This is a genomic window from Qipengyuania atrilutea, from assembly GCF_013370205.1.
GTDB lineage: Bacteria > Pseudomonadota > Alphaproteobacteria > Sphingomonadales > Sphingomonadaceae > Actirhodobacter > Actirhodobacter atriluteus.
This window is the reverse complement of sequence record NZ_JABWGV010000008.1, coordinates 1-54,928: the sequence shown is the minus strand read 5'-3', so window position 1 is coordinate 54,928 and position 54,928 is coordinate 1. Positions and strand designations below refer to the sequence as shown.

The 54,928-nt window shown below is 60.6% G+C and carries 58 protein-coding genes and 1 tRNA gene (1 of these 59 cut by a window edge); 24 read left to right on the top strand and 35 right to left on the bottom strand.

Annotated features, from left to right (window positions below):
- Window positions 1-653 carry the 5' portion of an Mrp/NBP35 family ATP-binding protein gene (locus HUV48_RS13840; protein WP_225871727.1) on the bottom strand. 136 nt of this gene lie to the left of the window's left edge, so 653 of the gene's 789 nt are visible here — the first part of the coding sequence; it begins with the start codon at window positions 651-653; its stop codon lies beyond the left edge, outside the window.
- Window positions 654-936: 283 nt separating this feature from the next.
- Between HUV48_RS13840 and hflK the strand changes: the two genes are divergently transcribed.
- The 3 genes from hflK (at window position 937) to HUV48_RS13825 (ending at window position 4,656) form a co-directional block, all read left to right on the top strand.
- Entirely contained in the window at window positions 937-2,103 is a 1,167-nt protein-coding gene (gene hflK, locus HUV48_RS13835) for a protease modulator HflK (RefSeq protein WP_176268316.1), read from the top strand.
- Window position 2,104: 1 nt separating this feature from the next.
- On the top strand, window positions 2,105-2,950 hold the full coding sequence (hflC, locus tag HUV48_RS13830) for a protease modulator HflC (protein WP_176268315.1): 846 nt from the start codon (window positions 2,105-2,107) through the stop codon (window positions 2,948-2,950).
- A 182-nt stretch (window positions 2,951-3,132) separates the two neighbouring features.
- Entirely contained in the window at window positions 3,133-4,656 is a 1,524-nt protein-coding gene (locus HUV48_RS13825) for a Do family serine endopeptidase (RefSeq protein WP_176268314.1), read from the top strand.
- An 80-nt stretch (window positions 4,657-4,736) separates the two neighbouring features.
- Here HUV48_RS13825 and HUV48_RS13820 read toward each other — a convergent pair whose 3' ends face one another.
- The 7 genes from HUV48_RS13820 to metX form a co-directional block, all read right to left on the bottom strand.
- Window positions 4,737-7,001: a transglycosylase domain-containing protein gene (locus HUV48_RS13820; RefSeq protein WP_176268313.1), complete on the bottom strand. Its 2,265-nt coding sequence runs from the start codon at window positions 6,999-7,001 to the stop codon at window positions 4,737-4,739.
- 152 nt (window positions 7,002-7,153) lie between these two features.
- Window positions 7,154-7,570 carry a peptide-methionine (R)-S-oxide reductase MsrB gene (msrB, locus tag HUV48_RS13815; protein WP_176268312.1) on the bottom strand — a complete coding sequence of 139 codons (417 nt, stop codon included), beginning with the start codon at window positions 7,568-7,570 and terminating at the stop codon, window positions 7,154-7,156.
- Between the two features lie 63 nt (window positions 7,571-7,633).
- Window positions 7,634-8,305, bottom strand: a complete 672-nt coding sequence (locus tag HUV48_RS13810) for a glutathione S-transferase family protein (RefSeq protein WP_176268311.1) — start codon at window positions 8,303-8,305, stop codon at window positions 7,634-7,636.
- Window positions 8,306-8,393: 88 nt separating this feature from the next.
- Complete coding sequence (locus tag HUV48_RS13805; protein WP_176268310.1) at window positions 8,394-8,837, bottom strand: hypothetical protein; 444 nt, start codon at window positions 8,835-8,837, stop codon at window positions 8,394-8,396.
- A gap of 84 nt (window positions 8,838-8,921) precedes the next feature.
- On the bottom strand, window positions 8,922-9,284 hold the full coding sequence (locus HUV48_RS13800; protein WP_176268309.1) for a hypothetical protein: 363 nt from the start codon (window positions 9,282-9,284) through the stop codon (window positions 8,922-8,924).
- Between the two features lie 47 nt (window positions 9,285-9,331).
- On the bottom strand, window positions 9,332-9,937 hold the full coding sequence (metW, locus tag HUV48_RS13795) for a methionine biosynthesis protein MetW (RefSeq protein ID WP_176268308.1): 606 nt from the start codon (window positions 9,935-9,937) through the stop codon (window positions 9,332-9,334).
- The gene (metX, locus tag HUV48_RS13790) at window positions 9,937-11,049 is read right to left on the bottom strand and encodes a homoserine O-acetyltransferase MetX (protein ID WP_404799940.1); all 1,113 of its coding nucleotides are present in this window, start codon (window positions 11,047-11,049) and stop codon (window positions 9,937-9,939) included. Before metX ends, metW begins: the two co-directional genes overlap by 1 nt.
- Window positions 11,050-11,130: 81 nt before the next feature.
- On the opposite strand from metX, the gene hisC reads away from it, so the two are divergent.
- On the top strand, window positions 11,131-12,243 hold the full coding sequence (gene hisC / locus HUV48_RS13785; protein WP_176268307.1) for a histidinol-phosphate transaminase: 1,113 nt from the start codon (window positions 11,131-11,133) through the stop codon (window positions 12,241-12,243).
- Complete coding sequence (locus HUV48_RS13780) at window positions 12,240-13,139, top strand: prephenate/arogenate dehydrogenase family protein (RefSeq protein ID WP_176268306.1); 900 nt, start codon at window positions 12,240-12,242, stop codon at window positions 13,137-13,139. Before hisC ends, HUV48_RS13780 begins: the two co-directional genes overlap by 4 nt.
- Window positions 13,140-13,148: 9 nt before the next feature.
- Here HUV48_RS13780 and HUV48_RS13775 read toward each other — a convergent pair whose 3' ends face one another.
- Genes HUV48_RS13775 through ftsE form a run of 4 tightly spaced genes read right to left on the bottom strand, consistent with a single transcriptional unit; the run spans window position 13,149 to window position 16,067 of the window.
- Entirely contained in the window at window positions 13,149-13,847 is a 699-nt protein-coding gene (locus HUV48_RS13775; RefSeq protein WP_176268305.1) for a lysophospholipid acyltransferase family protein, read from the bottom strand.
- Window positions 13,844-14,377 (bottom strand): YdcF family protein, encoded by a 534-nt coding sequence (locus tag HUV48_RS13770; RefSeq protein WP_176268304.1) that lies wholly within the window; start codon window positions 14,375-14,377, stop codon window positions 13,844-13,846. The genes HUV48_RS13775 and HUV48_RS13770 overlap by 4 nt, the downstream gene beginning before the upstream one ends.
- Complete coding sequence (locus HUV48_RS13765; RefSeq protein ID WP_176268303.1) at window positions 14,374-15,312, bottom strand: cell division protein FtsX; 939 nt, start codon at window positions 15,310-15,312, stop codon at window positions 14,374-14,376. The genes HUV48_RS13770 and HUV48_RS13765 overlap by 4 nt, the downstream gene beginning before the upstream one ends.
- Complete coding sequence (ftsE, locus tag HUV48_RS13760) at window positions 15,309-16,067, bottom strand: cell division ATP-binding protein FtsE (RefSeq protein ID WP_176268302.1); 759 nt, start codon at window positions 16,065-16,067, stop codon at window positions 15,309-15,311. The genes HUV48_RS13765 and ftsE overlap by 4 nt, the downstream gene beginning before the upstream one ends.
- 157 nt (window positions 16,068-16,224) lie before the next feature.
- Between ftsE and HUV48_RS13755 the strand changes: the two genes are divergently transcribed.
- Together HUV48_RS13755 and HUV48_RS13750 are read left to right on the top strand one after the other, a co-directional pair.
- The gene (locus tag HUV48_RS13755) at window positions 16,225-17,178 is read left to right on the top strand and encodes an MJ0042-type zinc finger domain-containing protein (protein ID WP_176268301.1); all 954 of its coding nucleotides are present in this window, start codon (window positions 16,225-16,227) and stop codon (window positions 17,176-17,178) included.
- 128 nt (window positions 17,179-17,306) lie between these two features.
- Window positions 17,307-17,394 (top strand) — tRNA-Leu (locus tag HUV48_RS13750).
- Window positions 17,395-17,749: 355 nt separating this feature from the next.
- On the opposite strand, the gene HUV48_RS13745 is transcribed toward HUV48_RS13750, so the two are convergent.
- Window positions 17,750-19,117 carry an amidohydrolase family protein gene (locus HUV48_RS13745; RefSeq protein WP_176268300.1) on the bottom strand — a complete coding sequence of 456 codons (1,368 nt, stop codon included), beginning with the start codon at window positions 19,115-19,117 and terminating at the stop codon, window positions 17,750-17,752.
- 233 nt (window positions 19,118-19,350) lie between these two features.
- On the opposite strand from HUV48_RS13745, the gene HUV48_RS13740 reads away from it, so the two are divergent.
- From HUV48_RS13740 to HUV48_RS13715, 6 genes are all read left to right on the top strand, one after another.
- A complete protein-coding gene (locus HUV48_RS13740; RefSeq protein WP_176268328.1) occupies window positions 19,351-20,751 on the top strand; it encodes a serine hydrolase domain-containing protein in 1,401 nt (466 codons plus the stop codon).
- 478 nt (window positions 20,752-21,229) lie between these two features.
- Window positions 21,230-21,568 carry a hypothetical protein gene (locus HUV48_RS13735; protein WP_176268299.1) on the top strand — a complete coding sequence of 113 codons (339 nt, stop codon included), beginning with the start codon at window positions 21,230-21,232 and terminating at the stop codon, window positions 21,566-21,568.
- Window positions 21,565-21,942: a helix-turn-helix domain-containing protein gene (locus tag HUV48_RS13730; protein ID WP_176268298.1), complete on the top strand. Its 378-nt coding sequence runs from the start codon at window positions 21,565-21,567 to the stop codon at window positions 21,940-21,942. The genes HUV48_RS13735 and HUV48_RS13730 overlap by 4 nt, the downstream gene beginning before the upstream one ends.
- Window positions 21,943-21,945: 3 nt before the next feature.
- On the top strand, window positions 21,946-22,956 hold the full coding sequence (locus HUV48_RS13725; RefSeq protein WP_176268297.1) for an ImmA/IrrE family metallo-endopeptidase: 1,011 nt from the start codon (window positions 21,946-21,948) through the stop codon (window positions 22,954-22,956).
- Window positions 22,957-22,962: 6 nt separating this feature from the next.
- Window positions 22,963-23,643, top strand: coding sequence for a C1 family peptidase (locus HUV48_RS13720; protein WP_176268296.1), 681 nt, complete (start codon window positions 22,963-22,965; stop codon window positions 23,641-23,643).
- The gene (locus HUV48_RS13715; protein WP_176268295.1) at window positions 23,615-24,400 is read left to right on the top strand and encodes a thymidylate synthase family protein; all 786 of its coding nucleotides are present in this window, start codon (window positions 23,615-23,617) and stop codon (window positions 24,398-24,400) included. Before HUV48_RS13720 ends, HUV48_RS13715 begins: the two co-directional genes overlap by 29 nt.
- On the opposite strand, the gene HUV48_RS13710 is transcribed toward HUV48_RS13715, so the two are convergent.
- Window positions 24,370-25,071: a uracil-DNA glycosylase gene (locus tag HUV48_RS13710; protein WP_176268294.1), complete on the bottom strand. Its 702-nt coding sequence runs from the start codon at window positions 25,069-25,071 to the stop codon at window positions 24,370-24,372. The genes HUV48_RS13715 and HUV48_RS13710 overlap by 31 nt on opposite strands.
- Window positions 25,068-26,249: a nucleoside triphosphate pyrophosphohydrolase family protein gene (locus HUV48_RS13705; RefSeq protein WP_176268293.1), complete on the bottom strand. Its 1,182-nt coding sequence runs from the start codon at window positions 26,247-26,249 to the stop codon at window positions 25,068-25,070. The genes HUV48_RS13710 and HUV48_RS13705 overlap by 4 nt, the downstream gene beginning before the upstream one ends.
- A 307-nt stretch (window positions 26,250-26,556) precedes the next feature.
- Between HUV48_RS13705 and HUV48_RS13700 the strand changes: the two genes are divergently transcribed.
- Entirely contained in the window at window positions 26,557-27,303 is a 747-nt protein-coding gene (locus HUV48_RS13700) for a hypothetical protein (protein WP_176268292.1), read from the top strand.
- Between the two features lie 280 nt (window positions 27,304-27,583).
- On the opposite strand, the gene HUV48_RS13695 is transcribed toward HUV48_RS13700, so the two are convergent.
- From HUV48_RS13695 to HUV48_RS13685, 3 genes are all read right to left on the bottom strand, one after another.
- Window positions 27,584-28,507: a DUF4365 domain-containing protein gene (locus HUV48_RS13695; protein WP_176268291.1), complete on the bottom strand. Its 924-nt coding sequence runs from the start codon at window positions 28,505-28,507 to the stop codon at window positions 27,584-27,586.
- A 470-nt stretch (window positions 28,508-28,977) separates the two neighbouring features.
- Window positions 28,978-29,625, bottom strand: coding sequence for a hypothetical protein (locus tag HUV48_RS13690; protein WP_176268290.1), 648 nt, complete (start codon window positions 29,623-29,625; stop codon window positions 28,978-28,980).
- 266 nt (window positions 29,626-29,891) lie between these two features.
- Window positions 29,892-30,107, bottom strand: a complete 216-nt coding sequence (locus HUV48_RS13685; RefSeq protein WP_176268289.1) for a hypothetical protein — start codon at window positions 30,105-30,107, stop codon at window positions 29,892-29,894.
- A 16-nt stretch (window positions 30,108-30,123) separates the two neighbouring features.
- Between HUV48_RS13685 and HUV48_RS13680 the strand changes: the two genes are divergently transcribed.
- Window positions 30,124-30,495, top strand: coding sequence for a hypothetical protein (locus tag HUV48_RS13680; protein ID WP_176268288.1), 372 nt, complete (start codon window positions 30,124-30,126; stop codon window positions 30,493-30,495).
- 430 nt (window positions 30,496-30,925) lie between these two features.
- Window positions 30,926-31,177, top strand: a complete 252-nt coding sequence (locus tag HUV48_RS13675) for a hypothetical protein (RefSeq protein ID WP_176268287.1) — start codon at window positions 30,926-30,928, stop codon at window positions 31,175-31,177.
- A gap of 2 nt (window positions 31,178-31,179) precedes the next feature.
- On the opposite strand, the gene HUV48_RS13670 is transcribed toward HUV48_RS13675, so the two are convergent.
- From HUV48_RS13670 to HUV48_RS13660, 3 genes are all read right to left on the bottom strand, one after another.
- Window positions 31,180-31,695 carry a hypothetical protein gene (locus tag HUV48_RS13670; RefSeq protein WP_176268286.1) on the bottom strand — a complete coding sequence of 172 codons (516 nt, stop codon included), beginning with the start codon at window positions 31,693-31,695 and terminating at the stop codon, window positions 31,180-31,182.
- A gap of 328 nt (window positions 31,696-32,023) precedes the next feature.
- Window positions 32,024-32,815 carry an alpha/beta fold hydrolase gene (locus tag HUV48_RS13665; RefSeq protein WP_176268285.1) on the bottom strand — a complete coding sequence of 264 codons (792 nt, stop codon included), beginning with the start codon at window positions 32,813-32,815 and terminating at the stop codon, window positions 32,024-32,026.
- Between the two features lie 209 nt (window positions 32,816-33,024).
- Window positions 33,025-33,627, bottom strand: coding sequence for a winged helix-turn-helix transcriptional regulator (locus tag HUV48_RS13660; protein ID WP_217906835.1), 603 nt, complete (start codon window positions 33,625-33,627; stop codon window positions 33,025-33,027).
- A 161-nt stretch (window positions 33,628-33,788) separates the two neighbouring features.
- On the opposite strand from HUV48_RS13660, the gene HUV48_RS13655 reads away from it, so the two are divergent.
- The 7 genes from HUV48_RS13655 to HUV48_RS13625 all read left to right on the top strand — a co-directional run bounded on the left by HUV48_RS13655 (window position 33,789) and on the right by HUV48_RS13625 (window position 37,615).
- A complete protein-coding gene (locus HUV48_RS13655) occupies window positions 33,789-34,202 on the top strand; it encodes a VOC family protein (protein WP_176268283.1) in 414 nt (137 codons plus the stop codon).
- Window positions 34,203-34,231: 29 nt separating this feature from the next.
- Window positions 34,232-34,588 (top strand): DUF1428 domain-containing protein, encoded by a 357-nt coding sequence (locus HUV48_RS13650; RefSeq protein WP_176268282.1) that lies wholly within the window; start codon window positions 34,232-34,234, stop codon window positions 34,586-34,588.
- 1 nt (window position 34,589) lies between these two features.
- Window positions 34,590-34,937, top strand: a complete 348-nt coding sequence (locus tag HUV48_RS13645) for a VOC family protein (protein ID WP_176268281.1) — start codon at window positions 34,590-34,592, stop codon at window positions 34,935-34,937.
- A complete protein-coding gene (locus tag HUV48_RS13640) occupies window positions 34,937-35,593 on the top strand; it encodes a glutathione S-transferase family protein (protein ID WP_176268280.1) in 657 nt (218 codons plus the stop codon). Before HUV48_RS13645 ends, HUV48_RS13640 begins: the two co-directional genes overlap by 1 nt.
- Window positions 35,586-36,389 carry a VOC family protein gene (locus HUV48_RS13635; RefSeq protein ID WP_176268279.1) on the top strand — a complete coding sequence of 268 codons (804 nt, stop codon included), beginning with the start codon at window positions 35,586-35,588 and terminating at the stop codon, window positions 36,387-36,389. The genes HUV48_RS13640 and HUV48_RS13635 overlap by 8 nt, the downstream gene beginning before the upstream one ends.
- 1 nt (window position 36,390) lies before the next feature.
- Complete coding sequence (locus HUV48_RS13630) at window positions 36,391-37,083, top strand: dihydrofolate reductase family protein (RefSeq protein WP_176268278.1); 693 nt, start codon at window positions 36,391-36,393, stop codon at window positions 37,081-37,083.
- A gap of 223 nt (window positions 37,084-37,306) precedes the next feature.
- Window positions 37,307-37,615, top strand: a complete 309-nt coding sequence (locus HUV48_RS13625) for a hypothetical protein (protein ID WP_217906834.1) — start codon at window positions 37,307-37,309, stop codon at window positions 37,613-37,615.
- A gap of 141 nt (window positions 37,616-37,756) precedes the next feature.
- Here HUV48_RS13625 and HUV48_RS13620 read toward each other — a convergent pair whose 3' ends face one another.
- From HUV48_RS13620 to HUV48_RS13580, 9 genes are all read right to left on the bottom strand, one after another.
- Window positions 37,757-38,221, bottom strand: coding sequence for a hypothetical protein (locus HUV48_RS13620; protein ID WP_176268276.1), 465 nt, complete (start codon window positions 38,219-38,221; stop codon window positions 37,757-37,759).
- A 312-nt stretch (window positions 38,222-38,533) separates the two neighbouring features.
- On the bottom strand, window positions 38,534-39,658 hold the full coding sequence (locus HUV48_RS13615; RefSeq protein ID WP_176268275.1) for a recombinase family protein: 1,125 nt from the start codon (window positions 39,656-39,658) through the stop codon (window positions 38,534-38,536).
- 35 nt (window positions 39,659-39,693) lie between these two features.
- Window positions 39,694-39,786 carry a hypothetical protein gene (locus tag HUV48_RS14450; protein WP_263970507.1) on the bottom strand — a complete coding sequence of 31 codons (93 nt, stop codon included), beginning with the start codon at window positions 39,784-39,786 and terminating at the stop codon, window positions 39,694-39,696.
- Window positions 39,787-40,355: 569 nt separating this feature from the next.
- The gene (locus HUV48_RS13605) at window positions 40,356-41,726 is read right to left on the bottom strand and encodes an MFS transporter (protein ID WP_176268274.1); all 1,371 of its coding nucleotides are present in this window, start codon (window positions 41,724-41,726) and stop codon (window positions 40,356-40,358) included.
- Window positions 41,669-42,679 carry an alpha/beta hydrolase gene (locus HUV48_RS13600; RefSeq protein WP_176268273.1) on the bottom strand — a complete coding sequence of 337 codons (1,011 nt, stop codon included), beginning with the start codon at window positions 42,677-42,679 and terminating at the stop codon, window positions 41,669-41,671. The genes HUV48_RS13605 and HUV48_RS13600 overlap by 58 nt, the downstream gene beginning before the upstream one ends.
- A gap of 10 nt (window positions 42,680-42,689) precedes the next feature.
- Window positions 42,690-45,191, bottom strand: coding sequence for a TonB-dependent receptor (locus HUV48_RS13595; RefSeq protein WP_176268272.1), 2,502 nt, complete (start codon window positions 45,189-45,191; stop codon window positions 42,690-42,692).
- A gap of 142 nt (window positions 45,192-45,333) precedes the next feature.
- Window positions 45,334-46,020, bottom strand: coding sequence for a TetR/AcrR family transcriptional regulator (locus tag HUV48_RS13590; RefSeq protein WP_176268271.1), 687 nt, complete (start codon window positions 46,018-46,020; stop codon window positions 45,334-45,336).
- Between the two features lie 77 nt (window positions 46,021-46,097).
- A complete protein-coding gene (locus tag HUV48_RS13585; protein ID WP_176268270.1) occupies window positions 46,098-46,850 on the bottom strand; it encodes an SDR family NAD(P)-dependent oxidoreductase in 753 nt (250 codons plus the stop codon).
- Window positions 46,847-48,553 carry an AMP-binding protein gene (locus HUV48_RS13580; RefSeq protein WP_176268269.1) on the bottom strand — a complete coding sequence of 569 codons (1,707 nt, stop codon included), beginning with the start codon at window positions 48,551-48,553 and terminating at the stop codon, window positions 46,847-46,849. Before HUV48_RS13580 ends, HUV48_RS13585 begins: the two co-directional genes overlap by 4 nt.
- A gap of 207 nt (window positions 48,554-48,760) precedes the next feature.
- On the opposite strand from HUV48_RS13580, the gene HUV48_RS13575 reads away from it, so the two are divergent.
- Window positions 48,761-50,389: a flavin-containing monooxygenase gene (locus tag HUV48_RS13575; RefSeq protein WP_176268268.1), complete on the top strand. Its 1,629-nt coding sequence runs from the start codon at window positions 48,761-48,763 to the stop codon at window positions 50,387-50,389.
- A 45-nt stretch (window positions 50,390-50,434) separates the two neighbouring features.
- Here HUV48_RS13575 and HUV48_RS13570 read toward each other — a convergent pair whose 3' ends face one another.
- The 5 genes from HUV48_RS13570 to HUV48_RS13550 all read right to left on the bottom strand — a co-directional run bounded on the left by HUV48_RS13570 (window position 50,435) and on the right by HUV48_RS13550 (window position 54,548).
- Window positions 50,435-51,625 carry a lipid-transfer protein gene (locus HUV48_RS13570; RefSeq protein ID WP_176268267.1) on the bottom strand — a complete coding sequence of 397 codons (1,191 nt, stop codon included), beginning with the start codon at window positions 51,623-51,625 and terminating at the stop codon, window positions 50,435-50,437.
- Window positions 51,625-52,041, bottom strand: coding sequence for a Zn-ribbon domain-containing OB-fold protein (locus tag HUV48_RS13565; protein ID WP_176268266.1), 417 nt, complete (start codon window positions 52,039-52,041; stop codon window positions 51,625-51,627). The genes HUV48_RS13570 and HUV48_RS13565 overlap by 1 nt, the downstream gene beginning before the upstream one ends.
- Window positions 52,038-52,571, bottom strand: a complete 534-nt coding sequence (locus tag HUV48_RS13560; RefSeq protein ID WP_176268265.1) for a MaoC family dehydratase — start codon at window positions 52,569-52,571, stop codon at window positions 52,038-52,040. The genes HUV48_RS13565 and HUV48_RS13560 overlap by 4 nt, the downstream gene beginning before the upstream one ends.
- A complete protein-coding gene (locus HUV48_RS13555; RefSeq protein ID WP_176268264.1) occupies window positions 52,571-53,041 on the bottom strand; it encodes a MaoC family dehydratase in 471 nt (156 codons plus the stop codon). Before HUV48_RS13555 ends, HUV48_RS13560 begins: the two co-directional genes overlap by 1 nt.
- 310 nt (window positions 53,042-53,351) lie before the next feature.
- Entirely contained in the window at window positions 53,352-54,548 is a 1,197-nt protein-coding gene (locus HUV48_RS13550; RefSeq protein ID WP_225871722.1) for an alpha-hydroxy acid oxidase, read from the bottom strand.
- Between the last annotated feature and the right edge of the window lie 380 nt (window positions 54,549-54,928).

Genomic DNA, 54,928 nt, shown 5'->3' with positions numbered 1-54,928 from the left:
CGGCCCAGGAACGGCAGTTCGAGCCGCCGTGCCGCTTCCTCGATCCCGCCGCTGCCGAACGGGTCGCTAGCCTCACCGCAGTGGGGGCAGACATAGCCCGCCATGTTCTCGACCAGTCCGATCACCGGAATGCCGCCCTGGTCGAACAGCTGCCCGGCGCGCACCGCGTCGATCAACGCGAGATCCTGCGGCGTAGAGACGAGCACCGCGCCGTCGGGCCGGAAATGCTGCAGCATGGTGATCTGCACATCGCCGGTGCCGGGGGGAAGATCGACCAGCAGCACCTCTGCGTCCCAATGCGCATTGATAAGCTGCGCGAGCGCCTTGCCCGCCATCGGCCCGCGCCATGCCAGCGCCTTGCCGGGCGCCGTCAGATGGCCCATCGACAGGAGCGAAACACCGCACTCGCTCTCGATCGGAATAAGCTTCTCGTTTTCGGCTTCGGGCTTGGCCTTGCTCGTGCCGAACAGCATCGGCTGCGAGGGGCCGTAAATATCGGCATCGACCAGCCCGACCTTGCGGCCCCGGCGCGCCAGCGCGACCGCGAGATTGGCGGTGAGCGTCGACTTGCCGACCCCGCCTTTGCCCGAGCCTACCGCGATCATCAGCGGCTTTGCCGGTTCGGGCGGCGGCCCGTCCCGTTCGGCCGTCATCGCAAGCTGCACGTCGCTCACACCGTCCAGCGAAAGCGCAGCCGCGCGAACGTCGCCAGCGAGCGCATCACGCTCCGCTTCATCCAGTCCGGCAACGTCCACCACCAAGAGCAGCCGCGCCTCCTTCAGCGACGCGGACTGCACGCGGTCGGGGGCGTGCGTATTCAGTTTGCTTCGTAATTTCGAAAGTATCGTATCGTCGGCCATCGTGCGCACGCGCTCTACCATTAAAAAGCGAAAGCCAACCCCTGTTTTTCTGCCATCCCAACCCTATAAAGATAGTATGAGACTGATGGACGGGTTCGGACGAACGATTGCGCTGGCGATGGCCGGCAAGAAAACCCCGTGGGGGAAGCCCTCTGCGGACGATAGTGGCGATGCAGACGGCGCCGGGAGCGATAGCGGACCGCGGGCGGATACCCCGCCGCGTAAGAACGGACCGCGCAACCCGTGGCTTCCGCCGAGCGGGGGCGAGGAACCGCGTCGCTCCGCTTCGATCGAGGATATCTTCAAGAACCGCGGCCCCGAAGGTCCGCGCCGCATGGGCGGAGGCGGTCCGGGCGGACCAAGGTTCCGGATGCCAGAGCGCCCCGGTGGGAAAAGCTGGACGCCGCTCGTCATCCTCGCGCTGGTAGCGCTGTGGATCGTGTCGACCAGCTTTCACCAGGTCGAGCCGAAGGAAAAGGGCATCGTCACGACCTTCGGCAAATACACCGATACGCTAGATCCGGGTTTGAACTTTACGGCTCCCTGGCCGATCCAGAACGTCGATGTCATGGACGTCAGCACTTTCCGTTCCGAGCGGGTGCCGGGCAACGATAGCGAGAAACTGATCCTGACCGGCGACCAGAACCTGGTCGATCTATCCTACGTCATTCGCTGGAATATCCGCGACCTCGAACAGTTCAAGTTCCAGCTCGCCGACCCGGTAGAAACCGTGCGCGAAGTGGCTGAAGCCGCGATGCGCGCTTCGGTGGCCGAACAGGAACTCGACAGCGTGCTGTCAGGTGCAGGCCGCGCGGAAATCGAGCAGCGCGTCCGCACGCGGATGCAGGCGCTTCTCGATGCGTATAGCTCGGGCGTCGCCGTACAGGGTGTCGAGATCGAGAAGACCGATCCGCCGACCCGCGTGGTCGAGGCGTTCAAGGACGTTTCCGCCGCGCAGCAAAATGCCGAAACCGAAGTGAACCGCGCCCGCGCTTATGCGCAGCAGGTGCTTGCCCGCGCGCAGGGTGATGCGGCTTCTTTCGACAAGATTTACGCTGAATACCGGCTCGCGCCCGAAGTGACGCGCCGCCGCCTGTACTACGAAACGATGGAAAGCGTGCTGTCCAAGACCGACAAGACCATTATCGAGGCCGACGGCGTGACGCCGTACCTGCCGCTACCCGAAGTGCGCCGCCGCTCGCAGCAGTCGTCGCAGCCGGCTCCGGCTACGGGGGGGCAGTAAGATGGAACGTATATGGGAACAGCATAAGTTCGCGATCATCGCGCTCGTCGCGATCATCATCGCCGCCTTCTCGGTCATTATCGTCGTGCCCGAAGACCAGCAGGTCGTCGTGGTCCGTACCGGTGATCCCGACCGCGTGATCAACCGCTTCGCGCCGAACGAACCCTACGGGCAGACCGGCGCGGGCATCGGCTGGCGCCTTCCGTTCATCGAGACTGTCCAGTACGTCGACAAGCGCGTGCTCGACCTCGACATGGACCGCCAGCAGGTTCTCTCTAATGACCAGCAGCGCCTGCAGGTCGATGCCTATGCGCGCTTCCGCATCATCGATCCGGTATTGATGGTCGAAACCGCCGGCTCCGAAGCGAATGTCGAAGCGCAGCTTTCGCCCATTCTGACTTCGGTCCTGCGGCAGGAACTCGGCCGCCGTCCCTTCGCCTCGTTACTGACGGCGGAGCGCGGTACGGCAATGGCGAACATCCGCGAAGCGCTCGACCGGCAGGCCCGCCAGTACGGCGCGCAGGTCATCGACGTGCGGATCAAGCGTGCCGATTTGCCCGAAGGAACACCGCTTGAATCCGCATTCCAGCGGATGGAAGCCGACCGGCAGGAAGAAGCGGAAACCATCCGCGCTCAAGGCCGCAAGAATGCGCAGATCATTCGCGCCGAAGCGGAAGCGAACGCTGCAAACACCTACGCACAGGCCTATGGCAAGGACCCGGAATTCTACGATTTCTACCGTGCCATGGAAAGCTATCGCCGGACCTTCGAACAGGGCGAGGCGGACACCAGCGTGATCCTGTCGCCGGATAACGAATACCTGCGGCAGTTCCGCGGGCAGCGCTGATCGGCATCAGGCTGACCAAGGCCCCATGAAGCGCCGACCTCGATCGACGGATTGCAGGCGGCGCGGGGCGCGCGTTCAATGGTTATTCAGCGCGGTTGCGCTCTATTGGAACGCATACGCGCACCCCGGCATTCGATGAAGTGTCCAGTGCGCGGCCGACTAACCGAAAGGACAGATATCCTGTGAAATATGCTTACGGATTGACCGGAACCCTGCTTGCCGGCGGTGCAGCGCTTTCGCTCGCGACCGGCTTCCCTGCGGGCGCTCAAGTCGCCCAGAACGACGACAGCACGATGGCCCGCGTCGTACCGCGTGCAGGCGCACCCGAGAGCTTTGCCGACCTGACCGAACAGCTTCAGCCGGCCGTGGTGAACATCTCCACCCGTCAGCGCGTCGAGGTCAGCAACAACCCCTTCGCCGGAACCCCGCTTGCCGACCTGTTCGGACGGCGCGGCGGCGGCCAGCCGCAGCAGCCGACGACGCGCGAGGCGCAGTCGCTCGGTTCGGGTTTCATCATTTCGGCTGACGGGTTCGTCGTCACCAACAACCACGTCGTCAGCCCAACGGGTCGCGGCACGGTCGAGGAAATCACCGTGACCATGCCCGATGGCAAGGAATACGAGGCAGAACTGGTCGGCAACGACGCGGCCTCCGACCTCGCGGTCCTCAAAGTGCAGCGCAGCGAGCCCTTCCCCTTCGTGCGGTTCGGCGATTCTGAGCAGGCGCGCACCGGCGACTGGGTCATCGCGATCGGTAATCCGTTCGGCCTTGGTGGGACGGTGACGAGCGGTATTGTCTCCTCAGTCTTGCGCAACACCGGCCAGGGCGGCGCCTATGACCGCTACATCCAGACCGACGCCAGCATCAATCGCGGCAACTCGGGCGGTCCGCTGTTCGACATGCAGGGCAATGTGATCGGCATCAACAACGCCATCTTCTCGCCCTCGGGCGGCAGTGTCGGCATCGGTTTTGCAATCCCTGCCGAGATCGCGGCACCGATCGTCAGGACGCTGATGCAGGGCGAGGAAATCCAGCGCGGTTATCTCGGCGTTCGCATCGAGCCCGTCACCGGCGATCTCGCCGACTCGCTCGGACTTCCGCGCAATCGCGGCGAGTTCGTCCAATCGGTCGAAGAGGGAGCGCCCGCTGACGAGGCCGGTATCCAGGCCGGCGATGTCGTCACCAGGGTGAACGGGCAGGAAGTCACCCCCGATCAGACGCTGTCGTACATCGTCGCCAATATTGCCCCGGGCACGAGCATTCCGGTCGAGCTGCTGCGCAACGGCGATCGCCGCCGCGTGACGCTGACGGTAGGCCGCCGCCCGAGCGACGATCAGCTGCGCCAGAACCAGATGTTCGAAGGCGACGACGAGGGCGCAGACCCCGACGTGCAGTCGAGCGACATCATTCTCGAGCGGCTCGGACTGCAGGTGGTCGAACTCTCGCCGCAAATCAATTCGCAGCTTGGCATTTCGGACGACACGACAGGCGTGGCCGTCGTCTCGGTCGATCCCAACTCCGACGCGGCGCGCAAGGGTTTGCAACGGCGCGACGTCATCCTGCAGGTCAACTACCGCAATCTGCAAGGCGTCGAAGGGCTGGAAGCGGCTATTGCCGAAGCCGACCAGGAGAACCGCGAAGCAGTGCTGCTGCGCGTGCAGCGCCGAGGTATACCGCCTCGCTCGCTGGCCGTACGCCTCCGCTAAGACTTCTAGACGCGCAAATGAAAAGACCGCCTCCTGCTAAGCGCAGGGGGCGGTTTTCTTTTGTATCTACCAGTTCCGGATCAGTTCTGTGTGCGTTGGGAGGACGTCGAACCGCGCGGCGTCTGCGGGACCGACGGCGGGGCGGGAGCGCGCGATTGCCCCCCGCTGTCGTCCGGTATCTCGCGCCCAGTTGCGCGTTCGAGGAAGTCGTCGTCGATCGCGGGCGGCGCGCGGCGCGTGGGGCTCTGCTGCGGGGCAGGCTGCCTGCCGGTACGTCCATCGACATCGGGCGCAGGCGGCGGGATCGGCAGTCCTTGATCGTCCACGTCGAAGGGGTTCTCGCCCGGACCGTTTTCCGGATCGCCCATGCCCGGCTCGATCAGATTGCCGTCCTCGTCGATGAAGTAATAATCTTCCGGATTACCGAAGAAATACTCGTCGTCTGGTTCGAGCTGCCATTCGGGCAGTTTCACCTCGGTCTTGAATTCCTCGACCGGGCGGTTGCGAACCGCGAACTTCATGTACTGGGCAAAGGCGCGCGCGGGCGCGGTGCCGCCCTGGAGGCCGCCGACCGCCTTCGCATCGTCGCGGCCCATCCAGACGCCGGTCGTGATGCCGCTTGAGAAGCCGAGGAACCAGCCGTCCTTGTTGCTGTTCGTCGTGCCGGTCTTGCCCGCCACCGGTCGGCCGATCTGCGCGGCCTTGCCGGTGCCAGTATTAACGGCGGTCTGGAGGAGATCGGTGATGCCCGCCGCCACGTAGTCGGGGACGAGCTGGCTGCTGCGCGGTGGGCTGTAGCGATAGAGCTCATCGCCGCTGGCTGTCGTCACCCGCAGGATGCCGTAAGGCTGGACCGACTGGCCCTCGGCCGCGACCGACGCGAAGGCTTGGGTCATGTCGATCACCCGCGTTTCGCTGCTTCCCAGTACCATCGATGGGTAGGTGGAGATCGGCGTCGTAATGCCGAAGCGCCGGGCCATGCGCGCGACCGTACCGAAGCCGACCTCGTTGCCGAGCTGCGCGGCGACCGTGTTCTTCGAATAGGCGAAGGCGGTGCGGACATCGATGTCGCCGGCATAGCCGCCGCCCGAGTTGCGCGGCGTCCAACCCTCAATCGTCGTCGGCGTATCCTTCACCATATCCTCGGGCGTGTATCCGGCCTCGAGCGCGGCGAGATATACGAACAGCTTCCAAGCCGAACCGGGCTGACGCAGCGACTGCACGGCGCGGTTGTAATTGCTTCTCACGTAATCGGTCCCGCCGACCATCGCAAGTATCGCGCCGTCGCGGTCGAGGCTGACGAGCGCTCCCTGCGCGCCGCCCGGTGCATTGGCTTTCAGCGCGTCGCTTGCGGCTTCCTGCAAGCCCGGGTCGAGCGTGGTCCAGACCTCGATCGGCTCGAAGGTCTCGGGCAGCAACAGATCGAGCTGCGGCAGCGCCCAGTCGGTGAAGTAGCGGACGGAATTCTGGCTTCGGTCCTGTTTCAGCTTCACCGCAGATACGTCGACATTGGCCTGCATCGGACTGATCCGGCCCTGTTCTTCCATGAGCTGCAGCACGATGCGCGCCCGGTCGACCGCTGCATCGACATCGGCCGTCGGGGCATAGCGCGACGGAGCCTTGACGAGCCCGGCGATGATCGCCGCTTCGGCTACCGAAAGGTCGTCGCCCGGATGACTGAAGAACTTCCGGCTCGCGCTGTCGATGCCGTAGGCGCCGCCCCCGAAATAGACCTTGTTGAGATAAAGCTCGAGGATTTGTTCCTTGGAGAATTTCGTCTCCATCGCGATCGCGAGTACGGCTTCGCGCAGCTTGCGGTCCACGGTGCGGTTCGAGTTGAGGAACAGGTTGCGCGCAAGCTGCTGCGTAATGGTGGAGGTTGCACCAAAGCGCTTGTCGCCGGTCGCCCAGACGTACGTCGCGCGAATGAGGCCGATGGGATCGACGCCGAAGTGCGACCGGTAGCGGCGATCCTCTACCGAGATCATCGCATCCTTCATCACCTGCGGGATTTCGTGGCTGTCGAGCCACTTGCCGTAGCTCGGGCCGAGTTCGACGATCTGCGAGCCGTCGCGAGCCCGGACCACGATCGTCTGGCCGACCTGGCTCGCCTTCAACTGGTAATAGCTCGGCAAGTCGCGCGCCGCGAAAGCGACCGCGATACCAAGAAAAATGAAGCACAGTACGGCCAGGCCGCCGCCCCACAGGACGAAGCGGCGCGTCCAGCGAGCAAAAGCCCCGCGTTCGTGCGAACGGCGCGCCCCGCGTTTTACTGTGCGCGAACGCGAGCCCGCGCTTTGCCGCGAGGCTTCGCGTTTCAAATGTGCGCGTTCTTTTCGAGCCATTAAGCCGGACGTACCCTTTGCAGAGGTCTCAGCACCCGCCGATCGGCAAAGCGCCCCCCGCGTCGCGCTGTGCCGACAGGGTTCCTAACCGAATCTGAACGCTGCGCCCACGCCGAATTTGTGGATACTCCACCGATCCGCGCGGAGACCGCTTATTTCTCGCCCGCTGCGTCGAATTCGAGCGCGATAGAGTTGATGCAATAGCGCAGTCCGTTCTCGCCCGGCCCATCGGGGAATACGTGGCCGAGATGCCCGTCGCAGTTCGCGCAGACCACTTCGGTGCGGACCATGCCGTGCGACGTATCGCGGTTTTCCTCGACCGCACTGTCTTCGGCGGGCTTGGTGAAGCTGGGCCAGCCGGAGCCGCTGTCGTATTTCGCTTTGCTCTCGAACACGACCTTGCCGCAACCGGCGCAGCGATATTGGCCGTCCGCCTTGTTCTTGTCGTACTTGCCGGCGAAGGCGCGCTCGGTCCCGGCTTCGCGCAGGACGTGATACTGTTCGGGCGTCAGCCGCTCGCGCCAGTCGGCTTCGCTGAGCTGTTCGGGATTTGCGATAATATCGGCCATGTGATGCTCCTTCTTTCACCCGATATGGGAAGGAAGGAGCTCATTTGAAGCGCGGGACCCGCGTTACGCGTCGACCTTCGCATAATGTTCGGGCGGGTGGATGCCGACCATCTTCTCTCCAAGGAGAGGGCGGAAGCTGGGCCGGCTTTTGAATACGGCATACCACCGCTTCGTCTGCTGGTGGTCGCGCCAGTCGATCCCGCCGAGATAGTCGACCACGGAAATCTGCGCCGCGGCTGCGAGGTCGGCGAGGCTCATCGTCGGCCCGGCAAGCCACGCGCGGTTGTCGATCAGCCAATCGAGATAGTCGAGATGGCCGTGAACCAACCGCATCGCATCGCGCAGCACGCGCGAATCGGGCGACTGCTTCAGGACGAGGCGCTTCTTCATGCGCTCGTGGAGCAGCGGCGCAGTGACGTCGCCGTAGAAGTTCTCGTCCATCAATGCGGTCAGGCGGCGAATTTCCGCGCGCCCGGCGGCCGTGCCGTTGATCATCGGACTGCGCTCGACCGTCTCTTCGAGATACTCGCAGATGGCGCGGCTGTCGCACAACGTCAGGTTCTTTTCGGGATCGTGCAGCACGGGGGTTCGCCCGGCGGGATTAAGCGCCCAGAACTCGTCACGTTCCTCCCAAGGATTTTCGCGCACCAGTTCGTAGCTGATGTTCTTTTCCCCCATCAGCAGCCGCAGCTTGCGGCTGAATGGACACAGGGGGAATTGGTAGAGCTGCCACATGCGGCGCGCTCATGCCGGATCGCGCGCGGCGCGTCCACAAATGCGTAAATGTTTGTCCTTAATTGGTACTCGTCAGTTCAGGGGGCGATCAGTAGTCGCTCGCGGCCTCTTCCATACGGTCCGCCATTTCGCGCAAGGCCGGGAGCATTGCTTCGAAGCCCTTCGCCATTCCGGCAACCGCACCCATTGCGCGCGGCACGGCGCGGCCGACCTTTTCCGGCACATCGCTGGACTGCGGCGATAGGGAGCGAAGCGTCAGGTTCGGATCGACGCGGGCGGGGTCTTCGCCGGCAATCTCCGCAGCGGCTTCGGCAAGCGGGGCGAGCGGGAGGTCCAGCAGCACTTCGGTCATGGTCTGGATCATCATCGCCATTTCGTACTGCTTGTCGGGATCGCCGAGCTTTTCCGACAGACTTGCGAGATCGCCGCTTTGCGCGACCGGAGCGTATTCATCGGCATAGTCCTGCGCAGCAAGCGGCACGGACATGGTGGCGGCACCAGCAAAGGCGGCGGCGGACAAAAGTTTACGCATCACGAAATCCTCGTTGCGAGAAAAATTACGGCGAAACAGTTGTACTGCGAGCGTTAGCGAACCCTGAACGGTTGTTTTCGCAGCCTACAGTTCAGCAATATCCAGTAGCGCAAGGCACGGCGGCATCGCAGCAGCTTGCGCTTCCCGGTCACTCGCAAGTGACTGCGCTTCGTCGGCGAGCAGGCCCCGCACCCGCTCGCGGTCGAAGGCGGGATCTTCCATCATCTTCGCCATCGTCCGCACGAAGAACTCGCGCCCCCGGGGCATCATGGGCGGATATTCGAGCGCTTCGGCATCGCCCGCTTCCTGCTGCCGGGCGACGATAGCGAACAGGGACGAGCAGCGGATTGCCGTGCGCTGCTCAAGCGACAGTTCGGATGCGGGCGGCGCGGCAGCGGTTTGCGCGGCAACGGCAATGAGGGCGGAAACTATCGGAGCGATGACCATGCGGTGTCCTAACCTCGCGAAGCTGAACGGCTGGCTACGCGCTCGCGCTAACGCGTCAGTTGAAACACGGCGAACTCGGCACGTAGATTGGCGCCCCGCCCGACCGGCTTCTCGCCGGCGAAGAACCAGCTGTTCTCGATCCGTGCGCCCTTTTCACGTGCAAGCTCGCGGAAGTCGTCGACCGTGACGTGGTGGATGTTGCGCGTCTCGTACCACGTCAGTGGCAAGGCGCGCGTTACCGGCATCCGGCCGCCGAACATGAGGGCAGCACGCGTGCGCCAATGCGCGAAGTTGGGGAAGCTGACGAAGGCCTGCCGCCCGACGCGCAGCAATTCACCCAGCATCAGATCGGGCCGCTTCGCCATCGGCAGCGTCTGGCTCAGCACGACGAAATCGAAACTGCCTTTCGGATAGGCGGCGAGGTCGCTGTCCGCATCGCCCTGCACCACGGAGAGGCCGCGCGCGACACACTTCTCCACACTGTCGGGGTCGATCTCGATCCCCCGCACGTCGCAGTCCTTGTGCGCCTGCAGCGCTTCCATCAACGCGCCGTCACCGCAGCCGATATCGAGCACTCGCGAACCGTCTGGAATAACCCGCGCGATGACGGCGAGGTCGGGTCTGAGGCCGAAGTCTGGCGTACTTTGTGCCATCAGCCGACAAAGCCCTTCACCACCCGGTCGAGCGCCGGAACGTCAAGCAGGAAACTGTCGTGACCGTACGGCGCGGACAGCTCGACGAAACTAACCGGCGCGCCGGCCGCATTGAGCGCATGGACGATGTGGCGGCTTTCGCTCGTCGGGTAGAGCCAGTCGGTATCGAAGCTGACGATGCAGAACCGCGCCTTCGAACCCGCGAAGGCCTCGGCCAGCGTGCCGCCGTGTTCTTCGGCGAGGTCGAAATAGTCCATCGCGCGCGTTATGTAGAGATAGGAATTGGCGTCGAAGCGGCGGGTGAAACCGCTGCCCTGGTAGCGGAGGTAACTTTCGACCTGGAAATCGGCATCGAAACCGAAACTTTTTGCGCCTGCGCTGCCGTCGGGCCGGTCCTGCAGGCGTCGTCCGAACTTTCGGGTGAGACCCTCTTCCGAAAGATAGGTGATGTGCGCGGCCATCCGCGCAACGGCGAGCCCCGCATCGGGCTGCGCGCCCGCGGCGTAGTAGTCGCCGTTGTGCCATGCCGGGTCGGCCATGATCGCCTGCCGGCCTACTTCGTGGAAGGCGATGTTCTGTGCCGAATGCCGCGCGGTCGTCGCGATCGCGAGGACACGGTTTGCGCGCTCCGGAAAGTTTGCCGCGATGCTCAGGACCTGCATTCCGCCCATCGACCCGCCGACCGCCGTGTGCAGCCGCTCGATCCCGAGCACGTCGAGCAGACCGACAAGACCGCGCACCATGTCGCGGATGGTGATGACCGGGAAGCGCATTGCGTAGGGCCGCCCGTCGCTGGCCTCGCTTGCCGGGCCGGTCGAGCCCATGCAACTGCCGATGACATTGGCGCAGATGACGAAGAAGCGGTCCGTGTCGACCGGTTTGCCGGGGCCGACCATCCGCTCCCACCAGCCGGATTTGCCGGTCACAGGATGCTCGCTCGCGACGAACTGGTCGCCGGTCAGCGCATGGCAAACGAGGATAGCGTTGTCCTTCGCCGCGTTCAGTGCGCCGTAGGCTTCGTACGCGATCGATACGCCGCTGAGCGCCTGTCCGCTGTCGAGCGACAGATCGGCGGGTAGCGTTACGTTGCTGAGGGCGGCGGGCGACATCATGGCAGCGGCGATTGCGGGAATGGCTGCGCAGTGTCAATCGGCTGTTCTTGGGCCTGCAAAGCGGCTATGCGCCGCGGCGAAATGAGCGAGACAGAACAAACCGCCCCCGTGCCAAAACCCTGGATCGAGGCGATCCACGCCTATGTTCCGGGCAAGGCGAAGGCATCGGACGGGCGCGCCCTCGTGAAGCTATCGGCGAACGAGAACCCGCTCGGTTGCGGTGCGGCGGCGGCGGAAGCCCTCGCAAAACCGCGAACGCCTGCGCGCTACCCCGATCCGGGCGCTGTGGGACTACGCGAAGCGATTGGTGCGCTCCACGGTATCGATGCGGCGCGCATCGTCTGCGGCACGGGGTCGGACGAACTGCTGAACCTCGCCGCCCAGGCCTATGCCGGCCCCGGTGATGAAGTCCTGTTTTCGCGGCACACGTTCTCGGTCTACGATATCGCGGCAAGGCGCTGCGGCGCGCAGCCGGTCGAGGCGCCGGACAGCGATTACGGCGCCGATGTCGATGCGCTGCGGGCCGCCGTCACCGAGCGGACGCGCGTTGTCTACCTTGCCAATCCGAACAATCCGACCGGCTCGAACCTGCCGCATTCCGAAGTCGCGCGCCTGCTCGACGGTCTGCCCGCTGACGTGCTGTTCGTGCTCGACCAGGCCTATGCCGAATATACCGACGCGGCGTCGGCGGAAGCCGGGTTGGCGCTTGCGAGCGAGCGGCAAAACGTGCTCGTCACCCGCACCTTCAGCAAGATCTACGGGCTGGCGGGCGAGCGCATCGGCTGGGCTACCGGCGCGCCCGACCTCGTCGCGAACCTCAACCGCATCCGCGGGCCCTTCAACGTGACGACGAGCGGACAGGCCGCCGCTGTCGCTGCGCTCGGCGATCACGGTTTCGTCCGCCGCTCCGCAGAGCACAATGCGCAGGAAAGAGCCCGCTTCGTGGACGCGATCGGCGCTCTCGGCAACTACGGCCTCCGCGCCCTGCCGAGCGAAGCGAACTTCACGATGGTCCTGTTCGAGGGCGCCGTCAGCGCCGAGGCCGCGCATGATGCCTTGGCCGAAGCGGGTTACGCCGTGCGCCACTTTCCCGGCGGCGACCTGTCGCACGCGCTGCGCATCACCATCGGCAGCGCCAAGCAGATGGGCGAGATTGCGGCGACACTCCGCGAGCTGGTGGAACGCGACCAGTGATCGAGCGGGTTGCGGTCATCGGATTGGGCCTTCTTGGCGGGTCGGTTGGCCTCGCCGTCCGTGCCGACGCGCCCGAAATCGTCACGACCGGCTACGATGCCGATGAAGCGACGCGCGCAAGAGCGACCGAACGCGGGCTGGTCGGCACCGTCCATAACGACATCGCCGAGGCGGTGCGCGATGCGGACCTCGTCCTGCTGTGCGTACCTGTCGGCGCGATGAAAAGCGTCGCGGCGAAGATCGACCCCCACCTTCGCGGCGATGCGATCGTCAGCGATGTGGGTTCGTCGAAGCAAAGCGTGCTGCGCGACCTGACCGAAGCGCTGCCGGGCCGCACCATCATTCCGGCGCATCCGGTCGCCGGGACCGAACAAAGCGGCGCGGATGCCGGCTTTGCTGAACTGTTCCACGGGCGCTGGTGCATCGTCACCCCGCCCGAGGGAGCCGCGCCCGAAGCCCTCGCGGCGCTTCGCATTTTCTGGCAGCGGCTCGGCGCAACGGTCGAGATCATGGATGCCGAGCATCACGATCTCGTTCTTGCCGTTACCAGCCACATTCCGCACCTCATCGCATACACCATCGTTGGCACTGCATCAGACATGGAAGAGGTGACGCGCAGCGAAGTCATCAAATATTCCGCAGGCGGTTTTCGCGACTTCACTCGCATCGCCGCGTCTGACCCGACAATGTGGCGCGATGTCTTCCTCCACAACCGGGATGCGGTGCTGGAGATGCTCGGGCGCTTCACCGAGGATCTCACCGCAATGCAGCGCGCGATCCGTTCGGGCGACGGCGAAACGCTGCACAACATGTTCAGCCGCACCCGCGCCATCCGGCGGCAGGTCATCGAGCAGGGGCAGGACGACGCTGCGCCGGACTTCGGGCGCAAGCATTAACCCGGCTGACTACGGCCGATCGTTCAATGCGTTGATGGCTTCGGTCACCCGCCGCTCGATCTCGGCGCGGTCGAGGCCTGCTGGAATGGTCTCACCGAACCGGTACGTGATCGGCCGCGCCTCCTTCCAGAACCGGTGGTAGGCCGGGCCGCTATTCACGGCGACCGGCACGACCGGTAGTTTCAGCGCCTTGTAAAGCCCCGCGAAGCCCGAGCGCAGCGGCGCGCGCACGCCGTGTTCGACGCGCGATCCCTCGGGGAAGATTACGAGCGGCCGCCCTTCGGCTGCGAGACCTCGCGCTTCGCGGATCATCGCCATGAGCGCCCGCGCGCCGGCATCGCGCGCGACCGGAACGAGGCCATAGGCGCGCGCCGCCGGACCCCATCCGGGAATGGTGAAAAGCTCCTGCTTGGCAAAGACGCTCGGCGTATCGAGCAGGCATGGCATGTCGATTGCCTCGAAGAAACTCTCGTGCCTTATGGCGTAAAGGACTGGCCCGTTGATCGGCCTGCCTTCTAAGCGGACCGGGGCCCGCAGAATGTCGGTCACACACCAGCGGTGAAAACGGCTCCAGAACCACACCACCTTGCGGAACTTGGGGGTGTTGAACGGCGCGACCGCGAGTGCGGTCAGGGTGATGACGATCGAGCCGAGGTAGAAGACCGGGTAGAACGCGAAGTTCCGCATGATCAGTAACGCCCTGCTCATGAGAACAGGTGCTTCGCGGCGCGGCTGGCGAGCAGCTTGTTATACTCGAGAAACAGCGTCGACAACGAGGTCGTGGATCGTACGCCGTCCTCGACCAGTTCCACCCCTTCGGGCAGTGCGGCGCGGAACTCGTTCGCCGCGCGCCGCATGTGCCAGTCGGTCGTGACGAGGCGGACGGTCTTGAAGCCGTGGTCGTCGAGCCAATCTGCCGCTTCCACCGCATTGCTGCGCGTATCGACCGCCCGGAAGCCCAGCGTCACGCAGCATTCCATTCGCTCGGGCGGGACTGCGAACTCTTCCGCGAACTCATCCGGCTTCACTTCGGGATCGACGCCCGAAACGAAGAGCTCCTGCGCCCCGCCCGCCTCGATGATGTCGAGACCGCGTGCGATCCGCCCTGCCCCGCCTGTCGGCACGATTACCGCATCGGTCTGATACTGCGGGTCGAGCGGCTGCGGCAGGGCCATCGCAAACCAGATGAAGCCGAGCAGCCACACGCCGACCACCGCCAGAAACGCGCGCCAGATCATGCGATCTTCCGCAGCAGATAAAGAACGGTCAGACGGGCGGTCAACAGGGCCACAAAGGCACCGAGAAGGGGTATAAGCGCAAGTATCACCCAGCCGCTCCAGCCGATCCCGCCGCCCGCGACAAGCCCTGAATCGAGGGCGGCAAACTGCGAGCCCAGAAACAGGAGCGCTGCAGCGCCGATTACGAAGCCCGCCGCGCTCCCCAGAACTGCCTCCGTCCGCATGGCGCGCTGCACGACGCGGGCGATCTGGTGATCGTCGCCCCCGAGAAGATGCACCACCTCGATCGTCTTGGCGTTGGCAGCCAGAGCATTGCGCGCCGCCAGCCAGACTGCCGTCACGCCAGTGAAGGCCAACATCAGTGCGAGGATGAGCGCGAGCCACTGGATCGAGGCGATGGCGCCGAAGACCGGACCGAGCCAGTCCGACTGCGCGTTGAGTCGCGCGTCGGGTGCGGCGCTCTCCAGCAATCCAGAAAGACGGGCCAGTTCCGCGTCGCCCGCCGCTTCGGTAAGCTGGATGTCGATCAGCGCCGGTACCGGAACGGCGGACACACCGCCCGTTTCCAGATCGCCGAGCCAGGGTTGCAGCAGGGCTTCGATCTCCTCCTCCGGTACCGCGCGGACGCTTACCACTGCCGGATCGGCCGATAGCGCCGCCACCGCACGCCGGACCTGCACTGCGCGTGTCTGCGGGTCCGCCTCGACGATCTGCACGGTTGCGGCTCCGGCCAGCTCACCCCTCGCACTGTCGGCCAGCGTGCCCAGCGCCAAAGCCCCGCCCGCCGCGAGCACGACTAGCGCGACCATGATCGCGATGATCCACGGCATCGGCCCGCCCATGCGCGTGCGCGGCAGCAGCTGCGAGGATTGCCGCCGGTGCAGCGGCGTCAGCCCGCGCTTGACCGCATCGGATACGACCGGAGGACGCCTCATGCCCGCTCGTCGCTCGCCACGCCGGGCCATGCCGGCTCCCGCTTCTGCACTGCCCGCGGCGGATATCGCAGCGCGCCGGTCGGGTCCATCAGCTTGCCCTTGTCGAGCCGCATGATTAGCGCATCGGGCATCTGCCGCAGCAGCTGCACGTCGTGCGTCGCGACCACGACTGTCGTGCCCAGCCGGTTCAACGCGTAGAAGAGGCTGAGGAGCTTCAGCGCCATCTCAGGGTCGACGTTGCCGGTCGGTTCGTCCGCGACCAGCATGTCGGGCTTGCTGATCACCGCGCGCGCGATGGCGACCCGTTGCTGCTCACCACCTGATAGCGTCGCCGGTTTCGCATGAGCACGGTTTTCGAGGCCGACCCAAGCCAGCATATCGCTCACCGGCTCGACCAGATCGCGCTCGCGCACGCCCGCCACGCGCAGCGGCAGGGCGATATTATCGAATACGTCCATGTGCTCGACCAGCCGGAAATCTTGGAACACCACACCGAGACGCCGACGAAAGGCAGGAAGCTTGTCCTTGGGGACAGTCACCATATCGGTTCCGAACATCCGCAAGGCGCCCCGCGACGGGGTCTGCGCCAGATACAGCAACTTCAGAAGCGAGGTCTTGCCCGCGCCGCTCGCCCCGGTGAGGAAGTAGAACTGCCCCGCGTGCAGCGAACAGCTTACGCCCGAAAGCACTTCCTTGTCGGTCCCGTACCTGAGACCGACATTGTCGAGCTGTACGACCGGATGCTGGCTATCCATCGCGCCGCCCCAGGCAGACAGACAGGTCGAGGCGGAACGCGGCGGGCATCACGGGCAGCCTATAACGAGCCTGCGATGTGGAAAAAAGCCGTAGTTGCCCCGCTCTCACCGGCGAAAGCCTTGTTGCGGCGCAAAGCCGTGCGTAAGACCGTTAAGGATGATTATCGCCTGCCCCGCATGCGCGACCCGATACGTCGTGCCGGATAATGCCGTCGGGATCGATGGGCGAACCGTTCGCTGTGCCAAATGCAAACACAGCTGGTTCCAGGAAGGCCCTTCGCTGGAAGAGCGCGAAGGTCCGCCAGCCTCTCCGGAACCCGCGCCCCCGGCGCGGTCGTCCGAAACCGCGCAATCGCCCGAAAGGTCGGAGCCGGCGCCCTCCCCGCGCCGTCCTGCGGAAGAGCCTGCCGCTTCCAGCGCGCCCGACCGCGACGACGAGCGAGATGAAGAGGTTCGCCCCGTTGCGGCACCTCCGGCCGCTGACGACGCGCCGCCCCCCGCTCCGACCGAGCGAAACGCAACGGTCGAAGAACCGGAAGCGGCCTCGGCAGCTCAGCCCGACACGACCGAGCAAAGCGAACCGGCAACCAGAACCGACACCGAAGCGAAGCGGCATTACGACGCTCCGCAGGAAGAGGAAGATACCGGCCGTTCGCCGTTCGACTACGCCCCGCCCTTCCGCCCGCGCCGCAATCCGCTCAAGCTGTTCACTGCCGCCGCAGTCGCCTTCGCCGTGATTGCCGCCAGTTTCGTCGCGGCGATCCAGATCTGGGGTCTGCCGGACTGGGCGAAAGGCGGTCCGCAATTCGCGGCGAGCGAGCCCGACCTGCAGATGGATTTCCCGATCGACGCGCAGGAACGGCGAACGCTGCCGGGCGAGACCGAGTATTTCGGCGCCAAGGGCACGATCACCAACGTCGGGACGGAAACGCGCGACGTGCCGCCCGTCCTCATCGTGCTGCGCGACGAGAACCTGCGCGTGGTCTACAGTTTCGAGGCACAGCCGCCCAAGCGCACGCTCGCACCGGGCGAAAGCGTGACCATCAGCGAGGCTGTAACCGACGTGCCGACATCGGCACGTTTCGCCGATTTCGGCTGGTCTTCCGAATAAGGTTTTCCTGTAGACACCGAATTCTCGGGATAGGTCTACGCAAAATGCTTGCGGCAGGGCGGGCGCGTTGCTAGTGGCGCGCTCCTACCGGACGGGAACGCGCCAGGCGCACCCGGAACTGACTGTGTGCGGTCGTGGCGGAACTGGTAGACGCGCAACGTTGAGGTCGTTGTGGGTGAATAACCCGTGGAAGTTCGAGTCTTCTCGACCGCACCAAACAGTCCCGGAGATTTTTCAGACAAAGCTCTGGACAACCGATAGCTGTAGTTTTCGATCCAGTTCCGCGCGGTTTTGCTCAACGTATCTCGCGATCATGCAGTGAGAGACATGCGTCTGAAATCAGCAAAGAGTGAGGAGAAATTAATGTTTGTCTCAACTCCTAGGTGAGCAAACTGCACTCGCTGGATTGTATGGCAGCTTTGCGCCCCATTTTCAGTCATCAGACCGATCGCCCACGCTTCCGAAAAGCGGTCATAGATATTTTGCGCTGTAAGAGCGCTTTGTGTCGGAACTTAACGCAACGCGTCAATACGCAGTGGCGCACCACGTGTTTGTGCCGCGGTCTTTGCGATCACAGCCCCAGTGCGTTGGTATCGATGCCTTGTGCCTGAAGCGCTTCGATCAGATGACGCTGTGTGCGGGCGACATCGTGATTAGCGGCCCACGCAAGCAAATCGTCGAGCCGCTCGCGGTTGAGATAGCGCCCACCGGCGATCACAGCGGAAATCGCTCTGAGCGCGGATAGGTCGGTCGCCGGATCGCGTTCAAGCAGGATCAGATCGGCGCGCTGGCCCGGCGCGATACGGCCAAAAAGATTGTCCTCGCCCAAGGCCATTGCGGCATTCTGGGTCGCGGTCCGCAGCACGTCCGCTCGACTTAGTCCTGCCGCTTCCAGTAGTTCCAGTTCCTCGACCAGCGACACGCCTGGCACGTTGGTGAAGATGCCTGCATCGCTGCCCGCCACAAGCACCACGCCCTCTTCCGCCAGCATCTTCGTCATGCGTTGGTAGAAGGCGAAGGCCTCTCGGTGGCGCGCAGGGTCTTCAGCCGTCCAGCGCTCATATTCGGGCTGTGACTGAGCCACCAGCAGAGGATTGATACGTTCGGTGCCGGCGCGGTCCAGATATGCGCCATCTGTTTCCGCGACTTGCAGCAGATTGTAAAACGCCAGCAGTGTCGGATCGACCGGCACGCCGGCGGCCGCAATGTTCTGCGCCAGTTGCCACGCGGCATTCTCGTCATGGGCGTCACGCAGACCATGCCAGACGATGGATTCGACGTGCTCGATCGTCACAAAGCCGTCGTCGAGCAGTTCCTCGAAAGCGATTGCGAACGGCTTTTCATAAGGCATGCCTGGCGCTCGCAAGCCTTCGGGGGTGTGGCCCATGATCGTCATGCCCAGTAGCGATGCCTCGTCTCGGATCGCCTCGTAGGCGGCACGGGTGAGATTGGAATACACCTTGAGCCTGCGAAAGCCGGCCGCATGGTGCTGCCGCACCGCCGCCCTCGCTTCCTCCGCCGTCGTCACGATATGGTGGTTGATCTGCGCATTGGCCCCAGAGCTGTTCAGGATCGGCCCGGTGGTTATCAGCCGCGGGCCAAGCGTCTCGCCCCGCGCGATTCGGTCGGCGAGACGCAGGTGGAACGGCATGCCCGAGGCATTGCGGATGGTGGTTACCCCGGCGGCAAGATAGGCTCCGAGTGAGGCTTCGTCCCAGACATGAACGTGCATATCGACTAGCCCCGGCATGGCGATCCGGCCCGCGCCGTCGATGACCCTCAAGCCCTCCTTGGAGCGCGGCTCGGCGGACGGCATGACCGCGGCGATGATTCCGTCCTCGACAAGGATAGCCATGTCCGGACGGACCACAGCACCATCCCCGTCGAGATCGAGCACCTGCACATTGTCCAGCAAGTAGGTGCCGGAAGTGTTCGCCATGGCTATAGAAGACAAATGCGCCAGAAAGAGTGCCAATCCTGCCGCAAACATTCTGAGTATAGACATCAGCCCTTGGCCTCCCCGTCGGCCGTCTCACCTATTGTCGAAAATCCGAGTTGACGTTGATTGTAACAAATGAATTTCTGGCTTGCATCTTGTGATTGTTGCAGGTGCACTGCACAAGACACAGTATCTCGTACGCGTCTTGCAGCCGGAGACATCAATTGCGCAGCATGATTCTGGCGATTTTGGCTCTTCTGCCAATTAACCTTGGCGCATCGGTTTCGCTCAAAGCGGTGGAGGACTTCGTCACCGCAGTCTGGCCGGAATCCGGTGCGCCGGGGCTTGCCTATGCAGCCATCGACAAAGGCAAGGTCGCCGCCGGTGCGCGCGGAACCACCCTGGCTGGCGGAGGAGAACCGGTCACACCAGATACCCCGTTCCTGATCGGGTCAGTGTCTAAAAGCTTCACTGCCCTTGCGGTGATGCAGCTGGTCGAGGCAGGGAAGCTCGATCTTGACACGGGAGTTGGCAACTATCTCGATGCCTTTGCGGGGAGGCCGAGCGGCGCGATCACCCTGCGCCAGTTACTGAGCCACACCAGCGGCTATTCTACCGTGCAGGGCAACGGCCCCCATGCGGAGACCCTCGCCGCCCATGCCGCGATGGTCGCAGACTGGACCCCGGCTTACTCTCCCGGTGAACGCTGGGAGTATTCCAACACCAACTACCATCTCCTCGGTGCGGTGATCGAGGCTGTGACAGGAGAGGATTTCGCCAACTATATCGAACGCAGCATCCTTAAGCCGGCCGGGATGACGCATAGCTTCGTTGCCCGCGGTGCAGAGCCTGGCGGGGTAGCGCGTGGCCATCGCCCATGGTTCGGCGGTAAGCGCGCCTACACCGAACGGGAGAATGGGCAGGTTGCGGCCCCGGCAGGAGGCATCTTTGCCAGCGCCAGCGATCTGGTACGCTATGCCGCGATCATGCTTGACGGCCGCGACGACATTATCAGCGCGGTGGGCAAGGCCCAGATGCTCCGCCCCGCCAGCAAGCAATCACCGTTCTATGGATTGGGCTGGTTTATCGACCTGAAAGCCGGAACCGCAGCCCACCGTGGACTCGTTCCAGGCAGCGAGGCGCTGGTGACGCTGTTGCCGGCCGAACGCAAGGCGGCGATCGTGCTGGTTAACGCCAATGGCGGGATCGGTTTCGCTGATAACGGCAGCTTGCTCAATGGGATCACCGCGATTGCGCTGGGTCGCGAGTATGCCGGGGAGGGTTCACGAATCTGGCCAAAGACGACCTTCCTGATGATGCTTGTTCTGCCGCTGCTCTTCCTTGTCAGCACCGGCTGGGCATGGCGCAGCCGCGCCGCGCTGCGGCGCAAGCGGACACAGAGTGTAGCTGGCCTGTTGAGCCTGTGGTTCCCGGTTGCCACAACGCTGGCAATGGCCGCATTCCTGTTGGCCATCGTCCCCGGGCTCTTCGGAGGATCGGTTAACACATTGATGCTGTATCAGCCCGATTTTGCTGCCTGCATGATCGCCGCAGCCATACTTGGACCGCTATGGGCGGTAGTCCGGTTGACGATCGCCTATGGCCCAGTGCTGTCATCGGCCACTGCGGATTAGGGCATACCGGTTTCGCAAACCGGCCTCGCATTTTGTAGTGAAGCGTCAACCAGCCGACAGTTCGACAAATTTGGCCAGATCCTTGGCCAATCTAGCAGGTTAACACGCGATCGGCCCCTTTTTGGGCCAATAGTGGAACGACTGCTCTGTGATGCTAATTGCTTGGAAGCGGACAGTCGTCTTACGGCCCAGTTGCGGTCATAGGTGACGAAAGTTGCGAAATGTCATATGTCCGCTTTGCGCCCCAGATCCAGTCGTTCGCTCCCTCTCGCCGATTTCCCAAAAACGGACATCGAATCAATGCCGGGCGTGACCAATGATGGACGAACCGGGAAATCTCCTACCAAATCGACGAACGCGATTATCTGCCTTTCAGGTTCCGAGCACTCTGTCGGTATAGCTCATCGACAAACCGGCTTGCATGTCGGATATTCCGACATTATGTAAGCAGAATGTAGCTTAATCATGCGAGGTTTGAATGGCGACCATTGCCCCTCCCGCTTCTGCAGCGACGGCCTTTCCAAAGGCTGCTGTAATCAAGGCGCTGTGCGACGAGCTGCTCGCCGTGGCGCAGATCGAAGCGCAGCTGCGCGGCATCTCCCTTCCCAAAGATCAGGCGGGGACCATGAAGGCAGCGGTGCCGCTCGATTCGCTATCGGTTGTTGATACTCTGTGCGCCGTAGATACCGTTGTGGGCTTCGAGTTGCGCGACAACATCGTGCGGACAGGCGGGTATGACTCGATCGAAGACGCGCTCGCTCATGTCGTGCCTCGGATCGAGAAGGTCTGGGTCAAGAAGAAAGGAGCCAAGCCATGAGCAATGTGGCTATCAGTCAGGAAACCGATGACGCGATGGAACGTCAACGCTTGGGCAATCGTCTGCGCGACGCGCGAAAATATCTCGGCCTCAAGCAGGACGAAGTTGCGAGCTATCTCAAGATTCCTCGCACGGCATTGACCGATATCGAAAATGGCCAGCGCCGCGTCGAGGCGATTGAGCTCACGCGCCTTGCCAAGCTCTATCGGCAGTCGGTCGCCTATTTCACTGGTGAGGACGAAGCTTCGGCAAGTCTGCCGCCCGACGTTGCGCATCTGGCCCGGCGTGTGGCGGATCTTTCGAGCGAGGACCGCGCGGAGCTTGGCCGCTTCGCCGAGTATCTACGCTCGCGTTCGGCTGGGGAGCAAGCCTGATCCATGGCGAGCGACTATGACAGTGCGGTTCGCGCGGGCGCGTTGGCAGCCGGCAGGCTTCATCGACGTCTCGACACGCAGCAGCTGATCGGACGGCATGGCGGCAACGTCGATGTCTTTGGAGCGATCCATGCGCTCGATCTTCCACTGCTGTTACGGCCGCTCAAGGGCCTTTTGGGAGCCTATCTCAGTTCGCCGGCCCCGGGCGTGCTCGTTACCACCGAACGACCGATGAGCATCCAGCGCTTCACCGCTGCGCACGAGCTCGGTCATTTCTTCATGCGGCACGAACCTAGCTTGGATGATGAGAGCATCCTGCGACGAATGCCAATGAGCCCCGAACCGGGCAATCAGTTCCAGGAAACTGAAGCCGACGCCTTCGCTATCGCCTTCATGATGCCTAAGTGGCTGATCGCGCTTCATTGCGCGAGACAGGGCTGGACGGTCGAGGAATTGCGCCGGCCCAACATCGCCTATCAGCTTTCTCTGCGGATTGGGGCCAGCTACGAAGCGACCTGCAGAACGCTTTCCCGCTACAAACTCATTTCGAATACGATCATGCGCGAGTTGCTCGAGACTAAGCCGCGCAGCCTGAAGGTCGATCTGCTGCATGACTACAGACCTGCCGACTATCGGGGTGATGTCTGGCTGCTTACCGAGCGCGACGAGGGCGCGCGGATCGATGGCAGCCGCAATGATCTCTTCGTATTGCGCCTGAAGGAACATGCCGGTGGCGGATTTCTTTGGGACCTCGACCAGTTGATGGCGAGTGGGTTTGCAGTGGTCCGTGATGAGCGCGAGGCATTCGATCCGGAAGCAATCGGCGGGCCAGTGGTCCGGCGGGTAACCGCGGCGCCAGAAGCCGCCCAACGAGGGCGTATGTCGCTCAACGAAAGACGCCCGTGGCAACCGGCCACGGCCAATGCGAGCCTGACCATCGATTTTGACTTCACTGGGCCGGAACAGCAAGGCCTTTCCCGAGCCGAACGGCGCCATTTGCTAGAGGCCGCCTGACTTTCCATGATCGACATAAAGACCGACCTGCGGCCACTCCTAGGACCTGTGCGCGATCAAGGCTCGCGACCGACCTGTCTTGCATTCGCGGCGAGCGACACCCATGCCAGCCTACGCGAGGGATGGATGCCGTTGTCATGCGAATATGCCTACTATCGAGCGCAGCAGCGCAGTGGGCGGCGGCATGACCAAGGTGCCACGCTTGTAGCTATGTTGGAGAGCCTGCGGCTAGACGGCCAACCCGCGGAAAGCGGATGGCCCTATCTCGATGCCGTGCCAGACGACCTCGCCCACTGGGCGCCGCCATCCGACGTCGGCCCACGTTTCGGCAGGAAGGGAGGACCCGCAGCTATCGACCTCGGCCCGATTTTCGCGGCTCTAGACAGAAAGAAGCCTGTGATGCTTCTTTCCACCCTGTCGCGGTCTTTCTTCGTTCCAGCCAAAGAAGGCGTGGTCGATCCGGCCAATGACGAGAAACCCGATCCAAGCTTGCGCCATGCAGTTGTGGCAGTGGGCCATGGCCAGGCTGCCGGCCAGAACGCAATCCTCATCCGCAACAGCTGGGGCGCCGGCTGGGGAGTGGACGGCCATGCCTGGCTGACTGAAAAATTCCTGAAGCCGCGCCTATTCGCGACGGCGATTCTGACGGAGGATATCGATGTCTCTACCCGTGCCGCCGCAGCCTGACTGCGCCTCGGCTTGGCTTGAAGCCGTCCGCCTGGTGAATGCAAGACCTGGCCATCACGAGCATAATGTCCTGATCGATATTGCCGACCCAGTGGCTCGGACCGATCTGTCCGAGCCAGTGATCGCGCTTGTCGACGCCTTCCTAAGGGACCGCGACACCAAGCGCATCGAGACGGTGGCAAACACGATCTTTCCGGCGTCGCTTTATCGGCGCTATGGTTCGCCGGCATTCTTCACGCGATTTACGGACAATGTTTTACCCAAGGTCCGTTCGCCGGGAAAGAAGAGCTGGTCCGGATATTATTTCGAACGGATGATGCATCTTCCGCAGCCTGGCGAGCCGCTAAACCAATTGACCGAGATCATCGGGCGGCTGAAAGACCCAGCTGTACGGGCGCTCAACAAGTTTGAACTCAGCGTGTTTGATCCGCTGCGCGATGTTGATGGGTCGCCCTATGGTGGGCAGTGCTTAAGTTTCGCGAGCTTCAAGCTGATTGGTGATGGCGACGACCGTCGGCTGGCGCTCACCGCAATGTATCGCAATCATTACTATATTGAGAAACTGCTCGGTAATCTGATCGGCCTTGGTCGTCTGCAGCAGTTCGTGGCAGAGGAATCGGGCATTGCGATTGGACCGCTCACGATCCTTTCGACGCATGCCACGATCGATGTAAAGAACGGAAAATGGAATCGTGGAGACATCGCAGCTTTGCTTGAGGCCTGTGATCAGGCGAAGGCTCTGGCAGTCGCTGCATAGCTAGGTCGGAGCGGCAACTCTGGTGAAACTACCGGGTCGGTATCGATCCCGTAGAGGCCGTACATTCCGTCTTTGAATTCGCGCTGTCCGCCATAGCTTGGATGGCGGATAGCAATGACTTCCGTCTCCAATCCGGCCAGTGCAAGATGTGCATCGCGCCCGATCGCGACAATACGCTTGGGCTGCACCATCGATACCAGCGCCTGGAGGAGCGGCCAGCTTTCCTCGCGCTCGGCGCGACTATGACAGCGGTTGGACATGGGATCATCCGCATCGTGCGGATGAAAAGGAAAGACATTCCACAACATCACAGGCTGTCCGATACGACCGAGCACCTGCCAGACGATTGCGGCTGTGCGTTCGGCAACTTCAGGCCCCTGCGTGGCACGCTCCAACTCGATTCCGCCCATCAGCGCCGACGCATGGGTAAGATGTACCTCGTCGGTCAGCGGCACCCCAGTGCGGCGTCCGCCGCGATAACCAAGATCGCGGGCAATCCAGATCGTTTCGACCTGTGCGTCGAGCGAAGCTTCCAGCATGCCCCGTAGGTTGGAGCGTCGCCGCGCCGCGGCATCGCTCCGGTCATGGATGGAACAGCGGTCGCGCCAAGGGTTGAATACCGAAGGCAATTTCGCGGCCGCTAATGCCGATACGAAAGTCTTGGGGGTCATTGCGGCAACTCCATGATACGCAAGCGACGACGGGCGAAATCAATCGTAATTCGCGCCCGTCGGTTTTTCTGCAGGAAGCGAAAGGCCGTGTATCCCTGTAGAATCGCTTCCTCCCAGAGCCACAGCGGACAGCGGTCAGCCTCGTAGCCGGCGACGAATTGGCGGACATGCTTGAGCATGTCCAGTGGAAGTCCGCCTCGTTTTACGCCTTCGAAAAAATTAAGCTGCTGCGCTTGGCCGAAAAGCCAGGAGGTCACACCTTCCTCAATCAGGATAGCGCGCGCGCCGTCCTCTGCTTCGTCCAGTTTCGGATCACTCTTGCGCTTGAGACGAAGCAAGGCGCGGATTACCGGCGACCAGCCTAGGATCGCAACATAGGCGTAGTGAAAGACGTCGTGAAACCGGTAATCGTCGGGTTCTAGGGCATTGTCGGTCAGCCGATCGCCGACATAAACTCCGCGCGACCGCTGGAAGACATAGTCCTGCCCCCGTACTTTGCGCTCGTAAATGTCGATCTGCATGGAGCGGGGCAATTGCTCTTCGGGATCATTGCCCGAATCAAAAGCGGGCGGAAAGATGCGTTCACGTGGCCATCGATCGAAAATCTTCTGCAGGTTCTTGATCGCCGCAGCCTCGATGGTCAGCCCTGAGTCAGTCGACGCGCGAATGAGGCAACGCATTACCGCGACAAGTCTTTCGGCCACATCCGCCCGGCGCCGTATCGAGTTACCGCCTTCGATTGCGCGCGCCAGAAATCCGACTTCGCTGGCGAGAGCTAGCAGGCTGTGTTCGAATTCGGGCATGGGCGCCTTGGCTAGAGGCATATGCTCAGGCTGTAGGGCGTGGAGACTGAGCGATCCGTTCGCTCCCCTTGCGTAAGAAGCATCTGTCTCGAGGGCGGCGGCCGCGATGTCGCTCAATGCCAAGCGATGACGCCGTGCGATCGCGGCGAGATACCACAGAACGTCACCGATCTCCTCGGCGACTGCTTCCGCATAGCCGAGATAGGAAGCGGCATCTCGCTGCTTCTTCTTGGCTTCAGCGAGTAAGCTGCCGGTTTCGCCGAACAGGCCAAGCATCGTGAAACCAATCGTACCAGGCCCTTTGCGTTGATCGGTCCGGGCCGCTTCGCTGGCATATTGGTCGACCGTGAGAGTCTCGAAGTCGTCAGCCGTCATGTGCGCTTCCGCCGGTCTGCAATTGCACCCTCAGGCACGATCACCCCATAGGCAGCCAAGGCTCTCAGCACGACCATTCGGATTGGTTCGCGACTATCGAGCGCACGCTGTCCCAGATCGCGCTTGGTGGCAGCCGGCACCTGAATCTGGAGATGTTCATCCCCACCATCATCCGATCTCTCCGACTTTTTCATAACTTCATGAAACCATTATTTCATGAAAAATGAAAGCACTTATGCTTGGTTGGAAGGCTGATGCTTTCTGTGCGAAGGGTAGTGACTGAATCTTGCAAACCGAGGGCTCCGCGATGAACTTCCTCAATTTCGAAAATTCGGATCCAGACCAACATATCTATCGGATTATGCCGGAAGCCCATGTGGTTGACCTATTTGCAAGCCGGCGCAACGTCTTGAGCCGGATCGACAACTGGAAAGACAAGTTTGAAAATTTCCAGCTGAAACTCGGCGGAGTGTTGGATGGCGAAGTGTTCAACTATACTTTTGCCAATGATTTTGTGGGTCAATGCTGGACGCGCGATGCCTATTCGGAAGCGATGTGGGGCATCTATGCCAATAATCCTGCGAAGCGTTATCTACGCATCCGCTCGACTCCCAGAAAGCTCCTCAGTGCGCTGGTAGATGCGCATCCCCAAGTAGCCCAGGATTGCTTCATGGGAAAAGTCGTATATCGATCGGAATCGAAGCTCATAGCATGGCTGCATCGTCCCGAGCGCCTACGATTGTCTGCCGTGGAGTTCGCAGGCTCACTGCTGATGAAGCGTCGTGCCTTTCGCCATGAACGCGAAGCTCGACTGCTCTACCTTGGCGATGCAAAGGATCAGGACGAAGACGGATTATATCGTTTTCCGGTCAATCCCCACACCATGATTACCCAAATCATGGCTGATCCCAATCGAGATCGCCGCAGTTGGATAGCCGATAAGAAGGCTATTGCCGAAGCAACAGGTTACAAGGGTACGATTAAGCGATCGAAAATCTATGACCCTCCCGAATGGCAAGCGCCATCTTATCGGTCGCCGCAGTCCGAGCGCTGAACTACTCGTTCTCAACTGCTGAAATCAGCTGTCACGCATCGCGTGAGTAAATGGCAGTCTTCAGAGAGGGATCGCCAAAATGTCTGCTATCTTGAGCCCAGTTGCTTAAATCCGACGGACCGAATCCGGCCCCAAAGGCGCTGCGCTGCTTTCGGCGTTGCTGTTCGTCAGGACGCCATGTTTTTTAAGCCGGTTGCACTGCATTGAAACGCGGCAATGAAGGCGTTATCTAACCGAAGCGAGAACCACGCAGCCCCGGCCACGAGAGTGGTAGCTTTGCTTATCGGGAAAGTGGTTCTCGCACACCGTAAACGTTTCGCTTTCGTCGCGGTTCGTAAATTGTGTGGAAGTAGTAATCTCTTCCCTCTTGGGTAGGCACCCATCGCATTATCAGCTTCACTATTGCTGTTTGGCGGAAGGGAAAGCTGACTGCAGCACGAGCACTGACGTACGGCGTTGTTGGATCAACGCGCGAGGTATGACCCCTAAGTTCTTCCTCGGTGGTAGCAGCCAGCAGCTTTCGTGCAACACCAAGTAGTACAAAAGACTGGTAGCGAGTTAGCTCCGGACGCCCGCGGCGGGTGATATGCCTCCAGCCCTTTCCATCGAAGGTCACAATCGGCCCATCCCCACCTAGCCGGACAGGTTTGGAACCCAGTTCCCTATACAACGCGTGCGCTGCCACCTGAATGTGATCACGCGTTCGTAGATGTGGGAAATCTTCTGCTTCTGCTCTCAAGCTCTTCACTAGCAAATCGCGATGGATCGTACCGCAAAGTTGCGCAATTCTGCCTTTGGCCTCACGGTCGAACGTTTGATCCGTCGGTACAAAGATCTGGGACGCCGTTCGCCGTGCGGACCGTGCGTCCACCCAAAACGCATTCATCTCCTTAGGATCGACGAAGATGACGATTGCCGCACCTACCACGCGACGCCATCTTTCATAATTCCGGCTCAATTTCTCAGAGCCTAGCGCAAGACAATATGATCCGGTCGAGTCTATCCTGGGAACGGTCCAGCATTTGATCTGGGCAAAAATAATCTGACCAGTGGGCACGCCATTCTGTTCGACGAAGATCAGGCCGTCGATTCCATCGTCGTTGTGGGCGTCAAGCGGTTGCCAACGACTTCGCCAATCTCGCAAGATTATGCCTTCAACGAGATTGACGCCTATCTGGCCAAGGCGCTGACGTCTTAAGCTCATTGATACCCCGCCGACAACCTTTTGGGGGCGGACGCATATTCATGACATCGCAACGGATGGCAAACGTGTTCCACGGGCAAACGCGTCAATTTCTCGAATCTTTTAGTTTCCAATGCGTTCTCCGTCATTCTTGGATATTCCATGAGATGGACCGATGGATATTCTTTGCGGCACACAAGAGGCCGAAGAACCCACTCTCCCGCATTTCACCGTCACAAACAGCGTCGATCTCCCTTTTGATCTCTTTTTTATTAGCCCCGGAACCTTGTGAAGAACCGTATCTCAAAACGACCCTCATAATTTGCAAGCAGGCATATTGAGTCCGCTCGGACCAGGCTTTCGAATTAAAGCGGACGGACAGCTTCCGGCGGCAAAGGTGTCACAGTGCCCTCCCCCCTTGTGCATCACACGATTTTGGCACAACCGAGCGGGGAGAAAGCCTGATGCGTCCTCCCCGCCGCATGCCGAAATCAGCGAACCATGAAATGGCTCATCGACAGGAGCTGAAAGCTCTGTCCAATGGCACCTTCGATCTTCTTTTCGACGGTCGAGTTAAAGCTCGCGCTGATGGCTGCGATCTGAGCGTCGGAAAGCGCACCGGTGAGTCTCGCGGTCAACGCCGCATCGAACGCGGATTTCATATCCGACGAAACCGAAGCTTCATCGATGCGAAAACCGGTAAGCGACGTGGTGAAGGTGTTACCCTGCTCCATCCACGTCCGGCAGGGCTGGAGTTCGGCCGGCACAGCGACTGAATTCAACGCGCCTGTGAGAGCTGGATTGATTTCCCAGAACTCGTACTCGCCTTTGAGAGTGATAGTTCGCTTCTTGGACTTCTTGTAGGCCAGGTTGATCGCCGCAGTCACCTGCTCCATCGAAGCTGCGGGAATGCCCGCCGCGGTCGCGATGGCCACGGCGTCGAAATCGCCGCTCGCCTTCAGCAGCCTATCCGCCTTGAAATCGAGGTTGAGCGTCTTGCTGTCGCTGCGCAGAAGGTAGTCAATGTCCTGCTGGGCGGCGAAGTCGGCGATGGGATTGGGCGCGAAGACGTTGCCGCAATAGTTCATCCCCTTGGCCATCGTGGTGGTAAATTCGCGGCCCAGATATTGATCGAGCATCGGCGTTCCATCGCTATCGATGGTGATCGCAATCGGGTTTTTCACGACCATGGACTTGGCTTCCGAGGAGTCCTGCGCGCATCTGCTATTGCCCGACCCGGGGCAAACGTCCTTCCAACTGAAACTTTTCCCGATAATCTTGACCCCTGCCGTGGCCGGCAGTGGAGCGATCGCCGCAGCAAGAAATGCGGACGCGGCGAAGTATTTGGCGTATTTTATCATTGGTTCCCCCCAAATAAGACCGGTTTCCGATCGGACTGCGAAGACTAATCGTGACGGCCTGCCGAAGCAATAACAATACTTTCGCGGCAATCTTCCCGGCGAATGGGCGGCAGCTTGAGCGCGGCCTTGCCTGTCTTTGCCACGCGCAAACTGCGTAACGAGACTGCGAGGATCTTCAATGTGAAGCCACACCTTCTGCTCGGCCGAAGCCGGAAGAACGAGGTCGTGCGGGCGCGGGATTCGGCGATCTGGGCGATCAAGACGCGCTAGCCGCAATTGCCCTTTCCGCATATCGGCCAGCGTTTAGGGGGCCGCGACCATTCGACAATCATTGCGGGCTATCGCAAGATCGAGATGCTACGCGGCCGCGACGAGGACCTGCGTGCTGCGACGGACTTCCTCGTTGTCTTAGAGATAGGCGATGCGGCCCCGGTGCCGCAGGATTTGCTCGACCGTCTGGCCGCTCTGGCCAAGCATAACCGCGACAGACGGCTCAACCCACACGCGGTCTGGGCTCAGTGGCAACGGCAAGTGAATGCCGAAGTTTCCAGCTATCCCATGCGCTTGCCCTCGAGGCTGAACCTCGGGCTTATCGGCGAGGCTGGCGACCCGCTGTGTGGGTCGGCGGCCATCGAGGATCGGCGCTAACAGGTGCTGCGCGAGCGGGGGACGCGTCAGCTCGGCTTGCTCGAGGCGGAAAGACAGCGCTGCGGCTTCCCGCCCGCGCCAAGCCGATGTCGGAGATGGTGCTGTGAAGGCGCGGTGGAAGCGTCGCGCAAGACGCAACTTGCGAAAAGGGCCGAGCATGGCCGAGCGGCAGATGGCACTGGTTCACGCGCGCCCGCTGTCGCCGCTCGAAGCCGCGTATACGGAACTGGGTGCACTGTTCGGGCGGGAGGATGCGCGATGATGCTTCTAGCGAAGACGGCGGCGGCGGTTGGCCTGAGATCGGGCTTTGACGGAGCAATGGATGATTCGGCTCCTGGCGAAAGGGAAAGGAGCCGAACCAAATACACCTGTCTTATATCGGGTCGTCCAGTGTGCGACGAACCGAGTTCGATTTGCGCGCCATTTCCGAATGAGTACTTCGACCTATCTCGAAGTCGCGATGGCGGGCGATCGGGCGGAGCCAATGTGTCCGCTTCGTCGCGAGGTGGCGGCGGCCGGGCTATCGCCGCGCGGGTTTGCTCAGCTGCTCGAGCTGGGAATTCCGGTGCGTGCGCTGGCGCAGCTGTGCGGGGCGGGAGGGAAGCTGAAAGCGCTGCTGCGCTGGGGTGGATTGCCGCGGGTAAAGGAAATGGTGCCGCTCCCGGTCAGGAGGGGGGCATGAACCTAGCGAACATCGCCACCGTGAAAATAAGGCTCGAGATGGCGTGCGACCGGGGTCAGCATGAAAACTTCGCATTGGCCACGGTACAGGGCTGATATGAACCCGCCCGAACGTTTGTTTGTTTCGATCCAATTGTTGATGGTGCTGTGCATCAGGTGGATGCGCGTCCACTCCTCAAAGGTGAAATGCTGCGGATGGGCAATCGCCCACTCGAAAGCAGCCTTGGCGTGGGTTATGGCCTTGGCGGCTCTACCGGTAGATTCTACGTCTATTGCGTCTGCATTTTCGGCAGTGAAATAGGGAGCGACCCCTCGCCTCAAGCTCTCCTGTGCTTCGCTTATTTTAGTCCGTGCTGCTTCGCGAGTTCTCCGGTTGCGGACGTTCTGATAGAGTATCGAAAGCAGGAACGCAGCAACGACGCCGAAGAGGCCGCCCCAAAGGCTGAGCCATCCGCCCGCTGGAATGCTGAGGCCGAAGACCCAATCGGTCCAGATTGTCTCGGTGTTTTGTATAGCCATTACGCAAGCAATAGCGGCACATGCAGGAATGGAAAGGCAGCGGCATGACCACCCGCAATCGCTTTTCGGGCGGCGGTCCGCCTCCGCGTGAAACCGCGCCGGGTGGTGGCGGGGATGCTCCGGTGTGTCAGTGCCGGCGGATTGCTCGAAGCATCATATAACTCTGCTCGCCTCGCGGAATTTCCGCAATCGGGTCGGAAGCGAAAAGGCAGCTTTTCGACAAAAGTGGCCAATAGCGGACGGTCAACTAGCGGCCCAACGAAGGACGTTACAATGGGGCCGCAAGCCCTGCGTCAGCTCTCGTCTTGCTAATCGCCCAATTGTAGCTTTATTCCGGTGCCGCGGTGCTCGTTGCAGCCAGTATCACGCGAACGGTCTCGTCTGGCCGATCCCACATCGGGAAGTGTCCGCTACGTTCGAACCAGTGCAGCGTTGCTTGAGGGAAGGCTTTCATCGCGCGGTCCGCCTGCTGCGGTAAACACAGCCGATCCTTGCGTCCCCAGCCGATGACAACGGGCGCATCCGTCGCCGCAGGGCCCTCTTGCATTGCGCCATTGGCGAGGTCCTTCACAAGCGAATTGACGGTGCGCGTATTCGCCAACGACTTCAGTTCACGTGCGACGAATGCCGGATCGAGCGCCCACGGCCTTGCAGAAAGCTGGGCCATGAGTGCGGTCCGTCCTGCGACATTTCCGGTGATGGCAGAAAGCGCCGGTTGCAGTGCGCGAACCAGTGCAACCGAAGGCGTTATCGTGGTCTTGAAGAAAGTCCGCTCCCACCCCTGCCAAAAACCGCCCGGGTCCAGTGCGACAACCGCGCCCGAGTGGCCGCGCCGCGCCATCTCGAGCACCAGGCGAGCTCCCAAGGAGCTTCCAACCATGTCGATACCTGTGAGACTTTCCGCGCTAAGCCAGTCATCCAGACTGCGCGCGAGTCCTGCAAACGTGCCGCTGTCGTTCTCTTCGGGCGTCTGCCCATGACCAGGCAGATCTACGGCAATAACCTCCCTGGCTTGAGAAAGCGCAGGCGAGATCGTGTCCCACGAACGAGAGGTAGCCCCCAGCCCGTGGACAAGGAGAAGGGGTTTTCCGCGCCCCGTGCGCGTATGGTGCATGGTCATATTATAGCAACGCCTCGCACCGGCTTATGGCCCCGCGAATGTCTATTTTGCCGAAGGTGAATTCAAGAGCGGACAGCCCGCTTCCGGCCCATTCTCTGCCGTTCTGCAATGCGCCCCAATATTAGCCGTTCCAGCTAATAAATGAAGTACTCGAAAGCGGACACTCGATGAACGATTACGTCAACCCCCCTCAAATTTCTCAGCCAAATTTAGCCGATCTGTTCCGGCAGATCGAACAATGTCATGAAGCGGCGGGCAGCCTCGCGGTTGCCCGTCATCTCCACGCCTACGTCCGACGCTGGCATTCCTAGATAGACCATCGCGGCGAGCGGCGAAGCCTCGGGGGCGCTGAACACCGCATCGGTATCGACTGGTTCTTCGCGCTTTACGGTGAACGCCCCATTCTCTACCGTGCCGGTGAACACGACATCGGCAAAACGGAAGCCGATGCGCGCGCGCCATTCGCCAGCTTTGACTGGATCGAACATGGTGCGCAGCGAGAGCATGAAACTGATCGGCGACAGCGGCAGCGTAGGGTCGTGCGCGCCCGACATTGCGGCCCACCGCCCCAATTCCTGAATCAATGGTTCGGCGCGGTAACCCCATTGCGTCAACTCGTAGACTTGCGCGGCAGCGGGCGGTGGCAGCTTGCGGCGCACCAGCACGCCCGCATCCGCAAGGCCGGCCAACCGCTCTGTCAGCACCTTGGCCGAGATGCCGGGCAGGCTGGTCCGCAGATCGGAAAAGCGGCGCGGTCCGAACATCAGTTCGCGAATGATCAGAAGTGCCCAACGCTCCCCGACAAGCTCCATTGCGAAGGCGGTTCCACAGGCATCGCTATACCATTTGCCATGTTTCGCCTTAGTCTTTTTAGTTACTTCTCGTAAGTTCATTGTTGCTTTATGTAACTTATCAGGGCAGCTTTAACAAGAGTCGCGTCGCAGACCCGGCCCAGATCCTTGAAAGGATGCTAATGACCAAGATGATCTTCGTGAACTTGCCCGTTGGTGATGTACTGCGATCGACCGCCTTCTACGAAGCTTTGGGCTTCGAGAAGAATGATGCCTTCTCCAACGAACAGGCAAGCGCGATGGTCTGGTCCGATGCAATCAGCGTGATGCTGCTGGATCATGCGTTCTATGCCACCTTCACCGACAAGCCGATCGCCGACACTCGCGCAACAAGCGCCGTGCTCAATTGCCTGTCGTTCGACGACAAGCGGGCTGTCGACGCCTTCCACGCTGCGGCAAATAACTCGGGCGGCAGCGAACCTCGCGCCATTAAGGATCAAGGCTTCTTGTATGGCGGTGCCATTGAGGATCCCGACGGTCACACTTGGGAAACGATGTGGATGGACAAGGAATGGACACTACCCGCGGCAGGGTGAGCCGGGGACGTAAAAAAGGAGAGACTCTGATGCCCTATGTGAACGGATTTGTTCTGGCCGTGCCGGAAGACAGCAAGCAGGCCTATATCGACACCGCCGAGAAATTCTGGACGCTCGCCCATGAGTTCGGCGCCATCAGCCAAGTGGAATGCTGGGAGGTCGACGTGAAAGATGGACATACCACCGACTTCCGCATGGCGACAAAGGCGAAGGACGGCGAGAAGATCGTCTTTAGCTGGGTCACTTGGCCCGACCGGGAAACGGCTAAGGCGGCCGAGAAAAAAATGATGGAAGACCCCCGCATGGAAGAGTTCGGCGAGATGCCGTTCGACGGCAAGCGGATGATTTATGGCGGGTTCGAGCCCGTTGTTTTCATGGAATCCTGATATGGAGGTCACCAACGTCTTCGTCTCGATCGGCGTCGCGGACCACGCGGCCGGCTGCGACTGGTGGTCTACATTGCTTGGCCGCGAGCCCGACCGCCGCCCCGTGGCAAGCTGCTGCGAATGGGACCTGACGGATAGCGTACTGTTCCAGGTTCTCGACAACCCGAAGCAGGGCTCGGTCGATACGGTTTCGCTCCGCCTCGAAGATCTAGACGCTGAGATCGCGCGCCTGCGCGGCCAAGGGCTCGCCATCAGCGATCCTGAGCTGGTGCCTGGCTTCGACACGCTGCGGATCGCAAACCTCGCCGATCCTGACGGTAACACCATCAATCTTCTAGGAGGTCAGTGATGCCTGCCGACCCGGTGATCATCTGGACGCTCGACTGGGTGCCCGACGGACCCCGCGGTTTCGTGCGCGACCTCCGGCTGCGCTGGGCGTGCGAGGAGGCAGGCATTCCCTACCGCATTGAAACAGTTCCGTTCGAGGGGCGCGAGACCAACCACCTCGATCGCCAACCCTTCGGCCAGGTGCCGATGCTGGAGGACGGCGCGATCCGCCTGTTTGAAAGCGGGGCGGGCCTGATCCATCTCGGCGGCAAGAGCGACGCGCTGCTCCCCGCCAATGAAAAGGGCAGGGCCGAGGTGATCCAGTGGATCTTCGCCGGGCTCAATACGCTCGAAATGGTGACCATGCCGTGGGTCGTGCTGCAATGGTCGAAGAGGGGCATTCCGGAGATTACCGGCTGGCTCGACAACCGGCTGGCGCAGATGGAAGCGATCCTGTCCGAATGCGAGTGGCTGTGCGGCAATCGTTTTACTCTGGCCGATCTCGTCATGGCCGACGTGCTGCGCGTCGATCTCGTCCGCAAGCACGGCGACCGTCCGGCGAGCGAAGCCTACATCGAACGGATGACCGCCCGCCCCGCATTCCGAAAAGCATACGCCGACCAACTCGCCCATTTCGCGAAGGCCGACGAGGCCCGCAAGGAAAACGACGATGACTGATCCCGATACCGGCGCCTTCATCTGGTACGAACTGATGACGCCCGACCCCGATGCCGCCAAAACTTTCTACGATGCGGTCATCGGCTGGGACATCGCCCTGCGCGATGCGAGCGAACGCGGTATGGACTATCGCATGATCCGGCGGTCCGATGGCGGTATGGCAGGCGGCGTGCTTGCTCTGTCGCGCGAGATGCTGGACGGCGGCGCTCGGCCCGCATGGTACGGCTATGTCCACGTCGCCGACGTCGACGCGGCCAAGCAGGCGTTCGAGGCTGCGGGCGGCACGGTTCATTTCGACCAGACGATGGAAGGAGTAGGCCGCATGGCGCTCGTCACCGACGGCCAAGGCGCGCTGCTCTACGTCATGACCCCCACTCCGCCCGCGGGCGATCCCTATGCGCGGAGCGACGTGTTCGACTACAAAAAGGCACAGCACGTGCGCTGGAACGAGTTGTCCACCACCGACCAGGACGGCGCGATCGCTTTCTACACCGGCCTGTTCGGGTGGCGGCAGGACGGTACGATGCTGATGCCGGGGATGGGCGACTACAAGTTCCTCTATCGTGGTGAGGGCATGATCGGCGCGGTGATGAAAAAGCCGCCTGCCATGCCGCAATCGAACTGGATCTATTCCATCGGTGTCGACGACATCGACCGTGCGACTGCTGCGGTTGCCGATGGCGGCGGCGTGCTGCTGGAAGGTCCGCACCAGATACCGGGCGGCGCATTCAGCGCGGTCTGCACCGATCCGCAAAGGGTCGCCTTCGGCCTTGTCGGCCCGCGCGTAGAGAGCTGAGATGGACACGCCGGATCCCGCGCGAAAAATAACGGGGGCCGCCTTCCTGTCGCTCGACGGCGTAATGCAGGCCCCCGGCGGCCCGACTGAAGACCCGACTGGCGGTTTCAACGAAGGCGGCTGGGTTTTCAGGCTGTGGGACGAACAGGTCGGGGAAACGCTGGGGCGGCTGTTCTCGGGCGAGTACGACCTGTTGCTGGGCCGGCGGACCTACGACATCTTTGCAGCTTACTGGCCCTATGCCGAGGAGCCGGAGAACCGCCCGATGCGCGACGCCTTCGACGCGGCGAACAAATACGTGCTTACCCGCGGCGACAAGTCGCTCGAATGGCAGAACAGCCATCGGGTGACGGGGGTCGGGGACGTCGCGCGGATCAAGGCGGAGCCGGGCGCCGACATCATCATCCAGGGATCGAGCACGATCTACCCGGATCTCCTCGAGGCAGGCCTGATCGACGAACTCATTACGATGACTTACCCGGTGATCTTGGGCTACGGCAAACGCCTGTTCGGCGCCGGCACCCCGGTCACGAAACTAGAAATGACCGACCACCACGTGACCAGCCAGGGCGTCGTCGTCGCCCACTGGAAGCCGGGCGGAGACCTGCCGCCTTACCCCAACGAAGCGCCGATCGCCGCGACCAGCGACCGCGAGGTCGCGCGGCGCAGGCGCATCGAGGATGGTACATGGTGAGCGGCCTCGGCCTTACTCTTGGCAGAGCGTACCGAAATCTGACTTATTCAGCGGTCGATCGTCGACACACGGTCGACCGCTTTGAAGCATCCGCTTCGCGCAGTCGGACGGCCGGAATTGGGGTGGAAAGCCGACTAACCCGCGCTTATGGCACGATGCAATGAAGTGGAACTTGGATAAGCCTAGCATTAGAAGGCGGGTGCTCTATGCGGCGTTCGCACTGATGGCCGTTGGATTCATATTTCTTCCCTTCCATCTGGGCTTGTCCGACATACAAACTGACATGGTCGCGAGCGTGCTGCTTGCGCTGGCCGTCGGAGCAATTCTCTACGAGGACCATCGGGGGCTTGTCCTCCCTCCACTGCTCGTCGGCTCTGTTTTGATCTGTTTCTTGGCAGTGCTTCTCGCGGCGATTGCTATCGTGTGGAATGGCATTCGGTTCCAAGCGCTAATTCCGATTTGCATGGTGATTGGCGGCGTCGCTTATTGGTATCTGGACAAGCGGAGAACCTCGGCTGCGGTCGACGAGTAGCTACACCCGCAATGGGGTCGTTAGCTGACGGTCCGGTTTCAGTTCAGAGGCCGTAATACAAACCTGTCCGCTTTGTGCGCCGTCCGGCTACGATGCTAATGTCCAATAATGGGGTGGGGAGCGGACATTTGGCTTAGCTGCTCATTTAAAAAGGCACCAAGTATAATCTGGTGCGTGTCGTCTGGTAGTGTCTGTCCGTCCAGCATGGGGCACTACTCCAATCACCGTCGATGGGGATTGGCCCATGGGATAGTCTATGAAATCGACGGCATTGCCAGACGAATATGCTTGCTCGCTTCCATCAGCGAACATGACCTTGAAGAGGCAATATCCCATGCCGCTTTCGCCTGCCTTGTAAATCTCTGCCGCGAATTTGGCGGGCAGCCTCGTTGGGCTTTCTCGGATAGAAGCGATTGCTCTCACATCAACTGATTGCTTACCCTTGTCGTCCTCAGGCCAGACGCCCCAACGCTTAATCCACTCTTCTGAATGTGCCAGAAACACTCTGTCTTGTTCACTGGCGTCTTCAAACGTGGCCAAACAAGGAAATATCAATCCATCTCCAGTGGGAATGGTAGACAACTGCTTCCTGAGATCATCGTTCAAACTTGCATATCGTTTTGTCATGCGTTGATTTTACCGAGAACACCAACGTCCGCAAAGGGGTCGTTTGCTGACCGTCGGGTTTCAGCACAATTGCAGGGTTAGCAGACTGTCCGCTTATGGCAGTTGTTTGGCAGCCAGCGCATGACCGTTATTGAGTGAACAGTGGTCATAAGGGCGGGAACAAACATCAGGTGCCATCAACGGCGCTTCTTTTTGTTGGGTCCCTATGACCATTGTATGGCGCTACGGCTACAATGTCATGGGCGCCCTATCGTGTGGGAGGTCAAAGAATTCGACCAGGCTTCTAAGCGCTCAATTGATACACAGCACCCGGCGCTGCTCGGCCCGACAGAAAGGCAATTGGGTCCGGCCCAATAGCTTCGCAGTCAGCTCCGCCGGCTGCCGGCCTTCCACGACAAGCGTGATGATGTCCGGGCAAAGACACGATAGCGATACGAGCCGCGCGAGCCGTGTTCGGCAGCGCCCTTCCCGCTCTGCCAAAGCGCGGACGGACAGCTGCGGGTTTTCGAGGATCAGATCACGTGCCTGCAGCGCATCTGTAATTAGAGACAGCAGCTTCGGATCGCGCTTCGGCGGTGCCGGATCGGTGTCCGGCCCGGGCACCACCAGCTTCAGCCGGTGCCCTTTGCGGACGCGAACCATGGGCAGCGTTATCGTAAACACCTGGCGATCGCATTTGAGCTCATTGATACCCAAGGCGCTTGCAGCACCGGCAGGATCGAGAGCTATGATTACTCCCGAGGCTTCGACGCGCACGGTATTGATAAGCCGCCCGATCACTTCCGCCTTCTCGGTGGCAGGTCCACTGCGCAAGGCGGCGGCGGTAAGGTCGGCCTGCGCCAGTACGCGCTGTAGCTCATCTGCATCCACACCGTCGCGAAGCAGATCGAGGATGAACGCGCGATCCGCCAACTTCTCCGCCAGCGCCGAGCAGACTGCGCCTTCGAGGTCTGCGGCCGGCACCCGCTCAGCTGGTGTGCCGTTCAGCGCATCCGGCCGCGTAACGTAATAACGGTATCGCTGCGTCTTGCGGCTTTTGCCCGAGTGGCTCGGGGTCATGGGCCGGCCTTCGCTGTCCGAGACCAGACCGATCAGCAGGCTAGGCTGGTCGGCAGCGCGGCGGCGCGATGAGCCGCTGGCATTGGCTTTGAGCTTGGCCTGGACCTTGCCGAACAATGCTGCGTTGATGATCGGCTCGTGCTCGCCTTCGAACGCCTCACCCTTATGCACGATCATCCCGCGGTAGATGCGGTTCGACAGCAGATGGTACAGCGTGCCCCTGCGGTAGGTGCAACCGCCGCGCTTCGGTCCGCTGGCATTCTTTTGTGGCTTTGTCCGGTAGCCATCGCGTTCGAGCTCGGTGACCGGCCCCGCCCTCGCCTTCTCCCAGCGCTTAACCAACTGAGCGCGGTCCATCGAACCAATTGCGGCGAGTTCATCGGCAAGCACTCTCACTTCGCGTTGCCCCCCACGATCCGCCAGCGGCTCACCCCATCACGCCGTGTACGTTCGATCGCATAACCCTTAGCCTTCAGACCGCTCATCGCCGCGCGGGCCGTGTGCGGCAGCCAACCGGTTGCCGCGGGAGTTCTTCCAGCGTCGCGCCTTCTTGTCGGGAAAGTAGCTTTCTGACGCTGGCTAATTTGGTTTGCTTTGCTTCACGCCTATCAGGTTGAGCGTTTGCGGTATTCGGTTTGGACATCATCATCTCCAGGTTCGAACAGCGGCGAAATGCCGCTTCCACGACCTGAAGACCCCGTATGCAGCGCTCATGGCTGCACAGAAGCTAGTGCGGCACAACGTGCGTCGCGACTGCAGCAATGCTCGACTTGGGAGCGTAGTCCAGTGGGTTCGCTCAAGAAACTAAACGCAACCTATAATCGGTCGGACGGCCGTACCTGTGCAAGCCAAGTCGCTGCCATCTCTTAAATATGACGGCGGATGCCCCTAGCTGTGGATTGGTTGCAAAACAGCCACATGCGGTGAAAGGTATTCGCGGGGTCAAGATCTTCGTTGGCGTGACGCATACAGGCTCTCTGCCCGCACGCTCTTAACCATCAGTTGCATTTGCTCTGACGGAGCCAGCGGGTCAGTGCAAACCATCCCGAAAGCGTTAAACCAGCGGCATCCCCGGCGTTCGCTTCTTCTGATAAAAAAGCCACATTAGGACAAGAGCCGAAACGAACGAACCGAGACTCATGATGAAAGCGGTAGACGATAGGTCGAAGCCTGCAGCAAAGAGCGCCCCCGCACCAGCGGGACCGAAAGCTGCGCCCGCTCTTCCCAAGCCCACTCCGAAGCCGATACCACGTCCGCGCAGTTCCGCAGGAAATGCTTCGGCGAGGAGCGCGTAAAACGCGACACCGCCCGAATTGAAGAATACGCCAACCAGGGCTGCTGCCCCGATCAGCGCGAAGCGATCGGTTCCTACCTGAGCAAAGACGTTCACAGCTAATGCTGCGCCAAGCAACACGATGATCGATGCCAAGGGAAGGGTAATGCGGCTCGCAACAAAGCCAAAGACGGGCCCGGCGAACGAGCCTGCCAGCATGGCCACGATCAGCATGTCGGCCCCGATCTGCGCTTCATATCCGAAATCGACAACCAGCTTGGGCATCCACTTCAGGATGAAGTAGTAGCAAGTCATATGCCCGACATAGGCGAGGGTTAGAAGAATGGTGACGCGGGCGAGCGGTCCGCGGAAAAGCGCGGCGAGGGAAGCCGAACCACCGGTTGTTCCTCCTGCTTCCGCCTCTTCGGCAGAGGGAAGTCCAAGCTTTTTTAGGATTTTGTTCGCTTTTCCAAGTCCTTCTCCTACCGACTGCCGGCCGGCCCAAATCGGCGATTCCGGCATAAGAGCGATCGCTAGTGGCAGCGTTAGGATGGTCACAATTGCGCCGAATAAAAAGACGTCGCGCCATTCGCCCACCACGAGCAAGTGGCGAGCGACCAACCCCCCGAGCACTGATCCAAGCGGATAACCGACAATCATGGTGGAGATGACCACTGGCCGCCAACGATCATTGGCATATTCGCTGACGATGGCAGTAAGCGATGCGAGCATCCCGCCAATGCCGAGGCCGGTGAGAATGCGAGCGGTCGACAGCTGCAACACGTCTTGCGAAAGGGTTGCGCCGAGCATGCCGGATGCCATCAGAATAAGACAGGTGAGAATGCAAGGTCTGCGCCCGAAGCGGTCAGCCGCTATGCCGAAAACGACCGAACCAACCGCCATGCCGATCAGCTCCATTGATAGCACCCACCCCAGCGCCGCTGGATCAAGCCCCCAGCTCTCAGCAATTCCAGGAGCGGCGAAGCTGATCGATGCCGCGTCGTATCCATCGAGACCATTGAGGAAGATGGCAAGCGCGACGGCGGTCCACTGCCGCCGTCCCATCGGATTTTCCGCCAAGATACGCATAGGGGTCATGCCGATGCCTTCTGATCGTCCGCGCACAGATTGGCTAACATCCCGCTGATCCACCTATCTCGATCCTGCCGATATTTGCCGGCAAGAGCGCTCCGACGCAGCATGTCGAATCCGTGGATCGCCCCGCTGTAAAGATGCAGTTCGCACGCCGTGCCTCCCCCGCACAGATGCTCGGCAAAGCGCAGATTTTCAGCGGCGAAAAGATCGAGCGCCCCTGTGGCGATAAAAGTCGGTGGCAATCCGGCTGTTTTCTGCGCGAGAGCGGGGGAAAACCAAGCAAGAGCGTCGCATTCGATGGCTGCTTCGCCGGCGAGTGAAGTCCAGCCAAAAGTGTTTTGCGCGCGCGTCCAGACAAATTCCCCAGCGGGCCCATGGTCATAAGGATCGCAGGGGCCGCCAGTGCGATGGTCGAGCATCGGAGAAGTTAGGATTTGCCCTGCGATCCTTGGACCTCCACAATCCCGCAATTTGGTAGCGAGTCCGGCGGCAAGCCCGCCACCGGCGCTTTCACCCATGAGAAAGATGGCGGATGGATCGATGTCGAGGGAGCTCGCATTGGCGAGCAGCCAATCAAGAGCCGCCTCTGCGTCTTCCAATTGCGCAGGAAAGGGATGTTCGGGGGCGAGCCGGTAATCGAGGGAAAGAAAGACGACGCCATGATCCACCGCGATTTGCGGTCCGGAAACCCGCGCCATATCGGGCGAACCCATAACCATGCCGCCGCCATGGAGGTGGAGGATAGCACCTCGTCTCTGCCCGCTGCTTGGCGGGTCGAACAGAAGAGCGCTTACTGTACAGCCATCCTGCTGCTCCACCTCAACCTTGCTGGGCTGCAGACGCATGTCGAATAGCCGCGGATCGACCTGTGCACGCACCCGTGTCTCGGCGAGCGTCTGAGGTGTCAAATCACCGGAGGGCAACGCATCGATCAGCGCCCGAACCTCCGGGTCAACGAGAATGAGCGAGCTGCCTGAGCCGTATTCCTCGTTCACGCTGGTTGCCGCCATCACGAATCCATTAGAACTGGAAACCGACCTGCAGCATTATCTCACGCCCACGACTGACTACCCCGCGCTGCTCGCCGATCGCACCGGGTACGCCGGCGCCACCGGTTCGATCCGCCGCATACAACAGGTAATATTCGTTGCTCAGATTGCGTCCCACCAGCGCTGCACTCCAGCGTTCATCTTCGGGACCGAAGGAGACACTTGCGTTGAAGCGGAAAAAGTCGTCCTGCCGGCTGGGCGGCGCCAAGGTATCGGCGGCGAAGTAGCTGCCGCTATAAAAGGCGTCGCCGGTCACACCAACCTTGTAGGCGCCAGCGGGGATGTCGAACGCAAAGCCGGCATTCCCAGCCCAATCGGGCGAACGGGCAGGTGCGCGTCCTTCATAATCCTGCTGCAGCGTCAGTGTTGTCGAATTAACGAAGGAGCAGTTCTGGGGCGGCACGGCGGTTGCGGGCGTCGCTCCAACCGGGAAGGTGTAAGCGTAACACTGCCCAACGAAGTTTCTGAAGCGATTGTGAGTATAAGCAATCGCAGCGTGCAGTGAGAGGATGTTGCTTGCTTCATAACGGCCGCTTAGCTCGGCGCCTCTCTGCTCAACCTCACCGGCATTATTGATGGTATAGGCGATCCGGGCGGGATCGTAGGTATTCACCTGCAAGTCCTCGAACGTGTAAGCGAAGGCCGCAGCCGAGAACGACAGCCGACCATCAAGAAGCGTTCCTTTGGCGCCGATCTCGAAACCAGAGGCTTTCTCAGAATCGTAGTCGACATCGCCGATGACCGTCGTTGTCTGGAGCGGATTGGTGAGGCCGAATCCGCCGGACTTGAAGCCGGTCTTGTAAGCGATGAAGAACGTCCGCTCCGGGCTTGGCCGCCAAGTTAGTGAAGCTTCGGGGGAAATATTATCGTCCTCGAAGCTGCCCTTCAGCACGCCGAGTTCGTCAGATCCGGGGAAATTGGCAGAAAGCGTGTTGAACCCGAAGATGCCGTAAAGGTTCTGTTTGGAATAATCCTTTTCTTCATGCGTGAAGCGCGCGCCCCCGGCGAGCTCAAGCGTGGGTGTGATCTCGTAAATGCCTTGAGCGAAAGCCGAGAGCGTCTGGCCCTCCTGCTGGTTTAGATCTTCATACAGCGCAAAACGACCACTTGATGCCTGATAGAAGGTGTCGCGGACTTTCGTGTCGTTTGTATCGAACAGCGACGTATCCTGATAAAAGCCGCCGATCATGAAATCGAACGGCCCGTCGAAGTCGGAAACGAGGCGCAATTCCTGGCTGAAGGCGCGGTTACGCTGCTCGTTGAAAAAGGCGAGTTGCGAATAGGTCGTCTGGTCCAGACCGGAGAGGAACTCGTATTTAATCCAATTGTAGCCGGTGGTCGACGTGATGGTGAGAGTCTCTGAGAGCGAGTACGCCAATTCCGCCGAAGTAACAAAAGCGCGCAACCGGCCGTATGCCTGGCCGTTTTCGCGATCACCGGCCAAGGTACTGGAAATAGCGATGGGCAGATCGCCACTGGTCGTTCGGTTGTCGACAAAGCACTCAGCGAACGGATCGGGGATACCAAGGACACGCGGATTGGGGCCCGTGCACGGGCCGATGTTCTGGGTCGCAACCCCTGGTCCGGCGTCGTTGCCTGTTGCTCCGAATGCCTTGAGCCGTACGGTGAGCCGATCACCGAATTCCCCCTGCAATGTGAGCCGGCCCAAGAATTCTTCTTCACCCGGGCGCGGGTCGAGCGCCCCGGGCAATTGTGCCGCGCCGGCCGGGGCGCCCGTAGCGGGATTGTAGAAGGGATTGGCAATCGGTTGAGCCGTATTCCGGAGCCAGCCATCCAGGTTGCGGTAACGAAAAGCGATACGTCCACCGATAGAGTCAGTGATGGGCCCGGAAACTGCCAGATCAGTCACGATCTCATCACCTACAAACTCGTAACCCGCACGTCCGCTGACTTCGAGCGAGGAGGTCGGATCCTTGGTGCGTACGGAAATCACGCCGGCGGGGCTGTTCTTCCCGAAGAATAGAGCTTGAGGCCCCTTCAGGATCTCGACCTGGTCAACGTCGAAGAAGCCGAGCTGCGCGATGCGCCCGTCGCTAGTCTGAACGCCGTCGATGGCGACAGACACCGCCTGCTCAAAGCCGGCCTGGTTGGCGGGGGAGCTGATTCCGCGAATGGCCAGGGAACCGCCCCCGTTTGACTTGTACGCGCCGACAATGACCGTAGGGGTAAGTTCGGCGATTTTAACGAGGTCCGTCGCGTTCGACCGGGCAATCTCATCATCCGTTACAACCGATACCACCACTGGAACATCGTTTAGGGTTTCTTCCCGCCCGCGGGCGGTAACAATGATTACATTCTGATCCTCGGTTTCAACGGTGGTCGGGATCGGTGGCCGAACTGGATCCGATGGCGCCACTTGGGCAAAGGCGGGGTTACACCAGCCAGCTATGCTGGCTGAAAGCAGCAAGGCAGCTTTGCGACTATGTTGAGCTTTCTGCGCGATCTTAATCATGATCTCTCTCCCAAACCGTTGCCCGCCCGGCATTGCCTGCCTGTGATCGGAATTGTCCAATCAACATCAATGTGGAATTTTTGTCAACAATAGCGTTGAACTTTTTTCGCAGACGAGGATCGATGCCGGCTCAAGTGGCTGTTTAGGGGAGCGTTGCCGAAGAAGAGATGGGGGTAGAGTAGGGCGACTCGAGGCCTGCGAGCGCCATCTCTGAGAAGGTCTGACCAATTTCGCGAGCGCTCTGGCCCTTGCCCGGGCGATGCCAGCGATGCGTCCAATTTACCATGCCCAGTACACCCCTCGCGACGACATCGGCAGACCCGACCTTGCGGAATGTCCCGTCTCTTTGCCCTTCCTCGATGATGTCGATGAAGGCTCGCTCGATGCCGCGGTTCAATTCGCGCATTCTGCTCGACCATTCGCTCCGTGAATCGCTCACCTGTCGCAGGTCCTCGCGAATGTAGATATACAAGAGCGGGTAATTTTCATCATAGGACAGCATCATGGCAGTGATGAGTTCACGCAGCTTGCGGCGGGGGCTGATCGCGCTTCCAGCAATCTCCTGTGCGAGATTATGATTGCGCTCAAGAACGGCGCCAACGATCTCATCGAAAAGGTCCTCCTTGGAGGAGAAATAGTAATAGAGGGTGGCGCGATCGATCTCGAGTTCTTGCGCCACCTTGCTCAGACTCGCGTTGGCGAATCCTTGCCGATTGAACACTGCGATCGCGGCGTCACGGATCTCTTGGCGCCGAGCCTGATAAGACGCGCGGGAAACCTTGTTGGCCGCCGATCTGCGTCGGCCGAGCACTGAGGGCTGCTTAGTCATTACGATTTGTTCTCTCTGGATGTTTTGGGGCAAGCCGCGTGAACCGCGACGGGCAGGTCAACGAAACGAGGGTGATGTCAGCCCCGCGGCGCACCGGCGACGAACAACAATTGCCCGGTGGTATAGGACGATCGGCGATCCGCAAAGAAAGATACTGCCTGCGCGACATCCTCCGGCCTGCCGACCCTGCCGACGCAGGTTTCCCGCTTCATCTGTTCGACCAAGCCCTCAAACTCGAGACCATTCCGGTCTGCCACCGCGCGGGTCATTTCTGTGACGACGAAGCCTGGAGCAACGACATTTGCAGTAATTGCGTGCCTTCCCCCTTCTAGCGCAAGGGTTTTGGTGAGGCCAATTACGCCAGCTTTCGCCGCTGAATAATTTGCTTCGCCGAACGTTCCGAGCGCAGCGGTACTAGACAAATTTACAATTCTTCCACCACCGCCCTTCATCATATAAGGAAAACATGTCCGGCTTGTCAGAAACACTGATTTCAGATTGACATTGATTACTGCATTCCAGTCCTCAAGGCTCATCTTGGTTACAGTGCGATCGCGGAGAATGCCGGCATTGTTGACCAGCACGAAGGGAGGAGCGAGGGTTTCGCTTACCTGGCGAACCGCGCGCTCGACTGCAACCTCATCGGATACGTCGGCGGCTATTGCCAAGGCGCGAGCGCCGTGCGCCTTAACAGCTGCACAGCTTTCTTGGCAAGCATCTTCTGAAAGGTCGAGCACAGCCACGTCATGACCATCTTCTGCCAGTCGCGCTGCAATTGTTGCGCCGATACCCCGGCCGCCGCCGGTGACGATTGCTACTGGTCGGGTCATGTTGTCTCCAAACGTTTCCTAGCGATTTTAGTCAGCTCGAATTTTTGTGGCCGGCCGGACGCGGTTAGGGGAATTTCACCAGCCTCCACGAAGAAAACATGGCGGGGGACCTTGAACCGGGCGAGTTTCTCTCGCGCATGGCCAATCACAGCCTCTTCTCCGATCTTGGATCCTGGCGATCGGATGATGAAGGCGACGCCGACTTCGCCCATGCGCTGATCGGGTAAAGGTGCGACAATGGCCTGCTCCACGTCGGCAAGCTGCGTCAGGACATCCTCGATCTCGCTTGGCAAAACCTGCTCGCCGCCGCATCGATACGATTCCTTTGTCCGGCCAAGAAGAGTGATGTATTTTTCAGTGTCGATTACTCCGAGATCGCCCGTATGCAACCAGCCATCCGATGTGAAAGCTTCGGCAGTCTCGAGAGGTTTGTTGTAATAGCCCTTCGTCACCCCGAGCCCGCGCGCCTGCAATTCGCCTATTTCACCAGGCGGCAGGGTCACACCTGTGGCGGTATCGACTACTCGGTAGTCCACGAGAATCCCTTCAAGAGCAGGATCTGCAGCCGGGCCGACTTCGCGCAGCCGGCCATTTGTAGTCAAAAGCTTCCCCACAGGATCCTGCGGGCGGGTCACCGTGGTCGAAGCCGTTGTTTCGGTCATGCCATAGCCGGTGGTGATCTCAGTTATCCCAAGAAACGTGCGCAGTTGATCCCAAAGATGCGGCGGAGCCTTGCCCCCTGACGCGAGCGCGGCATGGAGAGAGATAAGATCGCGGTCCCCGCTTTGCGCGGCCTCAATCAGCGCGAGCGACATGGCTGGAATAAGGAGGGCGTCGTTGACTTGATGGCGCTCGACCGCGCTCAGAGTGTCATGCGCATCGAAGCGGAGCCTGGGAACCATTGCTCCCCCCACGAAGGGGACAGATAGCATGCCTTCGACATAGCCAAAGACGTGGAAGAGCGGGAGCGCAAAGATGATGCGCCTACCGTCCTCGAACGCGCGGGCGTAGGCACTGCCAAAGGCGCAGCGCATGAGCATATCGTGGGTGAGTTGTACGCCTTTGGGCGGACCGGTTGTTCCGGAGGTGAACAGAATGTCGCAAACCGCATCAGGCGCGACTTGAGGCATAACAATGTCAGCTTCGCCGGAAAGATCGGAGAAAGTTGGCGAGCCTGTCCGGCGCGATCCTTCCCCAGTCTCGAAAACAATGATCTGGCGCAGGAGTGGTAAGGCGTTGCCTCCGGCCTTCTCCTCCCACGCTGGGCAAATTGCATCGAGTATCGCGAGGTGATCAATACCGCGAAAGGTATCCATCGTCACCAGCAACACACTGTCTGATTGGCCGAGCACATATCTCAGCTCATCTGCCTTGAGCATAATGTTGACCGGAACCGCGATGGCTCCAATCCTGGATATCGCGTATTTGAGCGCGACGTATTCCGGATAGTTTGCCATCACGAGCGCGACTTTGTCGCCTTCTCGAATATTCATCTCGAGCAAGCCAGCAGCGATCCTTCGCGATTCCGCGGCGACCTCTCTGTAAGAAAATTTTTGTGCATCGGTTAAAACAAGCGGGCGGTCAGGAAATTCCCGAGCAGCCTCGTCGAGCACTTCATGCAAGGCTCTCGGAATCCAGTCGCGAAAACGCTCTGCCAAAGCTCGCTGCCGCTCCTCGATCGGTTCCGCCAGTTGCTTCGCCATGCCCTCTCCACTTGCTATTCGAATGCCTGAAAATTGGGGCAAAGATGCGTGGCATCCAACCGGCAGTCAATACACATGTGGAAACCGCCACTTCTTGCAAGTCTGCCTGTTGGAAGGAGCGGTTCTGATGGGGGTCACGAGAGACAAGGACATCGCATAGTCAACAGTTATGTTGACAACGCTGGCCTTTTGTGGAGAAGAAGCGGGATGACCAACATCGAAGAATACATCCGACTCGATGCCATAGTAGTCGGAGCGGGATTCGCCGGCCTTCGCGCCCTGTGGAGTCTGCAAAAGCTGGGCTTGAAGACACGTGTGATCGAGGCATCGGACCAGATCGGCGGCGTCTGGAATTTCAACCGTTATCCCGGTGCGCGGTGCGACGTAGAAAGCTTTGACTACTCCTACCGGTTCTCTCCAGAACTCGAGCAGGATTGGCGCTGGTCAGAGCGGTACGCGACCCAACCTGAGATTCTTCGCTACATCAACCACGTGGCTGACCGGTTCGATCTTCGGCAGTATATCGATCTGTCTACGCGCATGGACCAGGCGCGCTATGACGAGGATGCAGGCCAGTGGGTGGTCACCAGCGATGTGGGAAAATGCTACCGTGCGACTTATCTCATCCTCGCAGTTGGTCAGCTTTCCCGCCCCAAGGACACCACCTATCCTGGCCAAGAAACATTTGCTGGCAAAGTCATCTACAGCGCCAATTGGCCGCGCGAGGGAGTGGACCTGGCGGGCAAGCGCATAGCGATCATCGGAACCGGATCTTCCGGGGTACAAATGACCCCGGTGGTGGCGCGCGAGGCGGCGCAGCTGACTGTCTTTCAGCGAACAGCGAACTACTCGATTCCCGCCGCGAATGCTCCGGTAAGCGATGAGGAGGACGCAGCGGTGAAGGCAAATTATCGCCAACGGCGCGAAAACGCTCGCCGCTCTCCCAGCGGCCTCGGCTTTATACCGAACGGCGCATCGGCCCTGGAGGTCAGCGAGGAAGAGCGTGAGCTAGAGTATGAGAAGGCTTGGAACCGGCTCGGCTTCGGTTTCGCGCTGACTTACAAGGACATTCTTCTTGATCTTGCCTCGAATAAGACCGCATCAGATTTTATACGCAAGAAGATCGCCAGCAGGGTCAAAGATCCTCAATTGCGCGAGAAGCTGACGCCGGAGGGTTTTCCTTTCGGCACAAGACGTCCCTCCGTCGATGACGGCTTTTACGAGGCCTTCAACCGGGACAACGTTGCCCTGGTCGATCTGAAAGAAACGCCGATCGAAAAGTTTACACCCACAGGCATCCGCACAAGCGCAGCTGATTTGCCGTTCGACATTGTGATCTATGCGACCGGCTTTGATGCCTTTACGGGCTCGCTCCTTGCGCCGGATATCTCCGGACGAAATGGCTTGACGCTCGCCAAGAAGTGGGAGGCCGGTCCGGTTACCCATCTTGGTATCGGCGTAAAAGCCTTCCCCAACATGTTCATCATTGGCGGTCCGGGAAGCCCTTCATTACTGAGCAACGTACTGCTGTCGACTGAAGAGCAACTCGATTGGCTGACGAGTTTTTTAGAGAAAGCTAGGAAGGACAATGTCCAAGAAATTGAAGCCGATGCGCAGGCGGAACAAGATTGGGTGGAGCACGTCAACGAGCGGGCTGCAGAGACGCTTTATCTCATGACGCCATCCTATTACATCGGAGCGGAAATGCCCGGCAAGCCGCGCGTATTCATGCCTTATTCTGGAGGCGTGCGGTATTATCGCCGTATTCTTGAGAATGTCGCCAAGGAAGGCTATAGCGGCTTCACCCTGCGCAAGGAGCCTGCGGTGGAAGCGTAAAGCGAAGTGACTGCGCTCCCAGCAGCCGAGACAAGAATCGCTAATCTACTTTTGCAGAATTACCGATGCTCCGTTGGCACCGAGACCGAGCACGGCGGACATGGCGATCCGGGCGTTCTCTACCTGATGGCCGTCAGCCTCTCCGCGCAACTGCCACGCCAATTCGCAGATCTGAAGTAGCGCCTGCGCAGTCGTGGCCTCGCCAAAGGAAAGGAAGCCCCCGCTCGGATTGATCGGCAGCTTGCCGTCGATGCCGAACTCGCCGGTTTGGAGCATATAGTCTGCTTCGCCAGCTTCTACGAAGCCAAGCATCTCGGGCCAATGCAGCACCTGCCATACGGAGTTGTCGGCGATTTCGAGAAGGTCGATGTCCTTATGCTCAAGGTCAGCCATTCTCATCGCGCGTTCGGCCGCATTGACGACTTCACTTGTGTGTGACGCCCCGGCGCGTGGGCTAGCTGAAACCGCAGGAATGCGTACGGCGGGATCGCCAAACGAACCAGTAGCGGCGGCACATCCCGCCACCCGCAGGGCACGCTCTCCCATTCTCCGGGCGAACTGCTCCGAACCCAGAACAACAGCGGCCGCCCCATCGCTCACCGCACAGATCTCCAGGAGGTGCAGCGGGTCGGCTACTTCTGGTGATGCGAGCACTTCCTCGACTGTGCACGATTTGCGGTACCGGGCCCGCTTGTTACCGGTAGCATTCGCGTGCATCAGGACCGAAGCCTTGGCGAAGGTTTCGGCCGAAGTTCCGTGGTCGTGCTGACGGCGGCGCGCCTCCATCGCCCAATAGGCGGGATTGGTGGCGCCAAGCGCTTTCCAGCGGACGTAATCATCGTCATTGACCGCGTCCATTCCGCCGGGGGGACGAGCAATGAAACCCTTTGGCATACGCTCGGCTCCGGCCGCGATCACGCAGTCATATTGACCGCTCGCGACGAGAGCGTGGGCTGTCGTGAAAGCAATGCCGCCGGCGGCACAAGCGCCACCAACATTGATGCAGGCGATGCCGGCTTCGGAAGTGTTCTGGAGAATCTCGTTGCCATGAAGACCCCAGCCCATACCGCCCTCGAAACGGGAGCTGGCCGCGACCAGCCCCTCCACATCCCGCCAGGTTAAACCGGCATCATTTAAAGCTTCAGCAATTGCTGAGCGGGCGAGGCTGACCTGATCGAAGTCGGGGAACTTACCCCAAGGATGCGCGCCGGCGCCCAGAACGTAGACCTGCCGCATCAGTGCGCGCCCTCCTGACGAAAAACGTAGCCGCTAATGGTGCCGTCGAGATCGCGAGCCATAACGTCGCGGCCGAGTTCGACCGGCAAACCGATGCGCAGCTCGTCGCGGAGAATATCCAGGCGGGCGAGCACCCGAAGGCCCGGCTGCAATTCCACCGTGCCAATCGCATAGGGCTCCCACTCGTCGACGCCGAACAGCGGCGGCGGCTTATAATTCTGCCAGCTGTAGCTGTAAAGCGAGCCCGTGCGCGGCAGCTCACATCGCCGCAGTTCGCCATCCGTGCAATCGGGATCAGAACATCCCACCGCTTCGGGAAAGTAGTCGCTGCCGCATCCGGTGCAGTGCGAGCCAAGAAGAGCAATGTCGTCACCGTCGTTGACGAAGAGCCCTTCGATCACAGGTCTGTCGGTCATAGCGACATGATGTCCCTCAGTTCGCGAAAGTAGAGCGTTTGATCGGCGACATTTGTTACCTCGACTTCGTGGCGCACGTATCGCCGTCCCCTCTTTTCATATTTGTCGATTGCTCGCGTGCGGATTTCGACCGTGGTCCCGACCGGGATGGGAGCAATGATCTCTGATTCATGGAATGTGTGTATAGACCCGATGGAGAAGGGCTTTGTGTGGTCGAACTGCACGGCGAGCACGAAATGAGAGACGAGAAGCGGCGGCACAATGGCACTCCCGAAAGGCGAACTGCCCTCCGCGCGCCAGCCATTCATGGTCCACCCCTCGTACCAGGGATTGAAATCCTCCACCCCATCGGCATAGAGCACTACCAGTTCCGGCGTAAGCGTAAGTTCGCGGGCCAACTCGTCACCAATTTCGACTGCGTCCCAATAAGGCGTTGAGCCCTGTTCCAATCCGTCGATAAAGGTTCGGGTCTGCGCAATTTGAATGTCGCTCATCGGCTTGAGGGCGTCGGTGGTTAGCTGCTCTGCCATTATTCGGCTCCTTGCTCGCGCGGGACGGTAACATCGAGCGCGCCAACCGTCTTTTTCTCACCTGCTTCGTTCTGGGCCCACAGGTTGACTGTAAAGCGAACGCCGTCAGCATTTTCCTGTTTTGCAGTGATGATACCGTGTGTGGAGATCACTTCATTGGCGATTGTGGCCGCGACATATTTGCAGCTGATTCTGGCGCCGGTGAAGAAGTGCTCGCCGAAATGATTGACGCACATTTCGGCAAGATAGGCTGACGACATCTCTCCGGTTTGAATGGGCGCTTCCAAACCAGTCTTCGCAGCGTACACCGGATCCCAGTGGTTGGGGTTGAAGCGACCCCAAAGCCTGGAACCCATGAGCTGCACTGCCGCCTTTTTTTTCAAGCTCTGCAGCTCGTAGCCCACTGGTGTGTCTGCAGTGACCCGGTCATCGGGCCTAGTACCCGGCGGGTAAGATCGGCTGGTTTCCATTTCAATGGTTCCTCGGAAGTGAGCGCAACTTGCGACTACCGTAGGACGTACATTTGTCAGAATCAACACAAACGTGGAAAAACGCAGGACCTGTCCCTTGTTCGGGCTCTATGCTGCAGCCGAGACATACGAGCGGAGACTCTCATCAACATGGATGTTGAACGATGTCGTTTCGAAAGGCGAGCGGACTGGCGTCTGTAGTGTCCGTATAGAAGGCTTACGCCGCTTCTCTGCAGTGCTCGACCTTATGGCGGCAGTGAGAAAGCCGGATTGCTCACATGGGCTATTTCAGCAAGGCGGAACGATCACGTCACCGCGTACGAAGCATCGAACGATTCAGTTCTTCGACGCTCTTAACGCCCATCAGCCGCATCCCTCGTTCGATCTCGGTTTGCAGAATGGACACAGCTCGCTCTACTCCCGCTTCGCCGGCGGCGGCGAGGGCATAGAGGTACAGCCGGCCTCCACTTGCAGCGTTCGCGCCCATCGCCAAAGCCTTTAAAATATGTGTGCCCCTGCGCACCCCACCATCGCAAATTACCTCGATGCGGTCTCCAACAGCATCGACGATTTCCGCAAGCTGATCGAAGGGTGCGCGGCTGCCGTCAAGCTGGCGGCCCCCATGATTGGAGACCATGATGGCATCGCAGCCGATATCTGCTGCGCGGCGGGCATCGGCGGCAGACATGACACCCTTGAGGCAAAAGGTGCCGCCCCAGTCATTACGTAGCCGTTCGACTTCTTTCCAGTCCATGTTGGGATCCAGCATGGTGTCGAAATAATCCTGGATTGAGATCGCGCTGCGGCTACCTTCAGCAACATGGGTCTCAAGGTTGGGTAAGCTAAAACGTTCGCGAAGCAGAAAGTTCAATCCCCACCGTGGACGGGTGGCGTAGGAGGCAAAGCTTGCTGGGGTGAATTCTGGCGGAGTCTTGAAACGACTCCGCTTGCACCGCTCGCGATTGCCCGAAACGATCGTGTCCACCGTCAGCGCCACTGCGTCGAATTTCGCATCTCGCGCACGTTCGAGCAGCGCAGAATTGAGTCCGCGATCACGGTGGAAGTAATATTGCAGCATCTTGGGCCCAGCGTAATCGGCCCCGATTTCCTCAATGCTGACGCTCGAGAGACTGGAGATGCCGAACCAAAGATTATGCCGTTCGGCTACCTTCGCGACGGCGCGTTCGCCCTGCCAATGAAACAAGCGCTGGAGGGCAGTGGGACTGAGGATGAGAGGGAGTGCGGTTTTGCGCCCCATAATCTCGATGGAGGTGTCGATCTCTTCAACTCCGGCGAGCACATTGGGAACGAGGTCCACGTCAGCAAATGCTGCGGTATTACGTGCTTTTGTCAGTTCGTCATCGGCGGCCCCATCGATGTAATGAAAGACCGGGAACGGCAATTTGCGCCAAGCAAGCTCGCGAAAATCTTCCACATTATGGCAATCTTCAAGCGATCGGATCGAGTACGGGACCAAGTATTTATGCGGCATCTTTAAATTGTCCATGTTTTAGCGTGCACGAATTCGCAGTACGTGACACATTCTTCTATCCCTTTTTCCTATACAGCCGCAATATTAACCTTATCAAATACGGGGTAAATTTGAAGTATTGAAATGGAAGAGCTGGTTTCATTGGGGCAGCACCGCAACGCTCGCCCCCGAGCACTCCTTACCAGCTGGTGTATTTGCTCAGACAAGGGGCGGCACCGCAGCTACAACTCAGCCTTGGAAGCGACGAAGGTAGGCATCCATCAAGAACCTGCCTCCCCCGCATCCGAGTGTGATTGCTAAGAGAGAGATTGCGCTCAGCCCATCGTCGGAATGATGAAGGCATCCTTGTTGTCCGCATCCGCAGTACCGTCCGGCCAGCGCTGCGTGACTTTCTT

Bases quoted from the DNA above. Each gene is read 5' to 3' on its own strand.
- HUV48_RS13800 (WP_176268309.1), bottom strand. From the start codon at position 9,284: ATGGTCATCGCTCCGATAGTTTCCGCCCTCATTGCCGTTGCCGCGCAA.
- HUV48_RS13580 (WP_176268269.1), bottom strand. From the start codon at position 48,553: ATGGCGAAGCAACTGGCGGAACCGATCGAGGAGCGGCAGCGAGCTTTG.
- HUV48_RS13660 (WP_217906835.1), bottom strand. From the start codon at position 33,627: ATGGAGCTTGTCGGGGAGCGTTGGGCACTTCTGATCATTCGCGAACTG.
- HUV48_RS13770 (WP_176268304.1), bottom strand. From the start codon at position 14,377: ATGATCTGGCGCGCGTTTCTGGCGGTGGTCGGCGTGTGGCTGCTCGGC.
- metW (WP_176268308.1), bottom strand. From the start codon at position 9,937: ATGGCACAAAGTACGCCAGACTTCGGCCTCAGACCCGACCTCGCCGTC.
- HUV48_RS13555 (WP_176268264.1), bottom strand. From the start codon at position 53,041: ATGGAAACCAGCCGATCTTACCCGCCGGGTACTAGGCCCGATGACCGG.
- HUV48_RS13715 (WP_176268295.1), top strand. From the start codon at position 23,615: ATGTCTCTACCCGTGCCGCCGCAGCCTGACTGCGCCTCGGCTTGGCTT.
- HUV48_RS13720 (WP_176268296.1), top strand. From the start codon at position 22,963: ATGATCGACATAAAGACCGACCTGCGGCCACTCCTAGGACCTGTGCGC.
- HUV48_RS13705 (WP_176268293.1), bottom strand. From the start codon at position 26,249: ATGACGGCTGACGACTTCGAGACTCTCACGGTCGACCAATATGCCAGC.
- HUV48_RS13655 (WP_176268283.1), top strand. From the start codon at position 33,789: ATGACCAAGATGATCTTCGTGAACTTGCCCGTTGGTGATGTACTGCGA.
- HUV48_RS13550 (WP_225871722.1), bottom strand. From the start codon at position 54,548: ATGGACAATTTAAAGATGCCGCATAAATACTTGGTCCCGTACTCGATC.
- HUV48_RS13690 (WP_176268290.1), bottom strand. From the start codon at position 29,625: ATGCTCGATCAATATCTGGGCCGCGAATTTACCACCACGATGGCCAAG.
- hisC (WP_176268307.1), top strand. From the start codon at position 11,131: ATGAGCGAGACAGAACAAACCGCCCCCGTGCCAAAACCCTGGATCGAG.
- HUV48_RS13745 (WP_176268300.1), bottom strand. From the start codon at position 19,117: ATGGCGAACACTTCCGGCACCTACTTGCTGGACAATGTGCAGGTGCTC.
- HUV48_RS13635 (WP_176268279.1), top strand. From the start codon at position 35,586: ATGACTGATCCCGATACCGGCGCCTTCATCTGGTACGAACTGATGACG.
- metX (WP_404799940.1), bottom strand. From the start codon at position 11,049: ATGATGTCGCCCGCCGCCCTCAGCAACGTAACGCTACCCGCCGATCTG.
- HUV48_RS13755 (WP_176268301.1), top strand. From the start codon at position 16,225: ATGATTATCGCCTGCCCCGCATGCGCGACCCGATACGTCGTGCCGGAT.
- HUV48_RS13670 (WP_176268286.1), bottom strand. From the start codon at position 31,695: ATGGCTATACAAAACACCGAGACAATCTGGACCGATTGGGTCTTCGGC.
- HUV48_RS13630 (WP_176268278.1), top strand. From the start codon at position 36,391: ATGGACACGCCGGATCCCGCGCGAAAAATAACGGGGGCCGCCTTCCTG.
- msrB (WP_176268312.1), bottom strand. From the start codon at position 7,570: ATGGCCGATATTATCGCAAATCCCGAACAGCTCAGCGAAGCCGACTGG.
- HUV48_RS13805 (WP_176268310.1), bottom strand. From the start codon at position 8,837: ATGCGTAAACTTTTGTCCGCCGCCGCCTTTGCTGGTGCCGCCACCATG.
- HUV48_RS13645 (WP_176268281.1), top strand. From the start codon at position 34,590: ATGGAGGTCACCAACGTCTTCGTCTCGATCGGCGTCGCGGACCACGCG.
- HUV48_RS13565 (WP_176268266.1), bottom strand. From the start codon at position 52,041: ATGACCGACAGACCTGTGATCGAAGGGCTCTTCGTCAACGACGGTGAC.
- HUV48_RS13560 (WP_176268265.1), bottom strand. From the start codon at position 52,571: ATGGCAGAGCAGCTAACCACCGACGCCCTCAAGCCGATGAGCGACATT.
- HUV48_RS13575 (WP_176268268.1), top strand. From the start codon at position 48,761: ATGACCAACATCGAAGAATACATCCGACTCGATGCCATAGTAGTCGGA.
- HUV48_RS13695 (WP_176268291.1), bottom strand. From the start codon at position 28,507: ATGAGCTTAAGACGTCAGCGCCTTGGCCAGATAGGCGTCAATCTCGTT.
- HUV48_RS13590 (WP_176268271.1), bottom strand. From the start codon at position 46,020: ATGACTAAGCAGCCCTCAGTGCTCGGCCGACGCAGATCGGCGGCCAAC.
- HUV48_RS13640 (WP_176268280.1), top strand. From the start codon at position 34,937: ATGCCTGCCGACCCGGTGATCATCTGGACGCTCGACTGGGTGCCCGAC.
- HUV48_RS14450 (WP_263970507.1), bottom strand. From the start codon at position 39,786: ATGAGCGGTCTGAAGGCTAAGGGTTATGCGATCGAACGTACACGGCGT.
- HUV48_RS13570 (WP_176268267.1), bottom strand. From the start codon at position 51,625: ATGCGGCAGGTCTACGTTCTGGGCGCCGGCGCGCATCCTTGGGGTAAG.
- HUV48_RS13775 (WP_176268305.1), bottom strand. From the start codon at position 13,847: ATGAGCAGGGCGTTACTGATCATGCGGAACTTCGCGTTCTACCCGGTC.
- HUV48_RS13765 (WP_176268303.1), bottom strand. From the start codon at position 15,312: ATGAGGCGTCCTCCGGTCGTATCCGATGCGGTCAAGCGCGGGCTGACG.
- HUV48_RS13810 (WP_176268311.1), bottom strand. From the start codon at position 8,305: ATGTGGCAGCTCTACCAATTCCCCCTGTGTCCATTCAGCCGCAAGCTG.
- HUV48_RS13710 (WP_176268294.1), bottom strand. From the start codon at position 25,071: ATGACCCCCAAGACTTTCGTATCGGCATTAGCGGCCGCGAAATTGCCT.
- hflK (WP_176268316.1), top strand. From the start codon at position 937: ATGAGACTGATGGACGGGTTCGGACGAACGATTGCGCTGGCGATGGCC.
- HUV48_RS13615 (WP_176268275.1), bottom strand. From the start codon at position 39,658: ATGGACCGCGCTCAGTTGGTTAAGCGCTGGGAGAAGGCGAGGGCGGGG.
- HUV48_RS13585 (WP_176268270.1), bottom strand. From the start codon at position 46,850: ATGACCCGACCAGTAGCAATCGTCACCGGCGGCGGCCGGGGTATCGGC.
- HUV48_RS13665 (WP_176268285.1), bottom strand. From the start codon at position 32,815: ATGACCATGCACCATACGCGCACGGGGCGCGGAAAACCCCTTCTCCTT.
- HUV48_RS13625 (WP_217906834.1), top strand. From the start codon at position 37,307: ATGGCCGTTGGATTCATATTTCTTCCCTTCCATCTGGGCTTGTCCGAC.
- HUV48_RS13740 (WP_176268328.1), top strand. From the start codon at position 19,351: ATGATTCTGGCGATTTTGGCTCTTCTGCCAATTAACCTTGGCGCATCG.
- HUV48_RS13595 (WP_176268272.1), bottom strand. From the start codon at position 45,191: ATGATTAAGATCGCGCAGAAAGCTCAACATAGTCGCAAAGCTGCCTTG.
- HUV48_RS13730 (WP_176268298.1), top strand. From the start codon at position 21,565: ATGAGCAATGTGGCTATCAGTCAGGAAACCGATGACGCGATGGAACGT.
- HUV48_RS13820 (WP_176268313.1), bottom strand. From the start codon at position 7,001: ATGGCTCGAAAAGAACGCGCACATTTGAAACGCGAAGCCTCGCGGCAA.
- hflC (WP_176268315.1), top strand. From the start codon at position 2,105: ATGGAACGTATATGGGAACAGCATAAGTTCGCGATCATCGCGCTCGTC.
- HUV48_RS13600 (WP_176268273.1), bottom strand. From the start codon at position 42,679: ATGGCGGCAACCAGCGTGAACGAGGAATACGGCTCAGGCAGCTCGCTC.
- ftsE (WP_176268302.1), bottom strand. From the start codon at position 16,067: ATGGATAGCCAGCATCCGGTCGTACAGCTCGACAATGTCGGTCTCAGG.
- HUV48_RS13675 (WP_176268287.1), top strand. From the start codon at position 30,926: ATGAGTACTTCGACCTATCTCGAAGTCGCGATGGCGGGCGATCGGGCG.
- HUV48_RS13735 (WP_176268299.1), top strand. From the start codon at position 21,230: ATGGCGACCATTGCCCCTCCCGCTTCTGCAGCGACGGCCTTTCCAAAG.
- HUV48_RS13725 (WP_176268297.1), top strand. From the start codon at position 21,946: ATGGCGAGCGACTATGACAGTGCGGTTCGCGCGGGCGCGTTGGCAGCC.
- HUV48_RS13650 (WP_176268282.1), top strand. From the start codon at position 34,232: ATGCCCTATGTGAACGGATTTGTTCTGGCCGTGCCGGAAGACAGCAAG.
- HUV48_RS13700 (WP_176268292.1), top strand. From the start codon at position 26,557: ATGAACTTCCTCAATTTCGAAAATTCGGATCCAGACCAACATATCTAT.